This window comes from Mesorhizobium sp. M0227 (genome assembly GCF_040321855.1).
Lineage (GTDB): Bacteria > Pseudomonadota > Alphaproteobacteria > Rhizobiales > Rhizobiaceae > Mesorhizobium.
Window position 1 is genome coordinate 52,875 of the sequence record NZ_JAMYSJ010000021.1, and the last position, 51,929, is coordinate 104,803.

The window sequence follows — 51,929 nt, forward strand, 5'->3', positions numbered from 1 at the left end:
ACGATCTCGTTTTCGCGATGATAGATGAATTGCGCCTGTTCAACGGGCGCGGTTGTGCCGCATTGCGGCCCCTCGCAAAGCGGAGCGCCGCGGTGCGGACAGACATTGAGCAGCGCGTGGAATGAATCTCCGATGCGGAAAATCCCGACGGAAAGGCTGCGGATCTTGGCGATGAACGGAGACCCTGTTTCGATCTCGTCGACGCGGCAGATATAGGTCTTCTCGGGCATCGTATGCTTCCTCAGGCGGCATTCGCGGCTTGCGCGCGGGGGATGCGTTTGTAGACTTCCAGCGCGTTCAGTCCCATGATCTTGCTCTTCCAGGCAGGAGGGATTTGCAGCGTGTTGGCATCGTCGTAATCCCAGTGCGGATAGTCCGATGCGAACATCAGCGTGTTTTCGCCGTCCATCGCCTCGAGCGTGGACCAGAGATGTTGGATGTTTGCAGGCTGCTCCAGCGGCTGCGTGGAAAAGCGGATGTTGCGCCGGCAATATTCAGACGGCAGCATCTTCAGCCATGGCGTCTCCTTGCGCAGCGCTTTGTAGTCGGCGTCCAAGCGCCAAAGGACCGACGGAACCCAGGCGACGCCGCACTCGATGATCACGAAGTAGAGGTCCGGCCATTTCTCGAAGACGCCATGGGCGATCATGCTTGCCACGTGCGACATCGCCGACATGTGCAGAATGGCATGCGTTTCCCAGAAGAATGTCGTCGGGGCAGGAGCAATGGCAGTTGAATTCACGCCGCCATGCCCGCCCAGATGAATGGCGAATGGCAACCCCACTTCCGCGCAGGCTTCGTAGATCGGATGGTAAAACGGGTCGCCATACGGCTTGACGGACCCCTGGGAGGCGAGAACCTGGACCATGCGCGGATGACTGCCAAGACGGCGTATCTCGGCGGCAGCGAGCTTCGGATCCTGTGGCGCGATGATGATCGAGCCCATGAAACGATCGTCTTTCGGCAACCACTGATCGATCTGATAATCGTTGTAAGCGCTGACCAGAGCGCTGGCATAGTAAGGGTTAGCCAGGGTCGACGCCTCGATAGGCTCATCGCCGGTCAGGATCGCCACGTCGACTTTGTATTTGTCGAGGTGCTTCTCTTTCATGATGAGATAGTTGTCGGCTTCCGTTTTCGGACGGATGTCCTTGCGGGAGAAGTCCTGCGGGTGGAACCAGGGCCGATGACCATGCGGAAAGGCGCCAACGGGGCCTGTTTTCTCGCCCTCGATGAACATGTCTTTCCACAAGCCGGAGAGATAGGGCTCCAACACGGTGGCGCTTGACCAGTAATTATGACAGTCGCAGTCCACTATGAACACTTCTTCCGCTCCGTATCCGTACCTCGTCCCGGCGGCGCTGCCGGCCGCTGATCTGCTGCAGCTTCCGCCTTGAGTATTGTTTGATCAAGCTTATGATACGTCGAATATGATCGAGTTTTTCGATTGGAGATTTCATGCAACTTGATCACATCGAGACCTTTCTCGACATTATCGAATCGAGAAACTTCAATCGCACCGCGGATCGGCTAGGATTGACCCAGTCGACGATCAGCACCCGCATCAAGAACCTCGAGAGCGCAATCGGGTCCGAACTGTTCCAGCGCGGACGCGCCGGGGCGGAGCCGACCGCCGCAGGGCGCCGGTTCGAAGCTTATGCAAGATCCTTGCTGTCCACATGGTCGCAGGCTCGCCACGATGTCCGGGCGTTCAATCGTTTCGAAGGCACCTTGCGCGTCGCCGCGCAGGTCGGGATGACCCGCTCGGTTTTGCCGGGTTGGGTGGAGACGCTGTGTCAGGCTCTTCCCAAATCGTCGATCCATGTCGAGTCGGATTATTCAAACCAGATGGTCAGCGACCTAAGCATGGGAAATCTCGACATCGCAGTGCTTTACGCTCCGCGATACCTACCCGAAATCTCCTATGAGCATTTGATGGTTGAGGAATATGTGATGGTTTCCACGGTGGCCAGAACCCTCTCCGAGATCGATCCCGAAACCTACATTCGTCCGGGCTATACGGTCCTGCTGGAGAAGGCCCATGCCGAATTGCTCGGCGAGTTGGCGATCTGTCGCCTTTCCATGGGATCGGAAACCTTGGCGGAGATGATGCTACGGCGCACGGGCGGCACCTGCTATATGAGAAGTGACGATGCGCGCAGGTTCGCCCTCGAACGCCCATCGTTCATCGTCGAAGGCGCTCCGACGCTGCATCAGCCGGTACACACGGCCATCCTGGCGCGCCGCAAACACGAACCGATCATCCGCAAGGGAATCCGCGCCCTTCACGTTGCCGTGATGTCACTGGATATGTAATCGAAATAATCGATCATAACTTGGGAGGGATGCTTCTGTTGCGGGGGGCCTGGAACTGGCATCTTGGCTCGACTTCAAACCGAGATGAATGATGAACGCACACGTTTCCTTTGGGGCCCCCGACCTCCTCCCGATGAGGCGTCATCGGCAATGGGCACAAACCACATCGCAGCTTGTACTCTGCCGTCGTGTAATCGAGGAAACGCCCGATGTGAAAACCTTCGTTTTCACATCCCCGACGGATCGGATGTTCTGCTTCAGCGCGGGCCAGTATGTGCTCGTGCACCTTAAGATCGAGGGTGCCGCGGTGACGCGCTCCTACTCTGTTTCGTCACCACCGACGCGACCGCTCGACCTGCAGATCACGGTGAAGCGAACACCGGGCGGCCTGGTTTCGAATTGGCTCCACGACAATTTGGGGGCGGGCGACGAGATCGAGATCGAAGGGCCGCTCGGCTCATTCAATCTCGATGACCTGCCATATGAAAAGCCGCTCTTCCTTTCGGGCGGCAGCGGGATAACGCCGGTGATGTCCATGCTGCGTGCGCTTACCGACCGCGCGGCCGACCAGGATATCTCATTCGTTCATAGTGCCAGAACGCCTGGTGACATAATCTTTCGACGGGAATTGGACGCACTTGCCTCTCGCTTTCCCAACGTAAAAGTAACGTGCGTTTGTAGCCAGGAAGATCCCACCTGGAGGGGGCCGACTGGCAGAATAGACAGTCAGCTGCTGCTGACCCTCATTCCCGATCTCCACAACCGCACTATCTTTGCCTGCGGCCCTGAAGCGTACATGAAAGCCGCACGTGCCTGCCTGGATGCGATTGGCGTGGCTCCGTCGCGGTACCACCAGGAGAGCTTCGGCGGCGTCAGCAGCCCTCAGTTGGAACCGGCCTCGACAATACCATCTTCGGTCCGTTTCGTCCGCTCCGGGATCGTGCATAACTGCTTGCCCGGAGAGACGCTGCTGGAGGCGGCACGCCAATGTGGCGTCTACGTCCCAACCGCCTGCCAGCAGGGAGTTTGCGGCACATGCCGCATTGCCAAGCTGTCCGGCGAAGTCGCCATGGAGGATCTCGGCGGGCTGGCCCCTGAAGAGAAGTCGGCCGGCTATGTCCTGGCATGCTGCAGCCAACCCCAGGGCGCGGTTTCGCTCGATCTTTAACCTCCGGGTGCTTGGTTCAGCATTGAAGCCGGCGCAGTAGTGTGAACTGTCGGTGAAGGCGTTGCCGGCGTACCGGACTGATGCCCATCGACCCCAGTCGATATTGCTCAGAAGTCGAGAGCGACCATCATGCCGCGGACTTCGGCCATTTCCAGCAGCAGGTCCTGCAGTCTGTCGTCCAGCGCGGCGCCGGTCAGCGCCAGAAGCTCGGTGATGCTCTCTCTCATCGATATGACGGCGGCGCCTGTCTTCTCGGCGAGCAGCCGACCGATGGCAGCTCGGATCAGGTCGTCCTGATCAGACATCGCTTCACCTCCCGACGCACTGCAACCTCCCCTTGCTTTCCATGCCTCACCGCCGCTTTCGACAACAGGGCGTGATTTCCCATACGGTATGATTTTCGATGCGACATCAGGCACCTTTGCTCATGCCAGCAGACCGTCTCGATGGGCCCGCCAGTCGTTCAACACCGACAATGAGGGCAGCAGCGAAAAAGGGCCGGGCTGGACCGTTTCAACCGCTGCAAGCAGCGCCAGCGGCACTTCGTGCCGATAAAGCCCAATGCACACGCCCCCTTCGACCGTTGCCGGCAATTCCGTGATTGTGTCGAAAATCGAAAACGTACCCGTTGGCTCTTCCACGATTTCGAAACGCCCCACCCGAAACCTCCCTCTGCACAAAAGTAGCGACCAACGCGGACATCCCCAACCGGTTCCCTGAGGCCGGCACTTTTTTTCGCGCCTTGGTTGTAGCGCATACCGCCAGGACAGTCATGCCCGCAGGGCGCACAGTCAAAATCGCTACGCACATTTTAAATCTTGACGCGTGTCAATTTTTTATAAAACATGCGCAAACGCTGGCATGGCATCGGCCGGCGCTCTGGGAGGAGCAATGCCTGACGTCGAAAGCGCCCGAACCTGGGCTGCAGTCCACATCCCAAGCGGGCAGCATTCTGTTGGCGAGACCCATCGCGCTAGGCGCCGGGTCGCTTGCGTGCCGTCTAACATTGCAGTCGCCGGACAGCGACATTGATGCAGCCCATAAAACAATCAGGAGGAGGAAAACCATGCGTATGTTCAATTGCCTGAAGCTTGGCACGAACTTGCTTGGCGCAGGCATACTTGCAGCCATCGTCGCAGCGCCCGCCCATGCCGAGGATACGGCGAAAGTCGCGGCCATCGTCAAAGGCCTCGACAATCCGTTCTTCCAGACCATGCAGAAGGGCATCGAGGAGCAGGCCAAGGCAAACGGCGTGAATGTCAGCGTCCAGGCCGCCGCCAACATGGGTGACGCCACCGGCCAGGCCGACCGCCTGACCGCCATGGCCATGCAGGATTTCGATTGCTACCTGGTCAACCCGATCAGCGTCTCCAATCTCGTCCAGGCGCTGGTGCCGGTCGCCCAGAAGAAGAAGCCGATCGTCAACATCGACTCGACCATCGACCCCGAGCAGGCCAAGGCCGCCGGCTTTGCCGTCTCGACCTATATCGGCACCGACAATGTCGCCGCCGGCGCGCTGGCCGGCGAAGAGATGCTGAAGCTGGTGCCGAAGGGCTCCAAGGTCGCGCTGGTCGCCGGCATCGTCGGCGATGTCGGCTCCAACGCCCGCATCAAGGGCTTCAAGCAGGCGGTGGAAGGTAAACTCGACATCGTGGTGATGGTCAGCGCCGACTGGGATCGCGAAAAGGCGCTGACCGCCGCAACCGATATCCTCGCTGCCCATCCGGACCTCGCCGGCTTCTTCGCCGCCAACGACATCATGGCACTCGGCGTCGAGCGCGCCGTGCGGACCTCGGGCAAGGACGTCAAGGTGATCGGCCTCGACGGCATCGTCGATGCGCTGAAGTCGATCGCATCAGGCGAACTCACCGCCACCGTCGCCCAATATCCCTATGTCGTCGGCGCCATGGGCCTCGAGGCCTGTGCAGTGGCCGCCAAGGGCAAGGAACTGCCGGCCAACGTGCCAGCACCGGTGCTGTTGATCAACAAGGACAATGCCGAAGCCTCGCTGAAGAATTTTCCGCGTCCGGGCGGCGACTATCCCGATCCCTTCCGCGAGATGCTGAAGTGAGCACACCTGCAGACAACGCGCCCGCCGCCCATTCGGCGGGTGCGGAGGAGAGCCGTCCCTCCCTGGCGGCTCTCCTCCTCGATCCCTCCTTCTGGGCCGACTGGGCATCCGTCGTCGGCCTGGTCGGCCTCGTCATCGTCTTCGGCATCGCCCAGCCGGTCTTTCTCAGCGTCGCCAATCTGCAGGCGCTGTTGCTGGCGGCTGCGATCCTGGTCGTGCTGTCGATCGGCCAGACCTTCGTCATCGCCACCTCGGGCATCGACCTGTCGCTGGCGGCCGCCGTCATGCTCGGCGCCATCATCCTCGGCCTCGTCAATGCCGCCGACTACGGCATCTTCATCGCCTGCATGCTCGCGGTTCTCGCCACCAGCGCCGTCGGCTTCCTCAACGGGCTGATCATTACGGCAGGCAAGATCCCCGACTTCGTGGTGACGCTCGGCACGCTGTCGGGCATCACCGGGCTTGGGCTCATCCTGTCGGGCGGCGAACCGACCATGGTCGGCTCGACCTTCCTGCTCAGGCTCGCCTCGGGCTCGTTCGGACCGTTCGGCTATCCGGTCTGGGTAGCGATCGCAGCCGTCATCGTCGCCCATATCGCGCTCTACCACACGCGCTTCGGCGTGCATCTGCTGGCGACCGGCGGCCAGGCTGAAAGTGCCGGCGCGCTGGGCATCCGCACCAACCGGGTCAAGATCGCCGCCTATACGATTTCCGGTCTCTGCGCCGGCATCGCGGCCATTCTCCTGGTCGCCCGCATCGGCTCGGCCGAACCGCAGATCAACACCAGCCTGCTCTTGAATTCGGTGGCGGCGGTGGTGCTGGGCGGCGTCAGCCTGTTCGGCGGCCGCGCCAGCATTCTGGGACCGGCGATCGGCGCGCTGATGCTCACAGCACTCGTCAACGGCCTGACCTTGCTCAACGTCTCGGCTTTCTACCAACCGCTTGCCGTGGGGGCCATCGTGGTGCTGGCGGCGCTGATCATGCGGTATCAGAAATGAGCGCTCCCCATCATATCCCCGCCACTGAGGCGATCATCGCCTGCGAAGGGCTGAGCAAGCATTTCGGCGGCATCCGCGCCTTCACCGACGTCGCCTTCCAGGCCCGTCGCGGCGAGGTCACCGCCGTCATCGGCGACAATGGCGCCGGCAAGTCGACGCTGATCCGCAGCCTGGTCGGCGTGCATCAGCCGGACACCGGCAATTTGTTCTTCGACGGACGGGCGCGGCCCTTCGCCAATCCCGACGAGGCACGCAAGGCCGGCATCGAGACCGTGCACCAGAACCTGGCGCTGATCGACGAACTGACGGTCGCGCAGAACCTGTTCCTCAACCGCGAGATCGTGCGCCGCATCGGCCCGTTCGCTTTCCTCGACCGCAAGGCGATGAAGCGCGAGGCCCGCTTAATGCTGTCGCGGCTGTCGATCAACGTGCCGTCGATCAACCAGCGTGTGCGGCGTCTGTCGGGCGGCCAGCGGCAGGCGATCTCGATCTGCCGCGCTGTCGGCTCCGGCGCCAAGCTGGTGGTGATGGACGAACCGACGGCGGCGCTCGGCGTGCAGGAGACGGCCAATGTCGAGGCGCTGATCCGGCGCCTGCGCGAGCAATCCGTCAGCGTCATCCTGGTCAGCCACAATTTCGATCAGGTCCGCCGCCTGTCCGACCAGATCTGGGTGATGCGGGCGGGAAAGATGGCGGCGACCGTGCGCGCTTCCGAAACGTCCGGAAATGAGCTCGTCGCGCTGGTAACCGGCGCGGCATAGTCCTGCAGCATCAGACTTGAAATCAAAGGGAGTTCGCCTGTGGCACCAATTCGTGTCGGACTGATAGGTCTTGGAGAGGTCGCGCAGTCGATCCATCTGCCTGTGCTGGGCGATCAGCGCGACCGCTGGGTGATCGCGGGCGTGTACGACGTGTCGCCCAGCCTGATGTCACTCGTCACCTCCGAATTTGCGACGGCAAAGGCCTTCGACACGGCCGAGGCGCTGATTAATTCGCCCGACATCGACGCTGTGTTCGTGCTGTCATCCGACGATACCCACAGCCGCTTCGTGCGGGCGGCGATTGCTGCCAACAAACATATCCTGCTGGAAAAGCCCGCTTGCCTCAAGGTGCGCGAAATCGACGATCTGCTGGCGCTGATGCCGGGCTACGACAAGACCCTGTTCGTCGGCTATATGCGCCGCTATGCGCCCGCCTATCTGGCCGCCAGGGACGAGCTGCCCGCCTTCGCCGACATCACCCATGTCCGCATCTTCGACCTGATCTCGGAGGGCCGGCATTTCCTCAAGAAGAGCCAGAACGTCCTTTACCCCCAGGACATCGACCCTGCCCTGCTGGCGCGTGGCGCAAGCGAACGCGACGCGCTGATCCGCGAGGTGGTGGGCGCCGACGCGCCGGCCGATCTGGTGCGCGCCTATCGCGGGCTGACGGCACTTTCCTCGCACCACATTTCGGCGATGCGTGGGCTGATCGGCGAGCCGACGCGCGTGCTGGCCGCGCACCGCACCAACGGCAGCGCCAACACATCAGTCACCTTCGACTACGGCCATTTCGCCTGTCTCTACGACGCGGTGGTCGACGATCTCGGCTTGTTCGACGCCATGATCGAGGTGCGCTCGAACAACAGGCGGGTGCGCATCATCTACGACACGCCCTACATCCGCAGCCTGCCGACGCGGCTGGAGGTCACCGATGCCGGCCCGTTCGGCCCGGTGACGAAAACCCTCGGGCCTCTCTACGGCGATGCTTTCTCGAAAGAACTCGAGACTTTCCACCGCCACATCACCCAAGGCACAAAGCCGCTGACCGACCTCGCCGATTCCCGCCGCGACCTGGCGCTGATGGCCGAGATCATCGAGCGGATGAAGGAGAGTGGCGGGCGCTGAGGCGCTGCCTGCCGCCTACTTCCCACAGTGATGATCGTTGATCTTGTTCAACGCATTCGCGTCGGGTCCGACGCGATGATAGGAGCACGCGCCGGCTGCTGTCGTGACCAACTGCTGATCGTAGTAGCGCGGGCCGCCGAACAGGATGTCGATGAGATCGCCTTCGGCGGGAACGTAGCGTTCGGAGTGGACCCGGCGGTCGTGATACCGGTCGCCAGCGAAAGCCGGGGCGCAAACGCTTGAGCCCATGGCGACAGCGAGAGCTAGGATCGCAACGCATTTCGTGGTCATCGCCAATACCCTCCTGGCCATTTCCGGAATCACACCATACATCCAAAACCGCCAGCCGGACAAAAGTTCCGGAGATGACCGCGATAGGCTCTTGCCGAAGCCAGCTGCCTCGCTCATCCATGGTGCGTGGAAATGTGGGACCCGTGATGACCGATGCCGGCTTTCATCTCGTCGAAGCGACGATCGACCAATTGCGCCGCGCGCTCGATGACGGCACCGTCACCAGCGTCGAACTGGTCGGGGCGTATCTCAGGCGCATCGCGCATTTCGACCGGCACGGCATCAGCCTCAATGCCGTCCCGTTGCTCAACCCTGGCATGTTCGAGGAGGCTGCCGCCTCCGACCAGCGCCGCCGCAACGGCACCGTGCTCGGGCCACTCGACGGCATCCCCTACACCGCCAAGGACAGCTACAAGGTATCAGGCCTGACGGTCGCCGCCGGCTCGCCGGCCTTCGAGCATCTCATTGCCAATGAGGACGCCTTCACCATCGCCCGGCTGCGGGCCGGCGGCGCGGTGCTGATCGGGCTGACCAACATGCCGCCGATGGCCAATGGCGGCATGCAGCGCGGCGTCTATGGCCGCGCCGAAAGTCCGTACAATGGCGACTATCTCACCGCCGCCTTCGCATCGGGCTCATCCAATGGCTCCGGCACAGCGACAGCGGCCAGCTTCTGCGCCTTCGGGCTTGGCGAGGAAACCTGGTCGTCCGGCCGCGCGCCGGCCACCAACAATGCGCTGGTCGCCTATACGCCGTCGCGCGGTGTCATTTCGGTGCGCGGCAACTGGCCGCTGGTCCCGACCATGGATGTCGTCGCGCCGCACACGCGCAGCGTCCCCGACATGCTCGAACTGCTCGATGTGATCGTCGCCGACGACCGCGAGACGCGAGGCGATTTCTGGCGCGCGCAGCCCTGGGTCAAGCTGCCGAAAAGCTCCGACGTGCGGCCGCCGCGCTATACCGACCTCACACTGGCGGGGTCGTTGAAAGGCATGCGGCTTGGCGTGCCCAGAATGTATATCGGCCGCGACACCGAGGCCGACAAGCCGATCGAAACCCGCGCCTCGGTACTTGCCCTGTGGGAGCAGACGGCGGCCGATCTGAGGCGGCTTGGCGCCGAGGTGATCGAGGTCGATTTTCCCGTCGTCTCCAACTATGAACGCGACCGCCCCGGCGCGCGCAGCATGGTCGAGCGCGAGCTGATGCCGCCGGACTTCGCCGAACGCGAGCTCTGGGACCTCTGCATCTGGGGCTGGGACGACTTTTTGCGCGCCAATGCCGATCCGGCCTTGCCCGATCTCGCTTCGATCGATGGCCCCAAAATCTTCCCGCAACCGCCGGGTACGCTGCCCGACCGGTACGAAGGCGGCTTCGACCTGAGGGAATATGTCGAGCGGGCACGGTCCGGCGTCACGCCCGTCACGGAAATCCCGACGATTGAAGAAGGCCTGAAGGGACTCGAAGCGACAAGGCGGATCGATTTCGAGGACTGGCTGGACGCCCATGGCATCGACGCCGTGGTGCTGCCCGCCGCCGCCGATGTCGGACCGGCCGATGCAGACATCGACGAGGCGTCCGCCGCCCTTGCCTGGCGCAACGGCACCTGGGTCGCCAACGGCAATCTGGTCTGGCGCCATTTCGGCATCCCCACCGTCACCGTGCCGATGGGTACGATGGCCGATATCGGTATGCCGGTCGGCCTGACTTTCGCCGGCAAGGCCTATGACGACGAAAGGCTGCTGCGCATGGCCGGCGATTTCGAACGCTCCACGCAGCGCCGCACCCGCCCGCCGCGCACGCCAGAACTTGCCGCCGATGTGTTTTCAGGCCGCCCCGCCCGAGCCGACGACAGCAAGGCGTCAGCGTTCGCCATCACGCTTGCCGCCGAGACGCGGCCTTTCGGCGATCAGGACGAGATCGTCATCACGCTCGACCTGCCAAATGAGGTGTCTGGGACGGCCTGCCTCAAGGTACATGTCAACGGAGAGGCCGTCGCGCTGCAGCGAAGCGGTGCGCGCTTCAGCGGGCACGCGCTCATTCCGGCCGCCGAGCATCAGCGCTTCCACAGCGTCTGGCGTGGCTCCTACGGTTCGATCGTCACAGCGGTGGTGTGGCTGGAGGATGGGCGCAGCGCCGGCGCCTATCTGGTTACGGGCGGGATTGGGTGAGGTTGCGCAATTCGTGCCTTAAGCCTCCCCGAATTCGTCATCCTAGGGCGGAGCAAGGAGCGAAGCGACGCGGCGCAGACCCTAGGATCCATGCCAGGACTGTGACCGAAGAATGCATCGGTCCAGAGCAATTGAGGTCAACTTTTCTTTCCAGATGCAGCGATTGCGACTGAAAGTTCTCCACCGTCGCACCGCACGGAAGTCGCGGCATGGATCCTAGGGTCTTCGCCACGTCGCTTCGCGACTGCTACGCCCTAGGATGACGAAGCGTGGGGTTCGCAAAAGTGTCGTCAATCAACGATCGCCAACCTCTCGCAGTTCTGGCAGCGCCGTTCCCCTCGTCATCCACTTGCAAAGCGACTCTCGACATAGGCCAGGTCCCGCTGAATGACATCCCGCTTGTCTTGCGACAGACCGCCAAGCAGCTTTTCATCGAGATATCCTGCTCGAATAAGCTGCGCGAACACGAAGAGAAGCTGCGAATAGCGATAGTCGAACGTGCGATCGATTTCCCGTCGCTGTTCACGCAAATAGCCTTCGAGCTCCCACATCTCGGAGGGCTGCGTCACCGCACTCGCCTTGCTTTTGAAGTCGGCCATCGTCTTTGCGAGCGCCGCCTCAAGAGCGGTATCGAAGGCATGGCGCGCGAGCTTCTTTTCGGATCCGGACCACTCGAAATCACTCATTTGATATCTCCATGGATGCCCTGTGAATTCAACCCAGGTTTTCACGAAAACGTGCCTGCTGCTACCCCCGCGCCGCCCAAAGCAAACCCCGCTCCACCATCAGCGCCATTTCCGGCACCGCGAACTCATCCGCCGTGTGACCAAGGGAACTGTAGAAAACCTTCCCCGCCCCATAGCGCCGTTTCCAGACGACCGGCATGACGACGCCGCCTATCCCCGGAAAATGCGCGTCGGTGAAAGTGGTGGTCGCCAGCACCTCGTTGCTTGGGTCGACATGCATGTAATATTGCTCCGACCGGTAGGCGAAATCGCTGATACCTTTTGTGATCGGATCGTCCGGCCGGGTGATGGCGACGTGATAGTCGATGATGTTGCCGGGATGCGCGACCCATTGACCGCCGGTCATGAACTGATAGTCGGGCTCGTTGCGGAAACTGTCGCCCATCGTCCCGTGGAAACCGCCGAGTCCGCTCCCCCCGAGAACCGCATGCGTCAGGTTCTGCAGTTCGGTCTTCTCGATCGTCGACATGGTGATGACGGGCACGATGAGATCGAATGACGACAGCTCCGGATCGGCGAACATCGCCGTGCCCTCGCCCAACGTGACGTCGAAGCCGTTTCGCTCAAGCAAGGTGCGAACGATCTTCGCGCTCTGCTCCGGCGTATGGCCCTCCCAGCCGCCCCAGGCGATCAAGGCCTTCTTTGGCATGGTGTACCTCCCTTGGAGCACTCCGCTTCGATCGATCCGGCGTCAGCGCCAGCCCAGAGCCGGCGCGACATGGGTCAGGATCGCCTCGATGACATGCGCATTATAGTCGACGCCGAGCTGGTTCGGAACGGTGAGCAGCAGCGTGTCGGCCTCGGCGATCGCCTCGTCCTGCGCCAATTCCTTGATCAGCACATCCGGCTCAGCCGCATAGCTGCGCCCGAAGATCGCCTTGGTGTTCTCCTCGATGAAGCCGATCTGGTCGCGGCTTTCGTTGCCGCGGCCGAAATAGGCACGGTCGTGATCGTCGACCAGCGCGAAGATGCTGCGGCTGACCGAGACGCGCGGCTCGCGCTTGTGGCCGGCCGCCTTCCAGGCCTCGCGATAGATGCGGATCTGCTCGGCCTGCTGGATGTGGAACGGCTTGCCGCTCTCGTCGAATTTGAGCGTCGAGCTCTGCAGGTTCATGCCGAGCTTGGCCGCCCATTCCGACGTGGCGTTGGTAGCCGCACCCCACCAGATCCGCTCGCGCAAACCCTCCGAATGCGGCTCGAGGCGCAAGAGGCCGGGCGGATTGGGGAACATCGGCCGCGGATTGGGCTGGGCGAACCCCTCGCCCCGCAGCGTCTCGAGGAATACCTCGGCATGATGCCGCGCCATGTCGGCGTCGCTTTTGCCTTCCGGTGGCGCGTAGCCAAAATGGCGCCAGCCATCGATCACCTGCTCGGGCGAGCCACGGCTGATGCCAAGCTGCAGGCGGCCGCCGGCGATGATGTCGGCGGCACCGGCATCTTCCGCCATGTAGAGCGGATTCTCATAGCGCATGTCGATTACTGCAGTGCCAATCTCGATGCGGCTGGTCTTGGCGCCAACGGCGGCCAGCAGCGGGAACGGCGAAGCGAGTTGGCGGGCGAAATGATGCACGCGGAAATACGCCCCATCCGCGCCAAGCTGTTCGGCGGCGACGGCGAGGTCGATGGATTGCAAAAGCGCGTCCGATGCCGAGCGCACTTGCGATTGCGACGAGGGCGTCCAGTGCCCGAACGACAGGAAACCGATTTTCTTCATAGCCATGCGATATAAGGATGCGCGTCAGGCTTCAATGCCAAAGAGATTTTTCGACGCACCCGATCAAGGCTCATGCATCGCTGTTTTCGAAGGCGCCGATGCCTTGTGCGATAAGGTTGGTCGCCATGACCAATGAGACGATTGCCGCGGAATTGAAGACGACGACCCACCATTTGCCGCCGGTCAGGAAGCCGTAGCCGTCGGCGACGGCCAGTCCCCAGTCGGCCGATGGCGGCTGGATGCCGAGGCCGAGAAAGCTCAGCGTCGCGATCGAAAAGAACGCGTAGCCCAGCCTTGTGACCAGCTCGATCAAGATCGTTTCCCTGATGTTGGGCAGTATCTCCAGAAACATGATGGCGAGCGGGCCCTCGCCGCCAAGCCGCGCAGCGCTGACATAGTCGCGCTCCTTCTGCTCGCGCACGGCGGCGCGGACGGTGCGAGCCACCAGCGGCGCGTAGGCGATGCCGATCACCAGGATGACGGTCAGGTTCGACGGGCCGATCGCCACCAGCGTCATGGTGACGAGAACAATGAACGGAAACGCCATCAGCGTATCGAGCAGCCGCGCGCCGATGGCATCGACCAGGCCGTCGAAATAGCCGAGCACCAGACCGATGATGCTGCCGGCGGCAACGCCGGCCAGCGTCGCCAGCGGCGCAACCAGCAGGATATCGCGCGATCCGACGACTATGCGGGACAGCACGTCGCGGCCGAGATGATCGGTGCCGAACCAGTGCAGCGCATCGGGCGGCGTCAGCATCGCCAGAAAATCCTCGGCATAGGGATCGTAGGGAACGAAGAGGTTGCCGAACAGTGCGCAAACGACCCAGAACAGAAGCAGCAGCGATCCGACCACGACCGACGGGGCCAGTCCGGAGAAAACACTGCGGATCCTGCGCACTGCCGGAAAGCCGGCCACCGCGCGCCGTGGTGCGGGAAACTCCGCCAGATCCGTCATGGCGAGGTCCGGCGGCGTTGCCGCGGATCGAGCAGCGCCAGCACGAGGTCGCCGGCCGCCGCCGACAGCACGAAGATTGCCGCCATCACCAGCACGCCGGCCTCGAGCATCGGGAAATCGCGTGCCTTGGCCGCATTCAGAACCAGATTGCCAAGCCCCTGGATGCCGAACAGCGCCTCGATCACCACCAGCCCGCCAAGCATGTAGCCGGTCTGCGTCGCCAGCACCGCGATGGTCGGCGTCAGCGCGTTGCGCAGCACGTGCCGAAAGATGATCTCGCGCCGCTCCAGCCCTTTCAGGACGGCGGTGCGCGTATAATCGGCGGCCATCGCCTCGATCACCCCTGCCCGCGTCATCCGGGCGATGTAGCCGGCAAGGTTCAGCACCAGCGGCAATGCCGGCAGGATCAGATAATAGCCATGCGTCCAGAAGCCCGCGCCATCGGGCGCAACGCCGGAGATCGGGAACCAGTTCAGCCACAGGCCGAAGAGGATAAGGAGCATCAGCCCGGAAACGAAATCAGGCACGATGCCGAAGGAAACGCCCGCCATCACGATCAGCCGGTCGATCAGGCGGCCGGCATTGAGACCCGCGATGACGCCGGCCCCTACACCAAGCGGCACGAGAAAAATCAGAATAATGCCGGCAAGGGCAGCAGAGCGCTTGAGGCTTTCGAGCACGAACGGCGCCACCGGCCCGCGCATAGACAACGAGGTGCCGAAGTCACCGGTCACGGCCTTGCTGAACCATAGCCAGTACTGGACGAGAATCGGCTGGTCGGCGCCGAGCCGCTTGTTCAGTTCCGCCACCGCCTGCGCGTCGGCAAACGGACCGAGCATCACGCGGCCGACATCGCCGGGCAGGACCTGCCCGGCGAAGAACACCAGGATGCTGACCAGCCACAGCGTGAGGACAAGTGTGCCCACACGCGTTGACAAAGTGCGGCCCGTCAGCATGTCTCGATCATGCCTGGACGAAGGAAACGCGGTCGAGCAGCAGATGCGAGATCGCCGTGAAGCGCACGCCCTCGACCTTGGAGCTGACGATTCGGCTGTATTGCGAGAAGTAGCTGATGATCGCCGGCGTTTCGTCGAGCAGCAAGGTCTGGATCTTGCCGGCAACGAGGCGCTGTGCCTGCAGATCACGCGCCTTCGAGTAATCGAGCAGCAGCGCATCATAGGCCGGGTTGTTGAAATGCGCCGCGTTCCAGGCTCCCGAACTCTTCAGCGTGGCGTTGAGGAAGATGTCGGGAGTGCCGCGATGGCCGTAGTCGGTGATGCCGAGCACCGAATCCAGCCATGGCGAGCTGCCGAAGGTCGCCGAGCCGTAATAGGCGTCCTGCGGCAGGACATTGAGCTTGATGTCGATGCCGGCCTTCCTGGCGAAGTTCTGGATGATCACCGCATAGTCGGGAATGTCATAGGCGCGTTCGGTGGTCAGCGTCACCTCGAAGCCGTTGGGCACGCCCGCCTCGCCAAGCAGGCGCTTGGCCTCGGCAATGTCTTGCTTGCGCTGCGGCACCGATGGATCGGCCGATGGGAAGATCGGCGCGAACGGGGTGTCGTTGCCGACGATGGCGCGGCCCTTCAGCAGGCCCTTGACGATCGCCTCGCGATCGAGCGTGAGCGCCAGCGCGCGGCGGACCCGCTTGTCGGTGAACGGAGCCTGGTCGGTTCTGAGATGCACCTGGTCATGCGAGCTTGCCTGCACGCTGAGCAGCTTGAAGTTGGGATTGCCTTCGATCGCGAGTTCCAGGCGCGTCGTGCTCGGGATGACGTCGAGCTGGCCGGCCTGCAGCGCCAGCACCTGCGCCTGCTCGTCGTCGAAAAACTTGATCTCGACCCGGTCGGGCAGCGCCTTGTCGCCCCAGTAGTCCTCATTGCGCACGAAGCTGGCGCCTTGCTTGGGACGGAAGGATTCCAGCTTGAACGGACCCGTGCCGTTGAAATTCTTCTCGAAATCGCCGGCATAGTCGGCCGGCAGGATCACGGCATTGTAGACGTCTGAGGAGACATAGAAGGGGAAGTTGCTGTTTGGGCCGTCGAGATCGAAGGCGACGGTTTCGTCGTCGACCAGCTTGGCGCCGCCCTTGGACAGGATGCCCTTGTAGGCCGACAGGGCCGACGAGCCGCTGGCCGGATCGACCAGCCGCTCGAAGCTCGCCACAACATCCCTAGCGGTGACCGCGCGACCATCGTGGAATTTCACCCCTGGCCGCAATTTGAAGGTCCAGCGACTGGCCGTCTCGTTTGCCTCCCAGGACAGAGCGAGCTTCGGCTGCAGACCATCCTTCGGATCGTCGAGGATCAGATACTCGCCGACCTGGCTGATCACCCCGATGCTGGCCGGATCGGTCACCGAAACCGGATCGATCGCCTTGGTCGGCTGGCCGAGCCCGACGCGAACCGTGCCGCCGGCAGCAGTCGCGGCGCGTGCGCCTCCAAGCCCCTGCGAGGCGGCAAAGCCGGTCAGGCCGAGCAGTGCGGCGTATTTCAGGAGATCGCGGCGCTTGAGAAAGCCGCCCTGATATTCGTCGACGGCGACATTCCAGATGTCCCCCGACAGGTTGCGAACTGCGTCGATATCTCTGCGTTTGGTCATGTTAAACCCCTGCTCTGAAATGAAGATTGAAAAGCTATGCGACGGGTTCGCCGTCGAGATGGATGCGGTCGACGGCCTGCGGATAGAAGGCGATGAGCCCTTTGATCTTCGGCATTTCCTCTATCGGATCCCGGTAGCTCCAGGCGATGTCCGGGCGCACCGTTCCGTCGCTCAGCAGGCCGGACCAGTAGGAGGCGATGCCCTTGTAAGGACATCGCGTCGTTGTGACGGACGCCGTCAGCCGCTCCAGCCGGATGTCTTCCGCCGGCAGATAGAAACGCGTCGGCAGATGCGTCTCGAACAGCAGAACCGGACGGTGGCTGTCGGCGATTGGCTCGCCGTCGAACCAGATTTGCACATGGCTGGAGCTCTGCAGCACATCGATGCGCGCATACGGGTCTCGAGCGTGGACGAAGACTTCTTCATCCTCCTCGAACCACTGGTCGACGGCCTTCCAGGTGAAGGCGATGCGGCCAGCCAGCGGCGACAGGTTTTCATCCGGCGGCGAAACGAACGCCCAGGCCGCGTTGGCGCTGCGCCTGTCACCGGTATCAATATCCCAATAGGCTGTCTCGCCACCGACCGGATGCGGTTCGCGATGCAATGAGGGTCTCAGCACCGACGGGTCGACCGCTGACGGCGGGAAGAAATAGATCGGCAGGAAATGGTTGGAGCGCAACACCAGCACGTTGCGGCTGTCGGCGATGGTGCGGCCGCCGAATTTGACACGCACGCGCTTGGGGCTGTGCAGGACATTGACGAGCTGCGGCGCGGTGGCTTCGCGGGGCTGCAATCTTGGTGCAACGGTCATGATCGTTCTCCCGGCCTGACGTCAGGACACCGCGCGCGCATTGTCGCGCTGTTCGGCGAAGCGATTGGCTGGTCGCGCCAGGCCGAAGCGGTCGCGCAACGTTCCCGGCGCGTATTCGAGGGGGAATACGCCGCGCCGCTGCAGCTCCGGAACCACCTGTTCGGCGAAATTCACCCAGTCCTCGGGCAGCAGCGGGAACATCAGGTTGAAGCCATCGGCAGCACCCGAAACGAACCAGTCCTGCAATTGGTCGGCGATCTGTACCGGCGTGCCGGCGACGGTCGGCACCGAACCGCTGTTGGCAAGCTTGCGGGCGATCTCGCGCAGGCTGAGATTCTGCTTCGCCCACTGCTTGACCCGGTTGAGCGACGTGCGTCCGCCATTGAACGTGCTCTCGTCCGGCAGAGGCGGCAATGGCCCGTCCGGCGGGAACAGCGACAGGTCCAACCCGCTCCAGCTGGACAGAAGGTCGATGCCGACCTGATCGGGAAGCAAGGTCTGCAGATATTCCTGCTTTTCCCGGCCTTCCGCCTCGGAGGCGGCGACAACAGGCAGGATGCCGGGCAGGATCTTGAAGCTCTCCGGCCGCCTGCCGTGGCGGGCCAGCCGCTCGTTGATATCCTGACGGTATTTGATGCCATCCTCCTTGGTGCTGTAGATGGCGAAGTGCGCATCGGCCTGGGCGGTGGCGAAGTTCTTGCCGTCTTCGGAGGATCCGGCCTGGACGATCAGCGGATGACCTTGCGGCGGCCGCGAGACGTTGAGCGGCCCGCGCACCTTGAAATGCTTGCCCTTATGGTCGATGGGGTGGACCTTGTCGGGATCGGCGAAATAGCCCGACGCCTTGTCGATCAGCAGCGCCTCGTCTTCCCAACTGTCCCACAGCGCTTTGGCGATATCGAGGAATTCGGCCGCGCGCTCATAGCGGAATGCATGTTCGATATTGCCGTCGCGGCCGAAATTGCGCGCCTCCTCGTCCATAGCCGAGGTGACGACGTTCCAAGACGCCCTGCCCTTGCTGATATGGTCGAGCGACGCGAACATGCGCGCCACATTGTAGGGCTCGCTGTAGGAGCTCGACGCCGTGGTGATCAGGCCGATATGCTTGGTCACGCCGGCTAGCGCCGACAACAGCGTCAGCGGTTCGAGGCGGGCATTGGCATAGTGGGCAACGCCGCTCTTGACCGAATCCCAGATCGACACGTGGTCGGCGACGAAGATGGTGTCGATCCTGGCGCGCTCGGCCGCCTGCACGAGATCGCGGTAGAACTCGAAGTCCAGCACTTCCCGGCCCGGTGCCCGCGGATGGCGCCACGACATTCGATGATCGCCCTGCGGGTTGAAGAAGAATGCGCTGAGGATCATGTGGTCTCGAGCCATGCCGGCCTCCTTCCAGATCTGCTCCGGAGACCGTCGCGCTGCTTCGGCAGGCGGCGACAATCTCTGCTGATCCGAGAAAGGTAGATTGCGCTCCGGCTTAATCCGAGTAATTTTATAGAGATAATGCGTTGCGAAAGCGGAAGCGATTGCCCTCGATCGCAGCCCGCGAAGAAAGTGGTTTCAAGTCCCCATGTCCTCCTCGGTTCTGAACGTCGACCAGCTGTCCATCGCCTATGACGGGCACAAGGGATCGCATCCCGCCGTCAGCGGCGTGTCGCTGCATATAGGCGAAGGCGAAGCGCTCGGCCTGGTCGGCGAGTCGGGATCTGGGAAAAGCTCGGTGGCGCTCGCCATCCTGCGCTATCTGCCGAAGAATGCCCGCATGGCGGTGTCAGCGCTCGAATTCCAGGGCCGGGAAATCCGCGACCTCTCCGCCGAGCAGCTGCGCCAGCTCCGGGGAAATCACATCGCCGCCGTCTACCAGCATCCGGGCGCGGCCCTCAATCCGAGCATGACGATCGGCCGGCAGATCACCGAAACGATCATGCGGCACCGCCCGGTTCGCCCCGACGAGGCGCGCGAGCGTGCCGCGGAACTGCTCGGACGGGTCCGCGTCAGCCATCCGGAGCGTGTGCTGGATCTCTATCCGCACGAATTGTCCGGTGGCATGCAGCAGCGCGCCAACATCGCCATTGCGATTGCGCTCGATCCGTCGCTGCTGGTGCTGGACGAGCCAACGACGGCGCTCGATGCCAGCGTCCAGTCCGAGATCATCGCCATCCTGCATGACCTTCGCAAGGATCACAAAACCAGCATCCTGCTGATCAGCCACGACATCCATATGATCCGCCGCTCCTGCGACCGTGTGGCGGTAATGCAGGAGGGCACGGTGGTCGAGAGCGGCGCCGTCGGCGATGTCTTCGACAACCCCTCTCATGCCTACACAAAGGCGCTCATCGCCTCGATCCCGGCGCTCAACTACACCAAGCGGGACGGAAGACTGGCGGAGACGGACGGCATGCCAGCGCACCCCACAGCCCAAGGCGAAGACGCCGGCTTGCCAAAAGAACGCCGGATCGCGATCGCCTGCAAAGGCATCAGTCATGCCTTCGGCAGCCAGCCAGTGCTGCACGGCATCGATCTCGACATCGGCCAAGGCGAAACCTTCGGGCTGATCGGCGAGTCCGGTTCCGGCAAGTCGACCCTGGCACGCATCGTCACCGGCCTGCAGACGCCCAGCGCCGGATCGGTCGAGCTGTTCGGCAGAACGGTCGCGCCGCGCGTCGAGAAGAGAAACCTTGCCGAACGCCGCGACGTGCAGATGGTCTTCCAGTCGCCGGATCGCACGCTCAACCCGCGCCAGCGGATCGGCAGGATCCTTGGTCGCCCGTTGCGGCGGCTCGCCGGGCTGCGCGGCAGTGAGGTGAGAGCGCGCGTCAGCGACCTGCTGCAATCGGTCCGCCTCGCCGGCGCCACGGCCGAGCAGAAATCGCGGTCGCTTTCCGGCGGACAACGGCAACGGGCGGCGATCGCGCGCGCCTTCGCCGGCGTGCCGAAGGTCGTCGTGCTCGACGAACCCACCTCCGCACTCGACGTCTCGGTCCAGGCGACAGTGCTCAACCTGCTCAACGACCTGCAGCGCGACAAGGACACCACCTATCTGTTCATCAGCCACGACCTCAGGGTGGTGCGCTACATGGCCGACAGAATTGGCGTGCTCTATCGCGGCCGCTTGGTCGAGACAGGCTCATCCGACCAGATCTTTCGCGGCCCGAACCACCCCTACACCGCACTGCTTCTGGCGGCATCTTCCGATGAGGCCGCGCCAAAGCTTTCCGCTTCGGTCGAGACAGAGGCCACCGGCATCCCGAACACGGGATGCTCCTTCGCCGACCGCTGCCCGCTGGTCCTGCCCGACTGCAGAAAGGCAGAGCCGCCCGCTAACGAGGTCGCGCACGGCCACCGGATCGCCTGCTGGCGGCACAGCCAGGGTTTTTGAGCGGCTCAACAGCAGTCCGAAGGCCCGCGGCAGCTCGGTTTTAGCGGCAGGCAGGATGCGATGCCGGGATTGTCGCAGCATCGGAATCCAGCTTGCAAATGCCTCCTTTTGAGGCCAGCCTAGATGCATGATGGCACGCCGGTCGCCAAAACATGTCCTTGTCATGCTGCTCGCGGTATTCCTGACCGCCGGGTTCAGCCTGTCTGCCGCTCAGGCGAGCGTCATGTCGGCGAAGATGATGATGACGACTGGCAGCGGCATGCCTGCCGGCACCGGCATGGCCAGGATGGCCGACACAGCCATGAATGGCGATTGCAGCGCGTGCCTCAAGGGCGCCGCCGACAGCGATAAGCCGATGCATTGTCCGCCGACCTGCATCGCACCAGTGCTCGCGGTGCTCCCTCAAAGCCTCGCCATCACCATGGTTCCAGCGGTGCAACAACCATCGGCGCTACCGATGCCGTTCCTTCACGGGCGAAGTTCCGTGCCCGACCCATTCCCTCCCAAATCCACCGATCTCGTCTGACGCCGTTTCAGCCATCCCGCGGCTGATTTCCGGCGTTTGATTGCCGCTGGCGCTTCGCGCCGGCAGGCACACGGCAATTTACGTCGAGAGGCTCGCCGTCGATCGAGATCGCAAAGGGCTTGAGAGTGAGTATCAATTCCAGTCATTCCATTTCACGCCGCAGGTTCGTCCTTACGGCGGCGGGCGTTGCTGCGGCCACCCTGGTGCGCGCCGCAACGCCAAGAGCATCCACCGTCGATGAGCGCCGCATCAGGATCGCGCCAGGCCACGCCAGCTTCACCGGCCCTGGCGGTCCGCTCACTCCTGTCTGGGCGTATGACGGGACGATCCCCGGCCCGATGCTGCGCCTGCGCCAGGGCCGACCCGCTCGCATCACGGTCGAGAACGCATTGGACGAGGAAACCACGGTCCATTGGCATGGCATCCGCCTGCAAAACACCATGGACGGAGTGCCCGGTCTGACGCAGCCGCCGATCAAGGCGGGGACAGATTTCGTCTATGAATTCACGCCGCGCGACGCCGGCACCTTCTGGTATCATCCGCATGCCAACAGCCTTGTGCAGCTCGGCCGCGGGCTCGCCGGCGCCCTCATTGTCGAGGAGACCGAACCCGTTGCCGTCGACCGCGACCTGTTGTGGTTGCTGCAGGACTGGCGGCTTGCCGATGACGGGCAGATGGCGCCCGGCTTCGGCAGCGCGATGGATGCGGCGATGTCCGGCCGCGTCGGCAACGTCGTCACCATCAACGGCACGGCGCCGGCCGATCAGAGCGTAAAGGCGGGTGAACGCGTCAGGCTGCGGCTGGCCAATGCCTCGCTCGCCCGCATCATGGCGCTGCGCTTCGAAGGCCACCACCCGGTCGTCGTGGCGATCGACGGCCAGCCCTGTGATCCGCATGAACCGGAGGACGGCCGCCTTTTTCTGGCACCCGCCATGCGCATCGACGTCGTGATCGACATGCAGGGCGATCCAGGCAAGCGTTACGCGGTGATCGATGATTTCTACGACGGTCTCGCCTATACGCTGACCACGCTTGCCTATGACAGCGCATCGCCGATTCGGATCCATCCTCTCGACACGCCGCTTGGCCTGCCGCGCAACCCGTTGCAGCAACCCGATCTCGCAAGCGCCGAGCGCCAGGAGATCGTCCTGCAAGGCGGCATGATGGGTGGCGGCAAGCTCGCCGGCGTCGGCGGCATGATGGGCATGGCGACACCCGGCATGAAGGGTGGCGCTGCCTGGGCGATCAACGGCATGTCGATGACCGGTGACGGCCATGCCGGCATGGCGCCGCAATTCACCTTATCGCGCGGTGCAACCTGTCATCTCACCATGCGAAATGAAACCGCCTGGTGGCATCCGATGCATGTCCATGGCTTCAGCATGCTGGTGCTTGCGCGCAACGGTTCGCCGGTACCGCACCGGCAATGGCAGGACACGGTGCTGCTGGCTCCCAGGGACACGATCGAATGCGCCTTCGTCGCCGACAATCCCGGCGATTGGATGCTGCACTGCCATGTCGCCGACCACCAGATGGCCGGCCTCATGACGGTGTTTCGAGTGACCTGATTTTCTCGTCAACAACGTCAAGACAATAAGGAGAACTGCAATGAAACCGACTTACACTCTCGCCGCTTTCGCAGTCGCGATTGCAATGCCGCTGCCGGCTGTCGCGGCGACGATCAACGCGGTCATGTACAAGAACCCGCAATGCAGCTGCTGCGAATCCTATGCCAACTATCTGGAACACAACGGTTTCAAGGTCGACATCAAGCCCGTCAACAACCTGTCCCAGATCAGCAGTGATGCCGGTGTGCCGGCGGACCTCGAAGGCTGCCATACGCTGATGGTCGACGGCTATGTCGTCGATGGCCTGGTGCCGGTCGATATCGTCAAGAAACTGCTGACGGAGCGGCCCGCCATCACCGGCATCACGCTGGCCGGCATGCCGACCGGTGCCCCCGGCATGGGTGGCGAGAAGGCTGGCCCTTTCATCGTCTACGCCTTTACCAAGGACGGCAAGGCGCCCACTGTCTACGCGACGGATTGAGAGGTAATCGCCATGTCTGCCGATACGTCGGACTGCCCTGCCCGAACCTGGCTCGCCATGACGTTCCTGCTTTTGCGCCATTTCGCATACAAATGCGTTTGTGCTAATATACCTTGGCCATGCACCTTCGTGCGTGACCGACCAATGGGAGGACGCGATGAACACCATGAATCGCAGGTCTGCAATTGCCCTCGGTATGACGGCCGCCGCGGTGACGCCTTTTTTTGCCCTGACGGCGTCGGCGAAGGCCAAGAAATACGGCCCGAAGGATGGCAAGGAGATTGCGCCCGGTGTCAGGGTGGTGGAGGTCGGCACCGGCGACTCCGACATTGCCGCTTACAAGAGCATCGCGATCGTCGATGTCGTGTTTCAGCCCGGAGCGCACGCTCCCGCGATGATGATGGACAATGACATGGTCTGCACGATCACTTCAGGCGCGTTCACCATCAAGAAGGCAGACAAGGAATTCAAGCTCAAGACGGGTGACATGTACACCTGCGCCAAAGGCAAGACCGACGAGGCGACGAATACAAGCAAAGAGGTCGGCGTGCATCGTATCGCCGTCCTGATACCTGCGTAGCAGTTGGAGTTCCGGCCGGACAGGCGGCTTGCATGCTGTCCGGCCGTCGTTTGCGTATCGCCGGGTGCTAGCCTCGTCCGGCATGATTGGGCCTACCACAAGCGCCTACGCCATTTCGGGGCGTTTTGAACCCTCGCGGATGGCCTTGTGCACGCCGCGCTGCAGATCCATGAATGCAGGGCTTTCCATCACCTCTTCGCGGCGCGGGCGCTCGATATCGACGTTGAAGGTCTGGGTGATGCGGCCCGGGCCGATGCCCATGACGACGATGCGGTCCGACAGATAGACGGCCTCCTCCACATCATGGGTGACAAACAGGACGGTCAACCTGTGTTCCTCCCAGATCTGGGTGAGCAGTTCCTGCATCTGGTGCCGGGTCAAGGCATCGAGCGCACCGAAGGGCTCGTCCATCAACAGCATCTTGGGCCGGTAGGAAAGCGCGCGCGCAATGGCGACGCGCTGTTTCATGCCGCCCGAGAGTTCGGCCGGATAGCGGTCGGCGCTGTCGCACAGCTTGACGAGTTCGAGGTGCTCCAGCGCGATCCTGCGGCAGGTCGCGCGATCGTAGCCGGCGGCCTTGAGGGCAAATTCGATGTTCTGCCGCGCCGTCAGCCAGGGAAGCAGCGTGTAGGATTGGAAGACGACGCCACGGTCGAGACCAGGCTGCAGGATCGGCGCGCCATCGATGCTGAGATCGCCGGCGTCGAAGTCCTGCAGTCCGGCCACGATCGACAGCAGCGTGCTCTTGCCGCAGCCCGACGTGCCGACCAGGGAGACAAACTCGTTGTCGGCAAGATCGAGGTTGATATCGCGCAGCACTTCCGTGCGCCGCTCGCCGGTGCCGAAGCTCTTGTGCAGACCGGCGATCCGCAATTTGGGGGGGCTCATCGGCTGGACCTCATTGCGAGCGGCCCTCTTGCTTGAACAGCACCTTCTCCAGCGCCTTCATCACCTGGTCGGTGATGAGGCCAAGCAGGCCAAGCAGCAGGATGTAGCCGATGATCGTGTTGGTCTGGAAATAGCGCTGCGACACGGTGATGCGATAGCCGAGCCCCGAAGTCGCGGCGACAAGTTCGGCCAGCACCAGCCAGGTCCATGCCCAGCCCAGGCTGATGCGCAGCGTATCCCAGATACCCGGCAAGGCGCTGGGGACGACGATGCGCGTCAGGATCTTGCGATCCGGCAGGCCGAGTGTGCGCCCAAGGCCGATGAAATCGGTGGGAACCCGTTTGACGTTGTCCATGATCATAAGGACCTGCTGGAAGAAGGTGCCGATGAAGATGATCAGGAACTTCTGCGAATCTCCGGTGCCGGCCCAAAGGATGGAGAGCGGCACGAAAGCGACGACCGGCATGTAGCGGATGAAATCAACCAGCGGCTCGATGGCCGCTTCCCAGGAACGGAAACTGCCAATCAGCACGCCGATCGGTATCGACAGTGCCGAGGCGATGAGGAAGCCGATGGAGATACGGTACATCGAGGCTTTGAGGTCCAGCCACAACGTGCCGTCGGCCGCAAGCTTGGCGATCTGCATAGCGACGCTGCCCGGCGATGGCAGGAAGATCGGCTTTACCAACCCCAGGCCGGTCGCGGCCCACCAGGCAAGGCCGAGCCCGACGAACACGGCCACCGCGATCACCAGGAAGCGCGACCTGGCGATGGGCACGCCGATCCCGGAGGATCGGCGACGCCTCGCCGGTTTCGTGGGACGAGCCGGATCGGTTTGAGCGGGACGCTCCCCGGACATCTGCGTCACCGCCGCGATCCGGCCTTGATCATTCCGCTGCCTTGACGAAGGACGGGTCGATCATCTGCTCCGGCGTCACGTCGGCCTGCAGCAGCTTGGCGTTCTTGGCGGCGGCCTCGACATCGGCAAAGGTCTTGGTGGTGAAGTCGCCTGTCAGCGCCGTCTTGTTTTCAGCGAGTGAGTAGTAGCGCACGCCGTCAAAGGCGGTGTTGAGGTCCTTGACGTCCGAACCGACAGCCTTGGCGATGATGGCGCGCCCACCGGGCGTATCAGCATTGTAGTCCTTGAGCGCTGCGTCCCAGCTCTTGATCATGGCCAGCACCTGGCCGGGCCGCGACTTGATCACCTCGTCACGCACCACCAGCACGTCGCTGATCAGGCCGGGATCCTCGCCGGCGGTGAACAGAAGCTTGAGGTCCTTGTTCTGCGCCATGGCGACGGTGAGGTACGGTTCATAAGTCACCGCGACCGGCACCTGGCCGGCGATCAAGGCGCTGCCGGCGTCGGACGCTGGCATCGGAACCGGCTTCACATCGTCGATCGACATGCCGTTCCTGGCGAGCGCGTATTTGAGCAGGATGTCGCTCGTCGTGCCTTCCTCGAAGGCCACCTGCTTGCCCTTGAGATCCGCGATGGAGGTGACGTCCTTGCCGGCGATGATGGCGTCGGCGGTCATGGAGACGTCGAGCAGCAGCACGATCTTCACCGGAAGGCCGGCCGCGACCATGCCCATCGCCGTGTGGGTGGCGATGTTGGCGGCGTCGAGCTGGCCGCTTGCAAGTGCTGCATTGATGTCCTTGTCCTCGGCGAAGTTGACGATCTGGACGTCGCTCAGCCCGTTTGTCTTGAACAGGCCCTTGGCCTCGGCGACATGCCACTGGCCATAGCCGAGCCAGGGCTCGATGCCGATCTTGAACGCTCCTGCCTCGGGCGTGGTGGGAATGGCCGCATCGGCCGCGTAGGCTGCCGGGGCGGCGGTGAGTCCGATGGCGGCGGCCATCACGAGCGCGCGAAACTGTCCTGTTAGGTTACGCATCATCTTTGTTCCCCTTGATGATCAGACCGCTTTTTCTAACTGAGGCAGCCGGTCTGGTGAGACTGCGGGTTTCTGCTCTTGCGGCACTGTGCCTCGGCGTCTTACCTGCCACTTCATGGTGAAGTGCGAGGATATTTCAGCCTCAGCGGGAGCGGATGTCAAGGCTAAAATACATACATGCATATACAAGTTGGAAAGACTCAATTTTCACGCTTTTTCCGGATCGATCCGGTCGAGGAAATCTGTCACCCGATCGGCTCCGGCAACGGGTTCGCTGCCGACCATGACCGCGACTGAGAAGGCAATGAGGGAGGAGACCGGCGTGTGGCTGCGCGCGCCGGCGCGCAGATTCATAACCAGCGTCGGCGACAGGAAAAGACCGGCCCGCAGCACCGCGCGCCAATCGGCCGGCAGCATGCCGCGCCGTTTCAGTTCCAGCAGCAATGGCCGCCACAGCGCTGTCGCCTTGACCTCCAGCAGATCCTGGCGGATCGGGCTCAGGTCCCAGTCCGTGTCGACATGGAGCAGGTTTCCGTCCAGCCGCGCTTGGGCGCGAAAAGCCTCTGTCGCGGGCGCCGGATCATAGAGCCAGAACGGGTGGGCGAAGATATTGTGGAACGTCGCCTTCACCTCGGCCAGCAGCGTCGGGATGTGCGAGCCGGCAAAGGCGGGATCGAAGAAGGACAGCTCCGCCCTCCCCGCCTTCGCCGTGTACCAGACATTGGCGTTGTGGGCGTCGCCATGCGCGACCACGCCGCCGGCATCGGCAAGCCGGTCCGGACGTAAGCGCACAGCCGCGGCATCGAAAAGCTCACCGATGCTGTCGGTGTACTGCTGGTCGTTGATGACGAATTTCAGCCGGGAAAACCAGTCCCAATCCAGCTCGGCACCGGGAAAGACGAACAGCTTGCCGACATAGAAATCGGCCAGCCTTCCGCCTGGTGACAAGCGTGTCTCGGCATCGATCAGCCGCTCATGAAACAGCCTGTGGATCGGCTCCGCCGCCACGTCCTCGACAGTGACGGGATGCAGCGTCTCGAGATAGACCTTGAGCAGCCTGGCCGACAGGTCGCGCTCGGCAAGAACGGCTTCTTGCCGCTTGCAGGCATCGTCCTGCCCATCCAGCGCGAACAGCACATCCGAAAATCTTGGATCCGTGCGGCGGCGATAGACAAGGATCTGCTCGCCTGGTTGGGCAGACATATGCACGGGTTGGTCGACCGGCAGGCCTGCGCGCGACAGAATCTCGGCGCGGTAATACTCGCCCGTCATCGCCTCTTCCCGCTCCTCCTGATGGAACTTGAAGAAGTAGGCCTTGCCATCGTCCTCGAAGAAGCCGTTCAACGAATTGAGGCTGTACTTGTCGAAGTTGATGCGCACATTGCGGGGGGTCATCGCGAACAGGTCGCCCAGCAATGCCGCCAGCGCGCTTTGTGCTTCGGCAACATCATGCTGCGCGAGTGCCCGGATCCGCGCCGTGCGACTCGGTGTCTGCGTCATCTGTTGTCCTTCTTGGCCCGTTCATTCGAGAGCGAAAGCGTTCTCGTCAGCACATGTATATACATTGACAACGAAACCGCTCCCGACTTGCATTCATCCTGCTTCCGTTAGCTGCTTTTTGAAGGGGAATAGCGGCTGCCGAGCGAGTAGCGGCTGCCGGCATAAGTCAGCTTGCTGATCGTGGCCACCACCGCGCCTGTCCATGTCCGGCGGTGCAGGAAGAGGCAGCAGGCGCCGACATCGATGCCCAGATGCCGCGCCGTCTCGCCATCGGCCGGGATGGCGGAAATGATATGCTCGACCTCGGTCACCGGGGTTTTCTGCATGAGGTAGTCATAGGTCGCCGTCTTCGAAAAATCCTGCTTGTCATAGTCGGGGATGAGGCTCGGATTGACGAAGCGCTCTTCGAGTTGCACCGGCAAATCATTCTCGAAATTGACGACGACAGAATGATAGATCGGGACGCGCTTTGCGAACTCGAACGACAGCGCCAACTCCTTTGTCGGCATGATGGTTTCGAGGACGAGGACTTCGGATCGATGCCTGTTGCCGCGCTCGACGATCTCGGCTGCGATGTTGTTGATCTCGATCAGCGTCGATTGCGGCCGCGGTGGCGCGATGAAAGTTCCCACACCTTGCAGACGGATCAGGAACCCGGCCGAGGTCAACTCTCTGAGCGCCCGGTGAACCGTCATCCGCGACACGCCGAGTGAAGCCACCAACTCATTCTCGGACGGCAGCTTGCGATCCTTGCCCCACCGGCCCGTTCCGATGTTGGCCAGGATGTAGTCCTTCACCTTCTCGTAGAGAGGGCTGGCCGTGTCGGGCAAAGTGATCATTTCAAAAGTCCTTTCCGGCGATTCATCGGAAATCACGACTGCTCGACAGGTTGCCGCATGCGGATGATTGTTTTCAAGCCGTCGCTGTGTCCCGCCAACAGCCGCTCATAGGCAGCCGGAATGTCATCCAGGCCGATCTCCTGGTCGATCAGCGCCAACAGCGGTTCGCTGAGTTCACCTAGCATCCGCACGGCCTCGGGCAGCTCATCGGCAAAGGCGTGGCATCCCAGCAACCCGATTTCGCGTTCGACCAGCGTATTGGGATCAATGTCGAGGCGGCCGTGAAAGATGCCCACCATGGCGATCGTGCCGCCGGGATCGAGAACGCCGAGCAACTGGTTGAGCGCCGCAATGCTGCCGGTCGCCTCAATGGCCGCGAGCAGCGGCGCATTGGCAGCCGCAGCGGCAACGGCATCCCGGTTCAGATCGACGATCGTGGCACCCGCCACCCGCGCCACCCGGGCGCAGCGGCTCTGGTTGCGGTCGGCGACGAGCACGGTGCCGGCGAAGGTCCGCGACAGCAGCAGCGCGGCAAGACCACCGATCGGCCCGCAGCCGACCACCAGCACCGCGCCTGCCGTTTTCGGCAGCCGCCGCACCGCATGCAGCGCCACCGCCAGCGGTTCGGCCATCGCCGCAACCCGCTCGTCGAGCGCGGCATCGATGATATGCAAAAGCCGTGCGGGCAGCACCGCCTGTTCGGCAAATCCGCCGTCGCAGATTTCTCCCACGAAGCCCAGCGACGCGCAGAGATGCCGCCTGCCGGCATGACATTGCGCGCAGTCTCCGCACCAGAACCGGGAATCGGCAACCACCCTGTCACCGACGGCGACGCTAGAAACGCCTGCGCCGATGGCGGTCACCGTGCCGGTGAGTTCATGGCCGGCCGTCGAAGGCGACCGGCTTATCCACTGGCCCGTGCGGAAATTGTGCAGGTCCGAACCGCAAATGCCGGCGGCGTCGACCCTGAGCTTCACCCAGCCCGCATCCGGCACGCCCGGCGCGGCGACATCCTCGACGCGCAGATCGCCGGGTCCATAGAGTCGAGCAGCCTTCATCGCGATCGTTTCCGCTCAACCGGCGAGATAGCGGTCGCGGATTTCCGAGACCGCGTTCTCATGCGAGCTGAAGCCCTCGTAGCGGGCGAGCCTGCGGGCGTGCAGGGCAAGTTCCGGATAGGCAGTCGAGGTGACATAGCCGACCGACGAGCGCTTGACGAAATCCGTCACCGAAAGCGGGCCGTAGGTCCGCGCCCAGCGGCTGGTCGGCAGCACTGCATTGGGTCCAAGGACGAAGTTGGCAAGGGTCACCGGCGTGTGCGTTCCCATGAGGATTTCGGCCGCCTCGGTGATGCGTCCGAGATGGGCGAACGGCTCCGTCGATAGGATCTCGAGATGCTCGGGCGCATAGTCGTTGATGAAGCGGTAGCTGTCTTCCAGCGATGCGGTCAGCACGATGCCGCCGCGCTTGCCGGTCAGCACCGCGCGCGAAAACTCGACACGCTGCTCGGTCATCCGCGACCAATGCTCGGGAAGTGCGGCGAGTGCTGCTTCTGCGATCTTGCGGCTGTGCGTCACCAGATAGGCCGAGGAATCTGGCCCGTGCTCGGCTTCGATCAACAGGTCGAGCGCGGCAAGCCCGCCGTCGACGCTGTCATCGGCAAAGATAATCGCTTCCGACGGGCCCGCCGGAAGGCCTGTGTTGATGACCGATGACAGCACGCTCTTGGCCGCCACCACCCACGGGCTGCCGGGACCGACGATCTTGAGTGCGGGCTTCACCGTCTCGGTGCCGTAAGCGACGGCGGCAACTGCCTGGGCGCCGCCGCATTTGTAGACCGTGCCCACGCCGGCGAGACGCGCGGCGACGAGCGTTGCCGCGTCCACCGAACCATCCGATGTCGGCGGCGTCACGATGGCAATCTGCGGCACGCCGGCAATCACCGCCGGCACCGACGTCATCATCGTCACCGACGGGAAAGCGCCCTTGCCGCGCGGCACGTAGAGCGCAACGGATGCGATGGGCGTGTACCTGTCCCCGGCATAGGCGCCCGGCCGGACTTCCTTGAGCCACATCGTCTCCGGCTTCTGCTCCTCATGGAAGCGCCTGATGTTGTCGATGCCGAACTGGATGCTCTCGACGACGTCCCTTTCCACCTTGTCGAACGCCGCATCGAACTCGGCTTCCGACACCTGCAGTTCGCCCTCGGCGACATTGGCCTTGTCGAGTTCCCTGGCGAAGCGGATCAAGGCGGCGTCGCCTTCGTCCTTGACGGCCTGGATGATCGGCCGGACCTTCTCAACGAAGACCGTCAGATCGGCCTCGGCGCGCTTCAGCAGACTGGCGCGCTGGTCGGCATCGATGGATGACAGATCGTGGAAGCTGATGTCGGACATGATTGCTCGTCTCCTGGAACTCTTGGAACGCAATGACGGTTGGCCCGTGGATGGCCATAGTTCTGTGGGTCGACAAGCCGACCGGGGCAAGGATCAAAGCCGTCGAGAGGCTTCACTCAGGCAAAAGTATATACATGTATGTATGATGGTCGCCAGCAATTTTTCCATCATCCTTCCCGTCGAAACTGCGGAGGCAAACCTGCCTCATCAGATCGAGGCGAGAAAGCCGCCATCGACCGGAATGGACTGGCCGGTTATGTAGGCAGCCGCATCCGAAGCGAGGAACACGGCGATGCCGTGCAAGTCGTGGAGATCACCGAAACGCCGCTGCGGGATCTTGGCCAGCATGGAGTGCTGCCATGCCTCGTCGCTGTAAAAAACGTCGGTCATCGCCGTCCTGAAATAGCCCGGCGCGATGGCGTTGACCCTTATGCCAAGCTCCGCCCACTCCGCCGCAAGGGCGCGGGTCATGCCGAGCAGGCCCGACTTCGACGAGCCATACGGCACCGCGGTGGGGATTCCGACTTCGGATGTCAGCGAGCACAGATTGATGATGGCACCAGGGCGTCCGGCGTCGCGCATCTGCCGCGCGGCGGCCTGGGCGCAGAAGAACGCTCCCTTGAGATTCGTGTCGACGATCCTGTCCCACAGCGCCTCGTCGACATCGAGCGAGGGCCGCACCTCCTCCACGCCGGCATTGTTGACGAGAATGTCGAGACCGCCAAGCAGGCTGGCAGCCTCTGCGGTTGCTGCCCGGCAGCGGCCGACATCGGTGACGTCGAGAGCGATGGCGTGCGCCACTCCGCCGGCGGCGCGGATGGCTGCCGTGGTGGCCTCCAGCGAGGCCAGGCTGCGCGCCGTGACCGCGACGTCTGCGCCGGCAGCACTCAGCGCCTCGGCGATGCTGCGCCCGATGCCCCGGCTTGCACCGGTGACAAGCGCCTTCCTGCCGGAGAGATCGAAGAGAGAAGCGTTGCGCATGTGATCCTCCTGATCGGTGTCGGTTTCCGCTTCAGCGTCGAGACTATCAGATCAAGTTACATATACAAGCATATACAAACTATTTCGACTACGGTACGGATGACGAAATCCGCCGCAAAGGAGCCCACCCGTGTCGAAAGCCTCGGATATGGTCCGCACCGAAGTCAACCGTTTGTCGCCCTACAATTCCGGGCTCACCATTGACGAGGTTATGGAGCGATACGCACCGGCCAGGATCGCCAAACTGGGCTCGAACGAAAATCCGCTCGGGCCCAGCCCGACCCTCGTCACGACGATGCATGCCGGCTCCGAGATGTTCCGCCTCTATCCGGACCCTGCCGGGCGCAAGCTGCGCCAAGCGATCGGCGACAAATATGCCGTCACCGAGGACCAGATTATCCTCGGCAACGGTTCCGAAGACCTTCTCTCCGTCATCAGCCGTGCCGTGTTGCGGCCGGGCGACGCCGTCGTCACGCTCTATCCGTCGTTTCCGCTGCATGAGGACTACGCGACGTTGATGGGCGCTACCGTCAAGCGCGTTGTCGTCAACGACGATCTGACCATTAATGTCGATGCGCTGGTCGAGGCGGCGCGCGAGCGGCCGCGCATGCTGCTGTTCTCGAACCCGATGAACCCGGTCGGCAGCTGGCTCTCCGGCGGCGATCTGTCGAGGGTTCTGGATGCGACGAGCGACGAGACGCTGATCGTCATCGACGAAGCCTATGCCGAATATGCCGAGGGCGACGACTATGCGTCGTCCCTGCCCTATCTCGAAAAGCTGGACCGGCCCTGGATCGTGCTGCGGACCTTTTCCAAGGCGTTCGGTCTGGCCGGATTGCGGATCGGCTTCGGCATCGTCGGTGACCCGGAGCTGCGCGCGCTGCTCGACCGCGTCCGCACGCCTTTCAACGCCAACGGCATGGCCCAAGCCGCCGCACTCGCGGCGCTGGCCGACGACGAACACCTCGCCAGGGTCGTCGCGCTGGCCAGGGCGGAGAGAAAACGCGTCGAGACTTTCCTGGCAAGCAAGGGCCTCGACGTCGCCGCCTCCAGGGGCAACTTCCTGTTCTTCAACTGCCGGCAAGATGCTTCCGCCTTCGTTGAAGGCCTGCTGCGGCAAGGCGTCATCGTCAAGCCGTGGAAGCAGCAGGGTTTTGACACCTATGTGCGCGCCAGCATCGGCTCGGCTGCGGAGAACGACCACTTCATGGCCGTTCTGTCGGAACTGTTCTGAATACACGCTTTGTTCGGGATTCGGACGGGTTAGTTGACCCGCGCCTTGCGGCTGCGATGTGCCAATTCGGACACGATGTCACTCTGCGGCGCAGTTCGTTGAACGGAGGCAATAGATTTTTTGGGCTTCAAACCGACAGGAGGCCTTAACTTTCGCGGCGTGGGTTTTTACATCTCGGGGGTCTGCAAACGATCGACCCTGAGGAGGCTCCCTTGCAGCAACCAGATGACATCGCCGCCCGCCGATTGGGCATTCTCATCGAGCATATGTGGAAGCGCGCAAAAAGCACTACGACTATGTGTCGACCGAGCAGGCCTATCGGGCCATCCGGCAGGTCCTCAAACCCGCCATTCCCGATCGCGAACTCGACGACATGGTCGCCGCGCTTGCCGTGAAGAACGGCCTGGCGGTCGTTTTCGACCGCCAAACCAAAGCGTCCGCCGATCATGTCCCTCGGAGCGCAAGGCCCTAGATCAACGCAGGTCTGCAGGCGTCGAGCGCCACATCGATACGGGGCCAAACGGCCCCGTATCGATGTGTATCGCCGGAGGAACGAGCGATACACCTGCGCCATGGGCCTGTGTGCCGCAGGCCGACGGCGTGGCAGCTTCAGGCGGCAGTGCTGACCTTGCCCGGCTCGAGGATCGACTTGACCTTGTCGGCGACGGCGCGCCCCAGATCGGCGTTGTTTGCGGCGGTGAAATGAATTCCGTCGACACCGTCCGTGGTGAGGTAATCGCCGGCATTGAGGAAATCGATCTTCATAAAATCCGCCATCGCCTTGTATTGCCTGGCCAGGTCTCTGGATTTTTCGTGCCCGCCGCCGAACATGCCCTCGAACCACGGATCGGGCATCGGGGTCAGCGGCGGCGGCGCAATGACCAGCGCCTTCGGCGCCGGATACGGGGTGCCGATGCCCCCGGCGCTGGTCAGGATCTGCCCGACCAATTTCGCCATTCCATTGGCGATCTCATAGGGCGTCCGGCGGAAATAAGACTTGGTGTCGTTGGTGCCGAGCATGACGATGACCAGATCGAGCGGCAGATGGCTGGCGATGGCCGCGGGCAGATAATTGGCCCCGTTCAGGCGCGGATCGTTGGGGTCGTCGAGACAGGTGGTGCGCGCGCTCAGGCCTTCTTCGATGATGTGGTAGCCCGCCCCTAGCGCCGTCGCCATCACACCGGTCCAGCGCTGATCATAAGGGTAGCGGTAGGTCGGCGACCCCTCCTTGACCGGAACCCAGCCCCAGGTCAGCGAGTCGCCGTAGCACATGATGTTTTTTGGCGGTGACATCCATGTTTCTCCATCTGTTTGCAATTGTCTGAACGCCGGCGCACTTGCTTTTCGCCGTCTTAAGTCAGGGGTTTCGCACGCGCACTCCGTAGAAGATCGCCGCGCCGAGGATGATGACGCCCTGCGCGATGAGCTTGCCGGGCTCGTCGATGCCGAGCACCGTCATCACCACGAACAGCAGCGCAAAGCACAGCGCCCCGAAGAAGGGCCCCCAGACGCCGCCGTCGCCACGACCGAAGACGACGCCGCCGAGGATCGTTGCCGCGACCGCCAGGATCGGCAGGTCGAGGCCGACACGGACGCTGCCGACGGCGATCGAACCGGTCTGCACCAGGGCCGCGATCGCCGCGATCAGGCCGGCGAGCGTATGCGCCAGGATGACCGTGCGCTGGACCGGCACGCCGGAAAAATGCGCGGCTTCGGCATTCTCCCCGACCGAGGCGACGTAGCGGCCAAAGACGGTCCGCGACAGAAGCAGCCACACCGAAGCGGTCAGCAGGACCCAGAACAGCACCGGCGTCGGAACCGACAGGAATTTCGTGTTGTAGAGGTCGTTGAACAGCTTCGGCACATCGCCGGGCGGATTGCCGCTCGACAGGAACTGCACCAGCCCTACCAGGATGATGCTGACCGCCAGCGTGACGATGACAGCCGACACCCGCCGGCTCCCTATCATGAAGCCGTTGAACAGGCCGATGACGAGGCCGGTGGCGAGCGCCAGCACGACGAAGAAAGGCATCGACGCGCCGGGGAAAGTGCCCGACGAGATGAAATAGTTGATGAGCAGGATGATGCCGCCGCCGGAGAGGTCGATCGACTTCACCCGCATGACGACGAGCTGCCCCAGCACCAGGATGCCGAGCGGGACGATCTGCCTGACGAAGATACCCATGATGTTGAGGTTGAGCATGTTCGGTCGCGCGATCCACAGCGTCGCCAGCAGCACGAGAAAGACAAAATAGGACGGCGGTATGCGCAGCAGGCGCCGGGCGATCGGATTTGCGAGAACGGCAGCCATCTTTTAGAGCCCCATCTTCTTGCGGGATTGCAGCCCGACCACCGCCAGCAGGATGCCGCCCTTGATCGCGGTCTGGACAAAGGGGGAGACGTTGGCGAGGTTCATGCCATTGGCCAGCAGCGCCATGACCAGCGCGCCGATCACCGTGCCGTGCAGGCTGCCTATGCCGCCGGAGAGCTGGGTGCCTCCAAGGGCGACGGCGGTGACGGTGTCGAGTTCGAAAAGCAGCCCGACATTCGGATCGCCCGACACGATGCGCCCGGCCAGGAAGACACCGGCAACGGCCGCGAAACAGGAACAGACCACATAGGCGAGGATGATGTTGCGACGGTCGGAGACGCCGAAATTGCGGGCAGCACTTTCAGCGCCCGAAGCAATGCCGCCGCCAATCGCAAACAGATGCAGCCCGTATCGCGATCCGTAGAGCAGTTTCCACGCTGCCAGGATCACGACGATGCCCCAGAAAACCGGATAGGGAACGCCGAGGAAACTGCCTGAGACGGCATCGATGACGATCTCCGGCACCGTACCGCCGGACACAGGACGCAGGATGCGCGTGATGCCGAGCACGATGTACTGCGTCGACAGCGTCGCGATGATCGGATGGACGTTGAAACGGGTGATCGCCAGGCCGTTGATCAGCCCGATGAGTGCCGCCAGCACGAAGACCGCCGGGATCAGCACGACAGCCGGCTGATCGAGCGCCAGCACCGCCGTGGTGAAGCTGATGACGGAGCCGACCGACAGATCGAGCCCGCCGATGAGCACGACCACCAACTGTCCGATGGCCGCGATGATCAGCGGCATTGCCTGGGCCACCAGGTTGAAGAGGTTTTCGGCCGTGGCAAATTGTGTCGTCTCGACGGTCAGCCACAGCGAAATGAACAAGGCGACCAGCAGTGGCAGGCCCCACAGGCCTTGCCGCGTGTTCCGGCCACTCAGGATGTTGAACAGCGAGCGAACCATGGCAGCCCCCCTAGTGCTGGCGCGCGGAGCCGCCCGTCAGGGCCGCGTCGAGGATCTTGTGTTCCGTCGCCTGCGCCGCCGGCATTTCGGCAACGATGGTGTCGTCGTGGACGACGTAGATGCGATCGCAGAGCCCGATCAACTCGATCGTCTCGCGCGACAGCACCAGCACGGCGCCGCCCTTGGCGGTAAAGTCGCGCAGCAGGTGGTAGATCTCGGACTTGGCGCCGATGTCGACGCCGCGGGTCGGCTCCTCGACCAGCAGAAGATCGAGATCGGCGGCCAGGTAGCGGCCGAGGAGAACCTTTTGCTGGTTGCCGCCCGACAGGGAGCCGACCGGCGCGGACGGCCCTGCCGCCTTTATGTTCATGACCTCCATCATGCGGGCGATGACGTTTCGATACGGCCGCGCCGGCGCGAGTTCGAATCGCCTCGAATGCAATCCGATGGCGATGTTGTGGGCGATCGGCAAAGCGAGGAAGAGCCCCTCCTCCTTGCGGTCCTCGGGAACGAAGCCGACCCTCAGCTGCTGCAAATGGCGAACGCCTGATGATGCCGGGAGCGGCATTTTCAGCGCTTTGCCGTTGACGGAAATCGTCCCGGCGGAGGGATGATAGCGGCCGATCAGCGATCTCAGGAAGCGCTGCTGGCCCTGCCCCTCCAGTCCGGCCAGGGCTACGATCTCACCCTTGTGCAAAGACAGCGACAGCGGCCGCGATGTGTCGGTGATTCTGAGGTTCTCGACTCGCAGGATCTCATCACCCTTATCGCCCGTGCGATCGGGAAAAAGGTCCTGGAGTTCGCGTCCGACCATCATGGCGATGAGGTCGTCGGTGGTGATCTCGGACACCATCCTGGTGCCGACCAGTGCGCCGTCCTTCAGCACCGTCACCGTGTCGCACAGCTCGAAGATCTCCTCCATGCGATGCGAGATGTAGACGATGGCTTTTCCCTTATCGCGCAGCCGGCGGATGTTGCGGTTGAGCACATCGACATCGGCCGCGTTGAGAGCAGCCGTCGGCTCGTCGAGGATAAGCACGCTGGCGTCCGCCTGGATGCAATGCGCGATCTCGACGAATTGCCGCTCGGCTATGGTCAGGTTGGAAACGAGTTGCGACGGGTCGAGCGTGAGGCCGAGTTCGCCAAGCGCCTTGGCGGTCTGGCTTTTCATCGCCCGATAATCGATCGAGCCGAACCGGGTCGTCGGCTCCCGGCCCAGAAACATGTTTTCGGCGATCGACAGATTGGGCAGCAGCGAATGCTCCTGGAAAACGGTCGAAATGCCGGCATCGAGTGCGGCGCGCGGCGATTTCAGATCGAGCTTCTCCCCGTTCATGAAGATCTCGCCGGAATCGGGCTGATGCACGCCCGCCAGGATCTTCATCAACGTCGATTTGCCGGCGCCGTTCTCGCCCATCAGGGCGTGGACGCTGCCCGCCTTGAGATCGAGGGAAACGGAATGGAGCGCCTTGCTCCCTCCGAATGCCTTCGAAATGTGGGACATCTCGATAAGATTGGTCACGAAACCCTCGAACGAACCAAATTCAACACATGGAACGGCCTGCGGGGAATGCTTGTCCACTCCCCGCCAGCCACGGCGCCGTCACTTCTTGCCGTAATATTCCTTGAGCTTGTCCTCGGGCAGTTCGCTCGGCCACCAGACATTGGCGGTCAGGTCGTCGCGATAGTATTTTTTGGCCTTGTCCTGGTCCCATCCGTCGGGATTATAGACATAGCGTTTGTAGAGCTGCTTGCCTTCCAGAAGGGCAACAGCGGCGCGCACGCCGGCCGCACCTTGGGCGGGGCTGTATTCCGGCGAGATCGACTTGAACCCGTCCGTGATCCACTGGCCGAAATAGCCATTGTTGCCCTCGCCCGAAATCGGCGGAACGGGCGTGCCGAACTGCTTGAAGACATCGACGCAGGCGCGCGTCATGTCAGCGCCGGACGACCAGATGCCGTCAACCTGTGGGTTGTTCAGATAAAGCGTCTCGCACAGCTTCTTGGCCTTGTCGTACTGCCAGTCACCATGCTCCTCGGCGATGATCTGCACATGCGTGCCCTTGAGCGACTCCAGGAGTCCGTTGTAGCGGTTGGTGTCTTCCGGATGTCCGGCCAGGCCACGCAGGACCCAGATCTTGCCGTTGTCGCCGACGGTCTTGACCAGCCAGTCGCCCATCACCTTGCCGAAATGCTCGGCGCCGCCCTGGATTTCGGTGGTGTAGGCGTCGGAATCGATGCGACCGGTGTGGAGAATGACGGGAATGCCGGCGGCGACCGCCTTGGCGATGCTGGCATTTGCCGATGTGCTGGTCACCGGCTGCACGATGATCGCGTCGACATGCTGCGCAATCAGGTCCTCGATATCCGCCACCTGCTTCTTCTGGTCGAAGCCGGCATCGAGCAGGATGAATTTCGAGATGCGCTTGTCCTTGGCCGCGGCATTCTCCGCCTCATGCGCCACCTGTACCGTCCACGTGTTTGCGTTGACGCCGAAGTCGCTCATTCCGATGACCCAGGGCGGGTCCTTCTTGAACGCACCGGCCGCGGTCATGCGCGTGTCGTCGGGGCGCGGCGCGACGCCGTCCATCAGCTTGATGTCTTCCGCATGCGCCAGGGACGTCACGGCAAGCGTGGACGCAACTAGCATCCCCAGGCCGACGGTTTTCAGCAATCCTAACATTCAACTCTCCTCCTTGTGGTTGTCCCGGCCTACGAATTCGTATGGCCGGCCGTACGAATGTGTACTGCCGCGAGACGCTCTCCCGATGCATGCTCGTCGTCGCAAACCGACCGATGCACGCGATTCTCCCGTCCCCGAACACATGCGTGTCGAGGCCCAACCCGGGCTGGACGATGGTGACGGTTGAGAACTCCTCCGGCACTTTAGAAGCACAGCGGATTCGCCCTGTCAATAGTTAGTCATGTTGAATGACTATTCCCTTGCTTGCCTTTCACCGCTCCGCTATCCATCATGAATGGCGCTCGCCGGCTTCGGCGCGCTGTCAGTCCCGGCGGGAAAAACATGCGATCAGTCTTGTGCTACGGCGACTCCAACACGCACGGCCAGATCCCCGGCAGGGGGCCGCTCGAGCGCTATGGGCCGGGTGAACGCTGGCCGGGAATATTGCGTTCTCAGCTAGGCCCCGACTGGTATGTCATCGAGGAAGGATTGAGCGGCCGCACCACCGTCCACGACGACCCGATCGAGGGCGCCCACAAAAACGGCAGAACCTATCTTCGCCCCTGCCTGCAGAGCCATGCGACGCTCGACCTCGTCATCATCATGCTCGGCACCAACGACCTGAAGATCCGCTTCAACAAGCCGCCGTCGGAAGTGGCGATGGGGATCGGCTGCCTCGTCTATGACATCAAGGAGCTGGCGCCTGGGCCAGGCGGCTCGACGCCCGAGATCATGATCGTGGCGCCGCCGCCGATGCAGGACGACGTCAAGGAATGGAAGTCCATCTTCGCCGGTGCGCCGGAGAAATCGCGCCTGCTCGCGCTCGAGTTCGAGGTTCTGGCGGACTCGCTCGAACTCCACTTTTTCGATGCCGGCTCGGTGGTGTCGTGCAGCGAAGCGGACGGCTTTCACATCGATGCCGAGGCGCACAGATTGCTGGGCACCGCACTTGCCCGCGCGGTCGATGCCATCGGCTGGAGCCGCTCGACATGAGCAACACTAAAGCCACCGGGCAACGAGCTCCAACCGACGGGGCGACCCTTGCCTGACATGAGGTTCGCACCACCCAATCCATTGCGCATCGCCGATCGCGCGAGCGGGCTGAATGCGTTGAGCGTCCGCAGCTACAATGAGCGGCTGGTGCTGTCGCTGCTGCTTCAGAACGAAGGCATTTCGCGGATGGAAATCGGCGAAAAAACCGGCCTCTCGGCGCAGACGGCATCGGTTATCGTCCGCTCGCTCGAGCAGGAAGGCCTGGTCTCGCAAGGCGAGGCGCAGCGCGGCCGCGTCGGGCCGCCCACCATCCCGCTTTCGCTCAACCCGGAGGGCGCCTATGCGGTTGGCGGCGGCTTCAGCCGACGCCGGATCGACATCGCACTCATCGATTTCATCGGCACCGTGCGCTTCCACACGCAATTGCCGGCGGATGAAGCCAATCCCTTTCCGCAAAGCGGCGATCTGTTCGGCGCGATCAGGCAAGCCATGACCAGCCTGCCGGTCGAGGCGCGCAGCCGGGTTGCCGGCATCGGCCTGGCCGTTCCCGACGATGTCGACACGATGGCTGCAACCCGCAACGGATCGAGCACCTCGCTGAAAGCCTTGCAGGGGGAGATCGAGGAACAGATCAAGCTGCCGGTTTTCGTGCAGAACGACATCACCGCGGCAGCTGGCGGCGAGAGCATGTTCGGCGTCGCAAAGCCGCTCAACGACTATCTGTTCTTCTATCTGGGAGCACGGCTGCAGAGCAGGCTCATCCTCAACCACCAGATCTACAAGGGAAACTCCAGCGCCAGCTTCGATCATGGCCTGATGCGCCTGGAGAGCGAACTGGCCCTGCGCGGGCGCCCGTCCGAAATCATCTGGAGCAGCAGCCCTGAGTGGCCTGACCTGGGCGAGGCCTACAGCGCATGGCTGGGCGAGTGTTCCGACCGCCTGAAAGCGTCGATCTCCGCGCTGACCCAGTTTGTCGAGTTCAGTTCGGTCGTCCTGTCCAGCTATGCGCCGCAAAAGATCGCCGAGGCCTTGTGCGACGACATCGGCCGGGAATTCCCCGGCATCGAAGCGCTGCCCGCGCGGGTCAGCATCAGCCCGAAGGCCGTCGGCGCGGCAAGCCTGCCGTTCAGTTCGCGCTTCATGATCCAGTGATCGAGCCGAACCGGCGTTGCCGGTCTGCCGATCATGCACCCTCTGCAGGTCCATCGATGATTTTCAGGTGACCAAGCGAATCTACTTGCCAGGACGCCTCACTTAATAGCATGTTAAGTGAACCCTGAGATCGCCATGAAAATCGCTGCGGATCACGCACTCAATGACAATGCCGCAACCAGCGCCGAAGCGCGCCGCTCGACGGTATTGGGCGATCGCATCAAGGCCTATCGCACCACGCGGCGCCTGACGCTGCGCCAGCTCGGCGGCATGATCGGCACCACCGCCAGCTTCCTGAGCCAGCTCGAGCGCGGCCTTTCCGGCGCCAACACCAGCACATTGATGCTGATCGCCAATGCGCTCGGCATCAGCCTCGCCGATCTTTTCGACGACTGCGAAGTGTCGCCGCACGCGGTGCTGACACGCGCCGAGCGGCCGGCGCTGCCGACCAGCGAAGGCTACCGCAAGACGCTGCTGTCGCGCCGGCCGATCCGCGAGATGGAAGTCTATTGCGGCGAGTTCGCCGTCGGCGGCTCCACCGGCGACGTGCCCTATACGCATGGCAACGCGAGCGAGATGTTCCTCGTGCTGCGCGGACGCGTGCAACTGACGCTCGGCGACGAGAGCTTCACCCTCGAAGAGGGCGACAGCATCGAATATTCGACCTCGACGCCGCACCGGACGATCAATGTCGGCGATGCGGTGGCCGAGGTGCTGTGGATCATCGCGCCGCCGACAAGCGGCGCTGTCGACCTCGATCAATATGTAGCCCGGAAAACGCTCGCGCCCGGCCTGCCAAAATCAAACAGCGAGCCATCGGAGGGTTAGAAAATGGGAAGCAGATCAAGATTGGCCGGATTTGTCGGCGCCGCCGCACTGGCCTTGCTCGCAGCCGCCGCTCACGCGCAGAACGCGCCGCCGGCCGGAACCGTGGTCGACGGCTCGTTGAAGGGCAAGACGCTGACCTTCGTCTCCTATGGCGGCATCTACCAGGACGGCCAGGTTGCCGCGCTCAAGGAATTCGTCGACAAGAGCGGCGTCAAGCTTTTGAACGACGGACCGACCGAAATCGCCAAGCTTCAGGCGCAGGTCGAATCAGGCAATGTGACCTGGGATGTCGTCGACACAGACGATTTTCCGCCCTTCGTGCATTGCGGAAAACTGTTCCAGAAACTCGATCTGACCAAGCTCGACATCTCGCACATCCCGCCCGGACAGGTCGGCGAATGCAGCGTGCCGGCGATGAACTACGGCATGGTCCTGATGTACAAGAACGACACGTACAAGGACAATCCGCCAAAGGACTGGAAGGATTTCTTCGACACCGCGAAATTCCCCGGCACCCGTGCCATCGACGGCAGTGGCAGCCCGCTCGGCGGCCTGATCGAACAGGCCATCCTGGCCGACGGCGGCAAGGTCGACGCCATGACGCCTGCCGATATCGACAAGGGCATCGCCAAGATCAAGGCGATCGGCCCCGACACCATCTTCTGGAAGACCGGCGCAGAATCCCAGCAGCTTGCCGAATCCGGCGAGGCCGACATGATCATCATGTGGACTGGCCGCGCCATGACGGCGGTCAAGAATGGCGCTGCCTATACGCCGGTGTGGAAGGACTGGCTGGTCGTCATGGATCAGCTGACCATCCCGGTCGGCGCCAAGGACACCGATGCCTCCTACGCGCTGATCAACGCCTATCTCGGCAAGAAGTCGCAGGAGATCCTGACCGAGCAGACGTCCTACTCGCCGATCAACAACGAGGCGCAGCCCAAGGTCGACGCATCCGTCGCCGCCTTCCTGACCAACACGCCGGACCACGCGAAGCTCGGCTACCAGCAGAACATCAAGTTCTGGGTCGCCAATTTCGCCGCCGCGTCCGACAAGTGGACGGCGCTGATGGCCGGCAACTGAGCCGGCTATCACTGAGGTGACGGCGTGAGCCAGACATCGCATACGCCGACGGCCGGGGGTGATCATTCCCGGCCGTCAGGTGCCGTGCAGGGGCCGCAGCGGCGCCTGCGCCTTGCCGCCTATCCGTCCCTGCTGGCGATGCCGGCCCTGCTCCTGCTTATCGCGGCTATGGGCTATCCCTTGCTGACCGTCACGCTGCGCAGTTTTTCGGACCCGGCCTGGGGCCTGCAGAACTACGTCTGGTTCTTCTCCACGCCGGTGAACGTCACCGTCCTGTGGCGCACCTTTTCCATCGCCGCCTGGGTCACCATCGTCTGCGTCATCGCGGCCTACCCCTACGCCTATCTCATGACGGCCGTCGAGCCGCGCCTGCGACTCGTCCTCATCTTGTGCGTTTTGGTGCCGTTCTGGGTCAGCGGCGTGGTGCGCACCTTGGCCTGGGTCATCCTGCTGCAAGATTCCGGCATCATCAATTCGGTGATCAGGCTGCTCGGCTTTGACGGCGTGAAGCTGATCCGCACGCAGACCGGAGTCGTCATCGGCATGGCGCAGGTGTTGCTGCCGTTCATGATCCTGCCGCTCTATTCGGTCATGCGCGGCATCGATTTGCGCCTCGTGCAGGCGGCGCGCAGCCTTGGTGCGCGCCCGGCACGCGCCTTCCTGGAAATCTATCTGCCGTTGTCGCTGCCCGGCGTCTTCGCCGGCGCCATCATCGTCTTCATCCTGTCGCTCGGCTTCTACATCACGCCGGCCCTGCTCGGCGGCCCGCGCAGCACCATGCTGTCGACGCTGGTGCAGAGCCAGGTGCTCAGCCTGCTCAACTGGGGCCGAGGCGGCGCCATGGGCGTCGTCCTGCTGGTCGCGACCTTCGTGCTGCTGGCGCTCGCCGCACCGCTGATGCGCCAGCGCCACAAGCAGGCGTCCAGATCATGAGACAAACGCCGTTCCGCATTCTGCTCGGCCTGTTCTGCCTGCTGGTCGCCGTCTGGCTGGTGATGCCGACGCTGGTCATCATCCCGATGTCGTTCAACGAGAAGAAGTCGCTCGCTTTCCCGCCGTCCGGCTTCTCCTGGCAGTGGTACGCGAATTTCTTCACCAATCCCGATTGGCTGTCGAGCTTCTTCAATTCGCTCAGGGTCGCGGGCCTCGTCGCCGTTGCCGCCACGCTGATCGGCACGCTGGCGTCGCTTGGCCTCAGCCGCATGAAACATTCCGGCGCCGGCCTGCTGCGCGCCATCCTGATCACGCCGATGATCGTGCCCGGCGTGGTGCTGGCGATCGGCATCTATGCCGTTTACCTCGACTACCAGCTTGTCGGCACCACCACCGGCTTCGTCATCGCGCACACGATGCTGGCGATCCCCTTCGTCATCATCGCCGTATCGGCAAGCCTCGAAGTCTTCGACGTGCGGCTGGAAACGGCGGCGGCCAGCCTCGGCGCCAACCGCTTCACCACATTCCGCACCGTGACCTTGCCGCTGATCGCGCCCGGTATCCTGTCCGGGCTTTTGTTTGCCTTCGTCACCTCCTTCGATGAAATCATCGTCGCGCTGTTCATCACCAGTCCCTACCTCAAGACCTTGCCGGTGCAGATCTTCACCAGCATCACCCGCGACGCCGACCCGACGGTGACGGCCGTCGGAACCATCATCTTCATTGCCACGACGCTGATCATCAGCGCCGGGCTGATCATCAGCTCGAAATCGACGAGGAGTTGAGATGACTGCGAGGGAACGTGGCGCGGCCATCGACATCAAGGGCGCAACCAAGCGCTACGGCAATTTCACCGCGCTCGACGATGTCAGCCTGCATATCGAGCCCGGCGAGTTCATGACGCTGCTGGGGCCTAGCGGCTCGGGCAAGACGACCACGCTCAACGTCGTTGCGGGCTTCACCGACCTCACCGCAGGCGATCTTGCCGTCGGCGGCAACAGCATCGTCGCCCTGCCGGCGCACAAGCGCAACATCGGCGTCGTGTTCCAGCACTACGCGCTGTTTCCGCACATGACCGTCGGCAAGAACGTCGCCTATCCCCTCACCTTGCGCGGCATGGACAAGCAGGCGCGCGACCGTCTCGTCGTGCGAGCGCTGGACATGGTCAAGATGGCCGATTTCGCGCATCGCTATCCCTCAGAGCTTTCCGGCGGCCAGCAGCAGCGCGTGGCGCTGGCGCGCGCCATCGTCTTCGATCCGCCGCTGCTGTTGATGGACGAACCGCTCGGCGCGCTCGACAAGAAACTGCGCGAATGGCTGCAGCTGGAGATCAAGCGCATCCACCGCGAACTCGGCACCACCTTCGTCTATGTGACGCACGACCAGGAAGAAGCGCTGGTTCTGTCCGACCGCATCGCCGTGTTCAACCAGGGGCGCATCGAACAGGTCGGAACCGGCCGCCAGCTCTATGACGAGCCGGCGACCTTGTTCGTGGCCAAGTTCATCGGCGAATCGACCAGTTTGCGTGGCACCGCCCAGACGTCAGGAAACGAGACCAGCCTGACGATCGCCGGCCAGAAGATCGTGGCCAACGGCAAGCTTGCCGGCGGAGGCAAACCGGTGGTCCTGCTGCGGCCGGAAAAGCTCTCGCTTGCCGGCACCAACACGCCTCCCGCCGCCGGGCAGAACAGCCTCACCGGTGAGGTCAGCGAGGCGATCTATCTGGGGTCGGGTTCGAAATACCAGGTGACGCTTCGCGATGGCTCGGTCGCCATCGTGCGCTCGTCGCTGGAAGCCACACCGTTCTCGATTGGTGACACGGTCGATCTGCGCTGGTCGGTAGTCGATGCAAAACTTCTTGCCGACGACGATCGCGCCGACATGACGATGACCTGATCGCTCTTTTCCCCGCAGGATTTTTAGACATGGACGCCAAAGTCAACGGCAACGTCTCGTTCTGGTATGCCGACATCGGGCTGCCGGCCTATCGCGCGCCGCTCCCGGGTGACCTCGAAGCCGATGTCTGCATCGTCGGCGCCGGCTACACCGGCTTGTGGACAGCTTACTATCTGAAGAAGGCCGATCCTTCGATCCGCATCGCCATCGTCGAAAGGGAGTTCGCCGGCTTCGGCGCGTCGGGCCGCAATGGCGGCTGGCTGTCCGGCGGCTTCAGCTGGTCGCGCGAGAAATATCTGCGGACCTCGACGCGCGGCGCCGTCATCGACATGGAAACCGCCATGCATGGCACGGTCGACGAAGTGATCGCGGTGACCGAGGCCGAAGGCATCGATGCCGACATCCGCCGCGTCGACAATCTGACGGTTGCGACCAACCCGCCGCAGCTCGAACGGATCAAGGCCGCCTATGCCGATGCGATCGGCTGGAGCGTGCCGCAGGACCGCGTCAGCCTGATTGGCCAGGCAGAGGCCAAGGCCCGCATCAACATCAAAAATGTGCTTGGCGGCTATGTCCACCACGGCACCGCGCGCGTGCAGCCGGCCAAGCTGGTGCGTGGGCTCTCCGAAGCCGTCGAGCGGCTTGGCGTGCCGATCTACGAGCAGACCACCGTGACCGGCATCGAGAAGGGCAAGGTCACGACGAACCGCGGCACCGTGCGCGCGCCGATCATCATCCGCGCCACGGAAGGGTTCACGGCCGGCATATCAGGCAATGAGCGGCTCTGGCTGCCGCTCAACAGCGCGCAGATCATCACCGAGCCGCTGCCGCAATCGCTATGGGACGAGATCGGCTGGGAGGGCCATGAGCTTCTCGGTGACGCCGCGCACGCCTATTGCTATGCGCAGCGCACCCGGGAAGGCCGCATCACCATGGGCGGGCGCGGCGTGCCCTATCGTTACGGCTCGCAAACGGATGTGCGCGGCCAGACGCAGCAGGCCACGATCGAAAGCCTGCACGCGATCCTCACCCGGCTTCTGCCGCAGACAGCCGGGCTTCGCATCGACCACGCCTGGTGCGGCGTTCTGGGCGTGCCGCGCGACTGGTGCACGACATCAGGCCTCGACCCTGAAACCGGCATCGGCTGGGCCGGCGGCTATGTCGGGCTTGGCGTCTCGAGTTCCAACCTTTCGGGCCGCACGCTGCGCGACCTTATCCTGCGCCGCGACACCGAACTGACCCGCCTGCCCTGGGTCAACCGCCAGGTGAGCAAATGGGAGCCCGAGCCGATGCGCTGGCTCGGCGTCCACTCGATGTATCAGCTCTATCGCGTCGCCGACGAGCGCGAGGAAGCCGGCCTCCAGCATACGTCGAAACTGGCCGCAATCGCCGACCGCATCACCGGGCATTGAGCCTCGGAGCGATTCCAAAACTTTCTGCATTTTCAGTGCCTGCCCGGAGACTGCCATGACCGACTTCCAGACCTTCGCCCATCTCGCTTCCATCGACCTCGGCGAGCCTGAGCCCAAGCCGACCTCGATCAGCGGCGATCAGCTCGAAGCAGCGAAGACGCTGTGGACCTCGCCTGACGGCACACTGGAAGTCGGCGTCTGGGAGTGCACGCCGGGCCGCTTCACCGCATCGCGCGAGAGCAATTCCGAAACCTGCCACATCGTGTCAGGTCGGGTCTCGCTGCATGGTCCCGATGGCCGCAGCGAGGACGTCGGTCCGGGCGAAATGCTGGTGCTGCCGAAAGGCTGGAAAGGCGAATGGACGATCCACGAGAAGACGCGCAAGCTCTATATCCTGCACTTCGAGGCGTGAGCTGACTGGAACAGCCGCTACTCGTCGTCTGAACGATCATCCTCGGCAACAACAGGCTTGCCTTCTATCGCCTGCCGCAAGGCGTCGTTGATGCGGTCCTGCCAGCCCGGCCCATCCTCCTGGAAGTGGTCCAGCACGGCGCGATCGATCCGGATCGAAACAAGCTCCCTGACGCCTGGAGCGGCGGAGGGCTCACGAACCGGCGCGGCCGGCTTCTTCACCGGCTTGAAAGCCGCCTCGGCGGCCGTCATCGGATTTGTCGGTCGACGCGGGGGATTTGCCATCGGATGACCCTGACTGAAGACGATTCGTGCACGACGTGGCACGCTTGCGCCACCATAGCCCAACCAGCGCCGTCGCGCAGGCCCCTTTGGTCGGGACAATCACTCGGCTGCTTGAAGACTCTGCGCGTCGATGATGACCCTGATCTCGGCGCGGCAGGAGCCGCAATTCGTGCCGGCATGCAGGGCCGTGCCGATCGCCGCAACGCTGCCGTAGCCGCCGCGCACCGCTTCCGCGATCTGGTTGGCGCCGACGCCGAAACAGGAGCAGACGATGGCGCCGCGGTCGACGTCGATCCCGCCCGGTCGTCCGGCTACGATCGCCAACCTGCCGCGCCGGTCGACATGATCGGCACTCAACTGTTCCGCCGCCCAGCCGCGCGACACGGCGACCGGGCCGGGTGCGACGAACAAGGCGGCTGACAGTTGATCGCCGTCGAAGGCGGCGATGCGATGCTGGCCGGCGTCGCGGTCATGATAGGCGAGCATTTCCGCACCCGGTGACACGCCGAACAGTGACCCGGCAAAGCCAGCCCAATCGATGTCGTCTTCGGCAAAGGCAAGCTCGACCCGCCAGCCGCCCTTGCATTTGGCCACGGCCCAGTAGGCCGCGGTATCAGGCTCAGGCCTGCGCCGCGTCACCGCAAAGCCAAAGGCCTTTGCGGCGAATTTCTCGATGCGGGCGGCGACATGTTTCAGCGCCGGCTGGCCGGAAATGGGATCGGTCAGCGGCGCGGTCAGCGTGTCGAGCCGGCCCCTTGCCGCAAACTGATCGGTCCAGTGCATCGGCGCAAACAGGCTGCCCTGGCGTTGGCGCGCCGTCACCAGCGCGCGCACCAGCACGTCGCCGCGCGGGCTGGAAACCCGCGCGATGTCGGCGTCGCCGATGCCGAAGCGCTGCGCATCCGCCGGGTGGATTTCTACGAAGGGCTCGGCGATGTGCTGCGACAAACGCGGGCTTTTGCCGGTTCGCGTCATGGTGTGCCAATGGTCGCGGATACGGCCGGTATTGAGGATCAGCGGATAGTCCGGGCTGGTGCGGACTTCCGTGGTGGGGCGGATGGCGATGAAGCGCGCTTTGCGGTCGGGCGTGTAGAAATTGCCGTCGGCGAAGAAGCGGGTGGTGTTACCTTCCAGCCTCTGCCCGGCCCGAAGATGCTCGTCCGACTGATGTCGAGCTTGAGCACCCCCCTCTGTCCTGCCGGACATCTCCCCCGCAAGGAGGGAGATTGGCAGCTTTGATGCTCGCATATCTCCTGCATTGTTTGTAATTGGCGAAGGCCGTGGTGGCAGCCGATCTCCCCCCTTGCGGGGGAGATGGCCGGCAGGCCAGAGGGGGGTGGCTGGGCTCGGCGCCGGCCATTGGAACGGCTCCAGCGCCTCATACTCCTCCGCATCAACCTCGGCATAAGCACCAATATCGAAATCCCGCGCGCCATCATTCTCGAATCCTGACAGCGCGGCATGCTCGGCAAACACCTCCCCTGGCGTCGCATAGGAAAACGCCTCGCCAAACCCCATCCGCTTGCCGACCTCAGCGACAATCCGCCAGTCGGGCCTTGCCTCGCCGGGCACGGGCAAAAACGCGCGCTGGCGCGACACACGGCGCTCTGAATTGGTGACGGTGCCATCCTTCTCGCCCCAGGCGGCGGCGGGCAGCCGGACATGGGCGTGGCGGACGGTGTCGGTCTGGGCCAGCACGTCCGACACCACCACGAACGGGCACGCCTTGATCGCCGCCTCGACGGCATCGGCGTCCGGCATCGAATCGACCGGGTTGGTGGCCATGATCCACAGCGCCTTGATCCGCCCGTCGGCCAGCGCCTGGAACATCTCGACTGCCTTCAGGCCGGGCTTTCCGGCAATGGCCGGCGCGTTCCAGAAGCGCTGCACGCGGTCGCGATGGTCGGGGTTTTCGATTTCCATATGCGCGGCGAGCATGTTGGCCATGCCGCCGACCTCGCGGCCGCCCATGGCGTTGGGCTGGCCGGTCACCGAAAACGGCCCTGCTCCGGGTTTGCCGATGCGGCCGGTGGCGAGATGGCAGTTGATGATGGCGTTGACCTTGTCGGTGCCGGATGACGACTGGTTCACACCCTGGCTGTAAACCGTCACCGTTTTCGCCGTTGCCGCAAACAGGCTGTAGAAACGGCCAAGCTCGTCCTCGCTCAGGCCCGTGGCGGCAGCGACGCCGGCCAGGTCGAGCGCGGAGGCCGCGAAAAGCGCTTGCCCGAAGCTGGTCGTGTGCGTCGTGATGTAGGCGCGGTCGAGCGCATTGTGCTGGCCGAGATAAGCGAGCAGCCCGGTGAACAAAGCGACGTCGCCATCCGGCGCGATCGCCAGATGCATGTCGGCGATGTCAGCGGTCATGGTGCGCCGCGGATCGACCAGGACGATCTTCATCTCCGGCCGCTTTTCCCGGGCAGCCGCGATGCGCTGGTAAAGCACGGGATGGCACCAGGCGAGATTGGAGCCGACCAGCACGATCAGGTCGGCCAATTCCAGATCCTCATAGGTTCCCGGCACGGTGTCGGAGCCGAAAGCGCGGCGGTGGCCGGCGACCGAGGAGGCCATGCACAGGCGCGAATTGGTGTCGATGTTGGCCGAGCCGACAAAACCCTTCATCAGCTTGTTGGCGACGTAATAGTCCTCGGTCAGCAACTGGCCCGAAACATAGAAGGCGACCGCATCCGGGCCATGCTCGGCGATGGTTTGCGAGAAGGTCGAGGCGACAAGGTCGAGCGCCTCGTCCCAGCCGGCGCGGCGGCCGTGGACCTCCGGATGCAGCAGCCTGCCGTCGAGGTCGATGGTCTCGGCGAGTGCCGAGCCCTTGGAGCAGAGCCGGCCGAAATTGGCCGGGTGGTCGGGGTCGCCCGCGGCGGGCACCAGGCCCGGCGCCGGGGGCCTAGCCAGCCCGCCCCCCCCCACCCCCCCAAAATGGGAGGTTGGGCTGCAACAGCCGCCGAGCTGGCAAGCCCTAGGTT

Annotated in this window: 51 protein-coding genes (1 of these 51 only partly in view); 23 read left to right on the plus strand and 28 right to left on the minus strand. The window is 63.3% G+C overall.

Annotated elements, in window-relative coordinates; all coding sequences use genetic code 11:
* Positions 1-230: the 5' portion of a Rieske (2Fe-2S) protein gene (locus tag NKJ00_RS23915; RefSeq protein WP_023809364.1), read on the minus strand. Its footprint begins 124 nt before the window's first position; only the first 230 of its 354 coding nucleotides appear in the window; it begins with the start codon at positions 228-230; the stop codon falls past the left edge of the window.
* A gap of 11 nt (positions 231-241) precedes the next feature.
* Positions 242-1,324 carry an amidohydrolase family protein gene (locus tag NKJ00_RS23920; RefSeq protein WP_023809365.1) on the minus strand — a complete coding sequence of 361 codons (1,083 nt, stop codon included), beginning with the start codon at positions 1,322-1,324 and terminating at the stop codon, positions 242-244.
* A gap of 134 nt (positions 1,325-1,458) precedes the next feature.
* Here NKJ00_RS23920 and NKJ00_RS23925 point away from each other — a divergent pair, with 134 nt between their 5' ends.
* Entirely contained in the window at positions 1,459-2,316 is an 858-nt protein-coding gene (locus NKJ00_RS23925; protein WP_352631514.1) for a LysR family transcriptional regulator, read from the plus strand.
* 211 nt (positions 2,317-2,527) lie between these two features.
* The gene (locus tag NKJ00_RS23930) at positions 2,528-3,484 is read left to right on the plus strand and encodes an FAD-binding oxidoreductase (RefSeq protein ID WP_352631516.1); all 957 of its coding nucleotides are present in this window, start codon (positions 2,528-2,530) and stop codon (positions 3,482-3,484) included.
* Between the two features lie 107 nt (positions 3,485-3,591).
* Here the strand turns inward: NKJ00_RS23930 and NKJ00_RS23935 are convergent, their stop codons facing one another.
* Both NKJ00_RS23935 and NKJ00_RS23940 read right to left on the minus strand, forming a co-directional pair.
* Positions 3,592-3,789, minus strand: coding sequence for a hypothetical protein (locus tag NKJ00_RS23935; RefSeq protein ID WP_352631518.1), 198 nt, complete (start codon positions 3,787-3,789; stop codon positions 3,592-3,594).
* Between the two features lie 120 nt (positions 3,790-3,909).
* Positions 3,910-4,143 (minus strand): hypothetical protein, encoded by a 234-nt coding sequence (locus tag NKJ00_RS23940; protein WP_023809369.1) that lies wholly within the window; start codon positions 4,141-4,143, stop codon positions 3,910-3,912.
* Positions 4,144-4,550: 407 nt separating this feature from the next.
* On the opposite strand from NKJ00_RS23940, the gene NKJ00_RS23945 reads away from it, so the two are divergent.
* The 4 genes from NKJ00_RS23945 to NKJ00_RS23960 are packed head-to-tail and all read left to right on the plus strand — an operon-like array spanning position 4,551 to position 8,439.
* The gene (locus tag NKJ00_RS23945; protein ID WP_023809370.1) at positions 4,551-5,555 is read left to right on the plus strand and encodes a sugar ABC transporter substrate-binding protein; all 1,005 of its coding nucleotides are present in this window, start codon (positions 4,551-4,553) and stop codon (positions 5,553-5,555) included.
* Positions 5,552-6,553 carry an ABC transporter permease gene (locus tag NKJ00_RS23950; protein WP_023809371.1) on the plus strand — a complete coding sequence of 334 codons (1,002 nt, stop codon included), beginning with the start codon at positions 5,552-5,554 and terminating at the stop codon, positions 6,551-6,553. Before NKJ00_RS23945 ends, NKJ00_RS23950 begins: the two co-directional genes overlap by 4 nt.
* Positions 6,550-7,314: an ATP-binding cassette domain-containing protein gene (locus tag NKJ00_RS23955; protein ID WP_023809372.1), complete on the plus strand. Its 765-nt coding sequence runs from the start codon at positions 6,550-6,552 to the stop codon at positions 7,312-7,314. Before NKJ00_RS23950 ends, NKJ00_RS23955 begins: the two co-directional genes overlap by 4 nt.
* 39 nt (positions 7,315-7,353) lie before the next feature.
* Positions 7,354-8,439 carry a Gfo/Idh/MocA family protein gene (locus NKJ00_RS23960; RefSeq protein WP_352631521.1) on the plus strand — a complete coding sequence of 362 codons (1,086 nt, stop codon included), beginning with the start codon at positions 7,354-7,356 and terminating at the stop codon, positions 8,437-8,439.
* A gap of 15 nt (positions 8,440-8,454) precedes the next feature.
* Here the strand turns inward: NKJ00_RS23960 and NKJ00_RS23965 are convergent, their stop codons facing one another.
* Positions 8,455-8,730 carry a hypothetical protein gene (locus NKJ00_RS23965; protein ID WP_023809374.1) on the minus strand — a complete coding sequence of 92 codons (276 nt, stop codon included), beginning with the start codon at positions 8,728-8,730 and terminating at the stop codon, positions 8,455-8,457.
* 146 nt (positions 8,731-8,876) lie between these two features.
* On the opposite strand from NKJ00_RS23965, the gene NKJ00_RS23970 reads away from it, so the two are divergent.
* Positions 8,877-10,898: an amidase gene (locus NKJ00_RS23970; protein ID WP_352631523.1), complete on the plus strand. Its 2,022-nt coding sequence runs from the start codon at positions 8,877-8,879 to the stop codon at positions 10,896-10,898.
* A 341-nt stretch (positions 10,899-11,239) separates the two neighbouring features.
* On the opposite strand, the gene frp is transcribed toward NKJ00_RS23970, so the two are convergent.
* The 8 genes from frp to NKJ00_RS24010 all read right to left on the minus strand — a co-directional run bounded on the left by frp (position 11,240) and on the right by NKJ00_RS24010 (position 19,108).
* Complete coding sequence (frp, locus tag NKJ00_RS23975; RefSeq protein ID WP_023809376.1) at positions 11,240-11,584, minus strand: fluorescence recovery protein; 345 nt, start codon at positions 11,582-11,584, stop codon at positions 11,240-11,242.
* Positions 11,585-11,645: 61 nt separating this feature from the next.
* Positions 11,646-12,293 (minus strand): ThuA domain-containing protein, encoded by a 648-nt coding sequence (locus NKJ00_RS23980; protein ID WP_023809377.1) that lies wholly within the window; start codon positions 12,291-12,293, stop codon positions 11,646-11,648.
* Between the two features lie 42 nt (positions 12,294-12,335).
* Entirely contained in the window at positions 12,336-13,358 is a 1,023-nt protein-coding gene (locus NKJ00_RS23985) for an LLM class flavin-dependent oxidoreductase (RefSeq protein WP_023809378.1), read from the minus strand.
* Positions 13,359-13,428: 70 nt separating this feature from the next.
* On the minus strand, positions 13,429-14,316 hold the full coding sequence (locus NKJ00_RS23990; RefSeq protein ID WP_023809379.1) for an ABC transporter permease: 888 nt from the start codon (positions 14,314-14,316) through the stop codon (positions 13,429-13,431).
* Positions 14,313-15,272, minus strand: coding sequence for an ABC transporter permease (locus NKJ00_RS23995; protein ID WP_023809380.1), 960 nt, complete (start codon positions 15,270-15,272; stop codon positions 14,313-14,315). Before NKJ00_RS23995 ends, NKJ00_RS23990 begins: the two co-directional genes overlap by 4 nt.
* Before the next feature lie 7 nt (positions 15,273-15,279).
* Complete coding sequence (locus NKJ00_RS24000; protein ID WP_023809381.1) at positions 15,280-16,917, minus strand: ABC transporter substrate-binding protein; 1,638 nt, start codon at positions 16,915-16,917, stop codon at positions 15,280-15,282.
* A gap of 34 nt (positions 16,918-16,951) precedes the next feature.
* On the minus strand, positions 16,952-17,728 hold the full coding sequence (locus tag NKJ00_RS24005; protein WP_023809382.1) for a DUF427 domain-containing protein: 777 nt from the start codon (positions 17,726-17,728) through the stop codon (positions 16,952-16,954).
* A 21-nt stretch (positions 17,729-17,749) separates the two neighbouring features.
* The gene (locus tag NKJ00_RS24010; protein ID WP_352610847.1) at positions 17,750-19,108 is read right to left on the minus strand and encodes an LLM class flavin-dependent oxidoreductase; all 1,359 of its coding nucleotides are present in this window, start codon (positions 19,106-19,108) and stop codon (positions 17,750-17,752) included.
* Between the two features lie 190 nt (positions 19,109-19,298).
* On the opposite strand from NKJ00_RS24010, the gene NKJ00_RS24015 reads away from it, so the two are divergent.
* From NKJ00_RS24015 to NKJ00_RS24035, 5 genes are all read left to right on the plus strand, one after another.
* Positions 19,299-21,107, plus strand: coding sequence for a dipeptide ABC transporter ATP-binding protein (locus tag NKJ00_RS24015; RefSeq protein WP_352610848.1), 1,809 nt, complete (start codon positions 19,299-19,301; stop codon positions 21,105-21,107).
* A 163-nt stretch (positions 21,108-21,270) separates the two neighbouring features.
* Positions 21,271-21,633 carry a hypothetical protein gene (locus NKJ00_RS24020; protein ID WP_352551486.1) on the plus strand — a complete coding sequence of 121 codons (363 nt, stop codon included), beginning with the start codon at positions 21,271-21,273 and terminating at the stop codon, positions 21,631-21,633.
* A gap of 125 nt (positions 21,634-21,758) precedes the next feature.
* A complete protein-coding gene (locus tag NKJ00_RS24025) occupies positions 21,759-23,201 on the plus strand; it encodes a multicopper oxidase family protein (protein WP_352551487.1) in 1,443 nt (480 codons plus the stop codon).
* 40 nt (positions 23,202-23,241) lie between these two features.
* Positions 23,242-23,682 (plus strand): DUF411 domain-containing protein, encoded by a 441-nt coding sequence (locus NKJ00_RS24030; protein WP_352610849.1) that lies wholly within the window; start codon positions 23,242-23,244, stop codon positions 23,680-23,682.
* A gap of 133 nt (positions 23,683-23,815) precedes the next feature.
* Positions 23,816-24,262: a hypothetical protein gene (locus tag NKJ00_RS24035; RefSeq protein WP_352551491.1), complete on the plus strand. Its 447-nt coding sequence runs from the start codon at positions 23,816-23,818 to the stop codon at positions 24,260-24,262.
* Between the two features lie 105 nt (positions 24,263-24,367).
* On the opposite strand, the gene NKJ00_RS24040 is transcribed toward NKJ00_RS24035, so the two are convergent.
* The 8 genes from NKJ00_RS24040 to NKJ00_RS24075 form a co-directional block, all read right to left on the minus strand.
* A complete protein-coding gene (locus tag NKJ00_RS24040; RefSeq protein WP_352551494.1) occupies positions 24,368-25,150 on the minus strand; it encodes an ABC transporter ATP-binding protein in 783 nt (260 codons plus the stop codon).
* Between the two features lie 10 nt (positions 25,151-25,160).
* Positions 25,161-26,009, minus strand: coding sequence for an ABC transporter permease (locus NKJ00_RS24045; RefSeq protein ID WP_502906412.1), 849 nt, complete (start codon positions 26,007-26,009; stop codon positions 25,161-25,163).
* A 28-nt stretch (positions 26,010-26,037) separates the two neighbouring features.
* Positions 26,038-27,045: an ABC transporter substrate-binding protein gene (locus NKJ00_RS24050; protein ID WP_352631535.1), complete on the minus strand. Its 1,008-nt coding sequence runs from the start codon at positions 27,043-27,045 to the stop codon at positions 26,038-26,040.
* Between the two features lie 207 nt (positions 27,046-27,252).
* Positions 27,253-28,545 (minus strand): hypothetical protein, encoded by a 1,293-nt coding sequence (locus NKJ00_RS24055; protein ID WP_352631528.1) that lies wholly within the window; start codon positions 28,543-28,545, stop codon positions 27,253-27,255.
* A 107-nt stretch (positions 28,546-28,652) separates the two neighbouring features.
* Positions 28,653-29,384 carry a histidine utilization transcriptional repressor HutC gene (gene hutC, locus NKJ00_RS24060; protein WP_352610854.1) on the minus strand — a complete coding sequence of 244 codons (732 nt, stop codon included), beginning with the start codon at positions 29,382-29,384 and terminating at the stop codon, positions 28,653-28,655.
* A gap of 32 nt (positions 29,385-29,416) precedes the next feature.
* Positions 29,417-30,442: a zinc-dependent alcohol dehydrogenase gene (locus NKJ00_RS24065; RefSeq protein WP_352631530.1), complete on the minus strand. Its 1,026-nt coding sequence runs from the start codon at positions 30,440-30,442 to the stop codon at positions 29,417-29,419.
* A 15-nt stretch (positions 30,443-30,457) separates the two neighbouring features.
* Positions 30,458-31,780, minus strand: a complete 1,323-nt coding sequence (gene hisD / locus NKJ00_RS24070; protein ID WP_352610856.1) for a histidinol dehydrogenase — start codon at positions 31,778-31,780, stop codon at positions 30,458-30,460.
* 207 nt (positions 31,781-31,987) lie between these two features.
* On the minus strand, positions 31,988-32,761 hold the full coding sequence (locus tag NKJ00_RS24075) for an SDR family NAD(P)-dependent oxidoreductase (RefSeq protein WP_023809396.1): 774 nt from the start codon (positions 32,759-32,761) through the stop codon (positions 31,988-31,990).
* Between the two features lie 130 nt (positions 32,762-32,891).
* Between NKJ00_RS24075 and NKJ00_RS24080 the strand changes: the two genes are divergently transcribed.
* Complete coding sequence (locus NKJ00_RS24080; protein ID WP_128303931.1) at positions 32,892-33,995, plus strand: histidinol-phosphate transaminase; 1,104 nt, start codon at positions 32,892-32,894, stop codon at positions 33,993-33,995.
* 268 nt (positions 33,996-34,263) lie between these two features.
* Complete coding sequence (locus NKJ00_RS24085; RefSeq protein WP_245486178.1) at positions 34,264-34,467, plus strand: hypothetical protein; 204 nt, start codon at positions 34,264-34,266, stop codon at positions 34,465-34,467.
* 137 nt (positions 34,468-34,604) lie between these two features.
* On the opposite strand, the gene NKJ00_RS24090 is transcribed toward NKJ00_RS24085, so the two are convergent.
* The 5 genes from NKJ00_RS24090 to NKJ00_RS24110 form a co-directional block, all read right to left on the minus strand.
* Positions 34,605-35,288, minus strand: a complete 684-nt coding sequence (locus NKJ00_RS24090) for an SGNH/GDSL hydrolase family protein (protein WP_128303930.1) — start codon at positions 35,286-35,288, stop codon at positions 34,605-34,607.
* A 64-nt stretch (positions 35,289-35,352) separates the two neighbouring features.
* Positions 35,353-36,306: an ABC transporter permease gene (locus NKJ00_RS24095; RefSeq protein WP_023809400.1), complete on the minus strand. Its 954-nt coding sequence runs from the start codon at positions 36,304-36,306 to the stop codon at positions 35,353-35,355.
* A gap of 3 nt (positions 36,307-36,309) precedes the next feature.
* Entirely contained in the window at positions 36,310-37,272 is a 963-nt protein-coding gene (locus tag NKJ00_RS24100) for an ABC transporter permease (protein WP_128303928.1), read from the minus strand.
* A 10-nt stretch (positions 37,273-37,282) separates the two neighbouring features.
* Positions 37,283-38,794, minus strand: a complete 1,512-nt coding sequence (locus tag NKJ00_RS24105) for a sugar ABC transporter ATP-binding protein (protein ID WP_128303927.1) — start codon at positions 38,792-38,794, stop codon at positions 37,283-37,285.
* 81 nt (positions 38,795-38,875) lie between these two features.
* Complete coding sequence (locus tag NKJ00_RS24110) at positions 38,876-39,955, minus strand: substrate-binding domain-containing protein (RefSeq protein WP_023809403.1); 1,080 nt, start codon at positions 39,953-39,955, stop codon at positions 38,876-38,878.
* A 342-nt stretch (positions 39,956-40,297) separates the two neighbouring features.
* Here NKJ00_RS24110 and NKJ00_RS24115 point away from each other — a divergent pair, with 342 nt between their 5' ends.
* The 9 genes from NKJ00_RS24115 (at position 40,298) to NKJ00_RS24155 (ending at position 48,664) form a co-directional block, all read left to right on the plus strand.
* Positions 40,298-40,948 (plus strand): SGNH/GDSL hydrolase family protein, encoded by a 651-nt coding sequence (locus tag NKJ00_RS24115; RefSeq protein WP_023809404.1) that lies wholly within the window; start codon positions 40,298-40,300, stop codon positions 40,946-40,948.
* A gap of 57 nt (positions 40,949-41,005) precedes the next feature.
* Entirely contained in the window at positions 41,006-42,100 is a 1,095-nt protein-coding gene (locus tag NKJ00_RS24120) for an ROK family transcriptional regulator (protein WP_352631533.1), read from the plus strand.
* A 135-nt stretch (positions 42,101-42,235) separates the two neighbouring features.
* Positions 42,236-42,928: a helix-turn-helix domain-containing protein gene (locus NKJ00_RS24125; RefSeq protein ID WP_023809406.1), complete on the plus strand. Its 693-nt coding sequence runs from the start codon at positions 42,236-42,238 to the stop codon at positions 42,926-42,928.
* A gap of 3 nt (positions 42,929-42,931) precedes the next feature.
* Complete coding sequence (locus NKJ00_RS24130) at positions 42,932-44,011, plus strand: extracellular solute-binding protein (protein WP_023809407.1); 1,080 nt, start codon at positions 42,932-42,934, stop codon at positions 44,009-44,011.
* Between the two features lie 24 nt (positions 44,012-44,035).
* Complete coding sequence (locus NKJ00_RS24135; RefSeq protein WP_023809408.1) at positions 44,036-44,944, plus strand: ABC transporter permease; 909 nt, start codon at positions 44,036-44,038, stop codon at positions 44,942-44,944.
* A complete protein-coding gene (locus NKJ00_RS24140; RefSeq protein WP_023809409.1) occupies positions 44,941-45,729 on the plus strand; it encodes an ABC transporter permease in 789 nt (262 codons plus the stop codon). The genes NKJ00_RS24135 and NKJ00_RS24140 overlap by 4 nt, the downstream gene beginning before the upstream one ends.
* Before the next feature lies 1 nt (position 45,730).
* Entirely contained in the window at positions 45,731-46,840 is a 1,110-nt protein-coding gene (locus NKJ00_RS24145; RefSeq protein WP_352610868.1) for an ABC transporter ATP-binding protein, read from the plus strand.
* A gap of 29 nt (positions 46,841-46,869) precedes the next feature.
* Positions 46,870-48,252, plus strand: a complete 1,383-nt coding sequence (locus tag NKJ00_RS24150; RefSeq protein ID WP_023809411.1) for an NAD(P)/FAD-dependent oxidoreductase — start codon at positions 46,870-46,872, stop codon at positions 48,250-48,252.
* Between the two features lie 55 nt (positions 48,253-48,307).
* Positions 48,308-48,664 (plus strand): cupin domain-containing protein, encoded by a 357-nt coding sequence (locus tag NKJ00_RS24155; protein ID WP_023809412.1) that lies wholly within the window; start codon positions 48,308-48,310, stop codon positions 48,662-48,664.
* Between the two features lie 17 nt (positions 48,665-48,681).
* On the opposite strand, the gene NKJ00_RS24160 is transcribed toward NKJ00_RS24155, so the two are convergent.
* Both NKJ00_RS24160 and NKJ00_RS24165 read right to left on the minus strand, forming a co-directional pair.
* Positions 48,682-48,948 carry a BrnA antitoxin family protein gene (locus NKJ00_RS24160; RefSeq protein WP_023809413.1) on the minus strand — a complete coding sequence of 89 codons (267 nt, stop codon included), beginning with the start codon at positions 48,946-48,948 and terminating at the stop codon, positions 48,682-48,684.
* A 99-nt stretch (positions 48,949-49,047) separates the two neighbouring features.
* Positions 49,048-51,873 carry a nitrate reductase gene (locus NKJ00_RS24165; protein ID WP_352631537.1) on the minus strand — a complete coding sequence of 942 codons (2,826 nt, stop codon included), beginning with the start codon at positions 51,871-51,873 and terminating at the stop codon, positions 49,048-49,050.
* Positions 51,874-51,929 lie beyond the last annotated feature (56 nt).

Bases quoted from the DNA above. Each gene is read 5' to 3' on its own strand.
- frp (WP_023809376.1), bottom strand. From the start codon at position 11,584: ATGAGTGATTTCGAGTGGTCCGGATCCGAAAAGAAGCTCGCGCGCCAT.
- NKJ00_RS24005 (WP_023809382.1), bottom strand. From the start codon at position 17,728: ATGACCGTTGCACCAAGATTGCAGCCCCGCGAAGCCACCGCGCCGCAG.
- NKJ00_RS23935 (WP_352631518.1), bottom strand. From the start codon at position 3,789: ATGTCTGATCAGGACGACCTGATCCGAGCTGCCATCGGTCGGCTGCTC.
- NKJ00_RS24140 (WP_023809409.1), top strand. From the start codon at position 44,941: ATGAGACAAACGCCGTTCCGCATTCTGCTCGGCCTGTTCTGCCTGCTG.
- NKJ00_RS24040 (WP_352551494.1), bottom strand. From the start codon at position 25,150: ATGAGCCCCCCCAAATTGCGGATCGCCGGTCTGCACAAGAGCTTCGGC.
- NKJ00_RS24095 (WP_023809400.1), bottom strand. From the start codon at position 36,306: ATGGCTGCCGTTCTCGCAAATCCGATCGCCCGGCGCCTGCTGCGCATA.
- hisD (WP_352610856.1), bottom strand. From the start codon at position 31,780: ATGTCCGACATCAGCTTCCACGATCTGTCATCCATCGATGCCGACCAG.
- NKJ00_RS23965 (WP_023809374.1), bottom strand. From the start codon at position 8,730: ATGACCACGAAATGCGTTGCGATCCTAGCTCTCGCTGTCGCCATGGGC.
- NKJ00_RS24090 (WP_128303930.1), bottom strand. From the start codon at position 35,288: ATGTCACCGCCAAAAAACATCATGTGCTACGGCGACTCGCTGACCTGG.
- NKJ00_RS23985 (WP_023809378.1), bottom strand. From the start codon at position 13,358: ATGAAGAAAATCGGTTTCCTGTCGTTCGGGCACTGGACGCCCTCGTCG.
- NKJ00_RS23955 (WP_023809372.1), top strand. From the start codon at position 6,550: ATGAGCGCTCCCCATCATATCCCCGCCACTGAGGCGATCATCGCCTGC.
- NKJ00_RS24045 (WP_502906412.1), bottom strand. From the start codon at position 26,009: ATGTCCGGGGAGCGTCCCGCTCAAACCGATCCGGCTCGTCCCACGAAA.
- NKJ00_RS24115 (WP_023809404.1), top strand. From the start codon at position 40,298: ATGCGATCAGTCTTGTGCTACGGCGACTCCAACACGCACGGCCAGATC.
- NKJ00_RS23995 (WP_023809380.1), bottom strand. From the start codon at position 15,272: ATGCTGACGGGCCGCACTTTGTCAACGCGTGTGGGCACACTTGTCCTC.
- NKJ00_RS24110 (WP_023809403.1), bottom strand. From the start codon at position 39,955: ATGTTAGGATTGCTGAAAACCGTCGGCCTGGGGATGCTAGTTGCGTCC.
- NKJ00_RS24050 (WP_352631535.1), bottom strand. From the start codon at position 27,045: ATGCGTAACCTAACAGGACAGTTTCGCGCGCTCGTGATGGCCGCCGCC.
- NKJ00_RS24155 (WP_023809412.1), top strand. From the start codon at position 48,308: ATGACCGACTTCCAGACCTTCGCCCATCTCGCTTCCATCGACCTCGGC.
- NKJ00_RS24145 (WP_352610868.1), top strand. From the start codon at position 45,731: ATGACTGCGAGGGAACGTGGCGCGGCCATCGACATCAAGGGCGCAACC.
- NKJ00_RS24160 (WP_023809413.1), bottom strand. From the start codon at position 48,948: ATGGCAAATCCCCCGCGTCGACCGACAAATCCGATGACGGCCGCCGAG.
- NKJ00_RS24020 (WP_352551486.1), top strand. From the start codon at position 21,271: ATGCTGCTCGCGGTATTCCTGACCGCCGGGTTCAGCCTGTCTGCCGCT.
- NKJ00_RS24150 (WP_023809411.1), top strand. From the start codon at position 46,870: ATGGACGCCAAAGTCAACGGCAACGTCTCGTTCTGGTATGCCGACATC.
- NKJ00_RS23970 (WP_352631523.1), top strand. From the start codon at position 8,877: ATGACCGATGCCGGCTTTCATCTCGTCGAAGCGACGATCGACCAATTG.
- hutC (WP_352610854.1), bottom strand. From the start codon at position 29,384: ATGATCACTTTGCCCGACACGGCCAGCCCTCTCTACGAGAAGGTGAAG.
- NKJ00_RS23980 (WP_023809377.1), bottom strand. From the start codon at position 12,293: ATGCCAAAGAAGGCCTTGATCGCCTGGGGCGGCTGGGAGGGCCATACG.
- NKJ00_RS24015 (WP_352610848.1), top strand. From the start codon at position 19,299: ATGTCCTCCTCGGTTCTGAACGTCGACCAGCTGTCCATCGCCTATGAC.
- NKJ00_RS23945 (WP_023809370.1), top strand. From the start codon at position 4,551: ATGCGTATGTTCAATTGCCTGAAGCTTGGCACGAACTTGCTTGGCGCA.
- NKJ00_RS24010 (WP_352610847.1), bottom strand. From the start codon at position 19,108: ATGGCTCGAGACCACATGATCCTCAGCGCATTCTTCTTCAACCCGCAG.
- NKJ00_RS23990 (WP_023809379.1), bottom strand. From the start codon at position 14,316: ATGACGGATCTGGCGGAGTTTCCCGCACCACGGCGCGCGGTGGCCGGC.
- NKJ00_RS24120 (WP_352631533.1), top strand. From the start codon at position 41,006: ATGAGGTTCGCACCACCCAATCCATTGCGCATCGCCGATCGCGCGAGC.
- NKJ00_RS23925 (WP_352631514.1), top strand. From the start codon at position 1,459: ATGCAACTTGATCACATCGAGACCTTTCTCGACATTATCGAATCGAGA.
- NKJ00_RS24130 (WP_023809407.1), top strand. From the start codon at position 42,932: ATGGGAAGCAGATCAAGATTGGCCGGATTTGTCGGCGCCGCCGCACTG.
- NKJ00_RS24000 (WP_023809381.1), bottom strand. From the start codon at position 16,917: ATGACCAAACGCAGAGATATCGACGCAGTTCGCAACCTGTCGGGGGAC.
- NKJ00_RS24075 (WP_023809396.1), bottom strand. From the start codon at position 32,761: ATGCGCAACGCTTCTCTCTTCGATCTCTCCGGCAGGAAGGCGCTTGTC.
- NKJ00_RS24055 (WP_352631528.1), bottom strand. From the start codon at position 28,545: ATGACGCAGACACCGAGTCGCACGGCGCGGATCCGGGCACTCGCGCAG.
- NKJ00_RS24125 (WP_023809406.1), top strand. From the start codon at position 42,236: ATGAAAATCGCTGCGGATCACGCACTCAATGACAATGCCGCAACCAGC.
- NKJ00_RS24065 (WP_352631530.1), bottom strand. From the start codon at position 30,442: ATGAAGGCTGCTCGACTCTATGGACCCGGCGATCTGCGCGTCGAGGAT.
- NKJ00_RS24030 (WP_352610849.1), top strand. From the start codon at position 23,242: ATGAAACCGACTTACACTCTCGCCGCTTTCGCAGTCGCGATTGCAATG.
- NKJ00_RS24100 (WP_128303928.1), bottom strand. From the start codon at position 37,272: ATGGTTCGCTCGCTGTTCAACATCCTGAGTGGCCGGAACACGCGGCAA.